General features: G+C 51.0%; 37 protein-coding genes, 1 tRNA gene and 2 pseudogenes (1 of these 40 running past the window's edge). 15 read left to right on the forward strand and 25 right to left on the reverse strand.

What is annotated here, in order from left to right:
• Positions 1 to 236, forward strand: a pseudogene (locus QWF21_RS14055) (DNA phosphorothioation system sulfurtransferase DndC); the annotation flags it as partial.
• A 2-nt stretch (positions 237 to 238) separates the two neighbouring features.
• Here QWF21_RS14055 and QWF21_RS14060 read toward each other — a convergent pair.
• The 8 genes from QWF21_RS14060 to gloA all read right to left on the reverse strand — a co-directional run bounded on the left by QWF21_RS14060 (position 239) and on the right by gloA (position 13,085).
• Complete coding sequence (locus tag QWF21_RS14060) at positions 239 to 1,411, reverse strand: HNH endonuclease (protein WP_330088675.1); 1,173 nt, start codon at positions 1,409 to 1,411, stop codon at positions 239 to 241.
• 97 nt (positions 1,412 to 1,508) lie between these two features.
• Complete coding sequence (locus QWF21_RS14065; RefSeq protein ID WP_330088676.1) at positions 1,509 to 3,380, reverse strand: hypothetical protein; 1,872 nt, start codon at positions 3,378 to 3,380, stop codon at positions 1,509 to 1,511.
• A 1-nt stretch (position 3,381) separates the two neighbouring features.
• A complete protein-coding gene (locus QWF21_RS14070) occupies positions 3,382 to 5,739 on the reverse strand; it encodes a sensor histidine kinase (RefSeq protein ID WP_330088677.1) in 2,358 nt (785 codons plus the stop codon).
• Between the two features lie 23 nt (positions 5,740 to 5,762).
• Complete coding sequence (locus QWF21_RS14075; RefSeq protein WP_330088678.1) at positions 5,763 to 6,599, reverse strand: phosphoadenosine phosphosulfate reductase domain-containing protein; 837 nt, start codon at positions 6,597 to 6,599, stop codon at positions 5,763 to 5,765.
• Positions 6,589 to 9,882, reverse strand: a complete 3,294-nt coding sequence (locus tag QWF21_RS14080; protein ID WP_330088679.1) for an ATP-binding protein — start codon at positions 9,880 to 9,882, stop codon at positions 6,589 to 6,591. The genes QWF21_RS14075 and QWF21_RS14080 overlap by 11 nt, the downstream gene beginning before the upstream one ends.
• On the reverse strand, positions 9,875 to 10,795 hold the full coding sequence (locus QWF21_RS14085; protein ID WP_330088680.1) for a DUF4007 family protein: 921 nt from the start codon (positions 10,793 to 10,795) through the stop codon (positions 9,875 to 9,877). The genes QWF21_RS14080 and QWF21_RS14085 overlap by 8 nt, the downstream gene beginning before the upstream one ends.
• Before the next feature lie 158 nt (positions 10,796 to 10,953).
• A complete protein-coding gene (locus tag QWF21_RS14090) occupies positions 10,954 to 12,477 on the reverse strand; it encodes a class I SAM-dependent DNA methyltransferase (RefSeq protein ID WP_330088681.1) in 1,524 nt (507 codons plus the stop codon).
• Positions 12,478 to 12,530: 53 nt separating this feature from the next.
• Positions 12,531 to 13,085, reverse strand: coding sequence for a lactoylglutathione lyase (gene gloA / locus QWF21_RS14095; protein WP_330088682.1), 555 nt, complete (start codon positions 13,083 to 13,085; stop codon positions 12,531 to 12,533).
• Positions 13,086 to 13,298: 213 nt separating this feature from the next.
• On the opposite strand from gloA, the gene QWF21_RS14100 reads away from it, so the two are divergent.
• The 3 genes from QWF21_RS14100 (at position 13,299) to QWF21_RS14110 (ending at position 17,399) form a co-directional block, all read left to right on the forward strand.
• Positions 13,299 to 13,736, forward strand: a complete 438-nt coding sequence (locus QWF21_RS14100; RefSeq protein ID WP_330088683.1) for an OsmC family protein — start codon at positions 13,299 to 13,301, stop codon at positions 13,734 to 13,736.
• A 313-nt stretch (positions 13,737 to 14,049) separates the two neighbouring features.
• The gene (locus QWF21_RS14105) at positions 14,050 to 14,910 is read left to right on the forward strand and encodes a prohibitin family protein (protein WP_330088684.1); all 861 of its coding nucleotides are present in this window, start codon (positions 14,050 to 14,052) and stop codon (positions 14,908 to 14,910) included.
• Between the two features lie 173 nt (positions 14,911 to 15,083).
• Positions 15,084 to 17,399, forward strand: coding sequence for a TonB-dependent receptor (locus QWF21_RS14110; RefSeq protein WP_330088685.1), 2,316 nt, complete (start codon positions 15,084 to 15,086; stop codon positions 17,397 to 17,399).
• A gap of 48 nt (positions 17,400 to 17,447) precedes the next feature.
• On the opposite strand, the gene QWF21_RS14115 is transcribed toward QWF21_RS14110, so the two are convergent.
• Both QWF21_RS14115 and QWF21_RS14120 read right to left on the reverse strand, forming a co-directional pair.
• Positions 17,448 to 19,154 (reverse strand): alkaline phosphatase D family protein, encoded by a 1,707-nt coding sequence (locus QWF21_RS14115; protein WP_330088686.1) that lies wholly within the window; start codon positions 19,152 to 19,154, stop codon positions 17,448 to 17,450.
• A 105-nt stretch (positions 19,155 to 19,259) separates the two neighbouring features.
• Positions 19,260 to 19,898 (reverse strand): annotated as a pseudogene (locus QWF21_RS14120) (TonB-dependent receptor domain-containing protein); the annotation flags it as partial.
• Between the two features lie 119 nt (positions 19,899 to 20,017).
• On the opposite strand from QWF21_RS14120, the gene QWF21_RS14125 reads away from it, so the two are divergent.
• The gene (locus QWF21_RS14125) at positions 20,018 to 20,272 is read left to right on the forward strand and encodes a helix-turn-helix domain-containing protein (RefSeq protein ID WP_330088687.1); all 255 of its coding nucleotides are present in this window, start codon (positions 20,018 to 20,020) and stop codon (positions 20,270 to 20,272) included.
• Between the two features lie 117 nt (positions 20,273 to 20,389).
• On the opposite strand, the gene pbpC is transcribed toward QWF21_RS14125, so the two are convergent.
• The 3 genes from pbpC to QWF21_RS14140 form a co-directional block, all read right to left on the reverse strand.
• Entirely contained in the window at positions 20,390 to 22,747 is a 2,358-nt protein-coding gene (pbpC, locus tag QWF21_RS14130) for a penicillin-binding protein 1C (protein WP_330088688.1), read from the reverse strand.
• A gap of 40 nt (positions 22,748 to 22,787) precedes the next feature.
• Positions 22,788 to 28,625, reverse strand: coding sequence for an alpha-2-macroglobulin family protein (locus QWF21_RS14135; protein ID WP_330088689.1), 5,838 nt, complete (start codon positions 28,623 to 28,625; stop codon positions 22,788 to 22,790).
• A gap of 337 nt (positions 28,626 to 28,962) precedes the next feature.
• Positions 28,963 to 29,039: transfer RNA gene (locus tag QWF21_RS14140), tRNA-Arg, on the reverse strand.
• A 190-nt stretch (positions 29,040 to 29,229) separates the two neighbouring features.
• Here QWF21_RS14140 and QWF21_RS14145 point away from each other — a divergent pair.
• Positions 29,230 to 31,164 carry an ATP-binding protein gene (locus QWF21_RS14145; RefSeq protein WP_330088690.1) on the forward strand — a complete coding sequence of 645 codons (1,935 nt, stop codon included), beginning with the start codon at positions 29,230 to 29,232 and terminating at the stop codon, positions 31,162 to 31,164.
• A 157-nt stretch (positions 31,165 to 31,321) separates the two neighbouring features.
• A complete protein-coding gene (locus QWF21_RS14150; protein WP_330088691.1) occupies positions 31,322 to 33,493 on the forward strand; it encodes a M3 family metallopeptidase in 2,172 nt (723 codons plus the stop codon).
• Positions 33,494 to 33,600: 107 nt separating this feature from the next.
• Here QWF21_RS14150 and pckA read toward each other — a convergent pair whose 3' ends face one another.
• The 3 genes from pckA to nudE form a co-directional block, all read right to left on the reverse strand.
• A complete protein-coding gene (gene pckA / locus QWF21_RS14155; RefSeq protein ID WP_330088692.1) occupies positions 33,601 to 35,199 on the reverse strand; it encodes a phosphoenolpyruvate carboxykinase (ATP) in 1,599 nt (532 codons plus the stop codon).
• Positions 35,200 to 35,437: 238 nt separating this feature from the next.
• The gene (gene cysQ / locus QWF21_RS14160; protein WP_330088693.1) at positions 35,438 to 36,244 is read right to left on the reverse strand and encodes a 3'(2'),5'-bisphosphate nucleotidase CysQ; all 807 of its coding nucleotides are present in this window, start codon (positions 36,242 to 36,244) and stop codon (positions 35,438 to 35,440) included.
• A complete protein-coding gene (gene nudE, locus QWF21_RS14165) occupies positions 36,222 to 36,809 on the reverse strand; it encodes an ADP compounds hydrolase NudE (RefSeq protein WP_330088694.1) in 588 nt (195 codons plus the stop codon). The genes cysQ and nudE overlap by 23 nt, the downstream gene beginning before the upstream one ends.
• A gap of 94 nt (positions 36,810 to 36,903) precedes the next feature.
• Between nudE and yrfG the strand changes: the two genes are divergently transcribed.
• The 3 genes from yrfG to QWF21_RS14180 all read left to right on the forward strand — a co-directional run bounded on the left by yrfG (position 36,904) and on the right by QWF21_RS14180 (position 41,165).
• Positions 36,904 to 37,584: a GMP/IMP nucleotidase gene (gene yrfG, locus QWF21_RS14170; RefSeq protein ID WP_330088695.1), complete on the forward strand. Its 681-nt coding sequence runs from the start codon at positions 36,904 to 36,906 to the stop codon at positions 37,582 to 37,584.
• An 85-nt stretch (positions 37,585 to 37,669) separates the two neighbouring features.
• Positions 37,670 to 39,355 carry a M28 family metallopeptidase gene (locus tag QWF21_RS14175; protein WP_330088696.1) on the forward strand — a complete coding sequence of 562 codons (1,686 nt, stop codon included), beginning with the start codon at positions 37,670 to 37,672 and terminating at the stop codon, positions 39,353 to 39,355.
• Positions 39,356 to 39,467: 112 nt separating this feature from the next.
• A complete protein-coding gene (locus tag QWF21_RS14180) occupies positions 39,468 to 41,165 on the forward strand; it encodes a M28 family peptidase (RefSeq protein ID WP_330088697.1) in 1,698 nt (565 codons plus the stop codon).
• 26 nt (positions 41,166 to 41,191) lie between these two features.
• Here QWF21_RS14180 and QWF21_RS14185 read toward each other — a convergent pair whose 3' ends face one another.
• Positions 41,192 to 42,070 carry a LysR substrate-binding domain-containing protein gene (locus QWF21_RS14185; RefSeq protein ID WP_330088698.1) on the reverse strand — a complete coding sequence of 293 codons (879 nt, stop codon included), beginning with the start codon at positions 42,068 to 42,070 and terminating at the stop codon, positions 41,192 to 41,194.
• A gap of 127 nt (positions 42,071 to 42,197) precedes the next feature.
• On the opposite strand from QWF21_RS14185, the gene QWF21_RS14190 reads away from it, so the two are divergent.
• Together QWF21_RS14190 and fghA are read left to right on the forward strand one after the other, a co-directional pair.
• Entirely contained in the window at positions 42,198 to 43,316 is a 1,119-nt protein-coding gene (locus QWF21_RS14190; RefSeq protein ID WP_330088699.1) for an S-(hydroxymethyl)glutathione dehydrogenase/class III alcohol dehydrogenase, read from the forward strand.
• 10 nt (positions 43,317 to 43,326) lie between these two features.
• Positions 43,327 to 44,178 carry an S-formylglutathione hydrolase gene (gene fghA / locus QWF21_RS14195; RefSeq protein WP_330088700.1) on the forward strand — a complete coding sequence of 284 codons (852 nt, stop codon included), beginning with the start codon at positions 43,327 to 43,329 and terminating at the stop codon, positions 44,176 to 44,178.
• Positions 44,179 to 44,283: 105 nt separating this feature from the next.
• Here the strand turns inward: fghA and lepB are convergent, their stop codons facing one another.
• The 8 genes from lepB to QWF21_RS14235 all read right to left on the reverse strand — a co-directional run bounded on the left by lepB (position 44,284) and on the right by QWF21_RS14235 (position 54,097).
• On the reverse strand, positions 44,284 to 45,117 hold the full coding sequence (gene lepB / locus QWF21_RS14200; RefSeq protein WP_330088701.1) for a signal peptidase I: 834 nt from the start codon (positions 45,115 to 45,117) through the stop codon (positions 44,284 to 44,286).
• A gap of 182 nt (positions 45,118 to 45,299) precedes the next feature.
• Entirely contained in the window at positions 45,300 to 47,249 is a 1,950-nt protein-coding gene (locus tag QWF21_RS14205) for a hypothetical protein (protein WP_330088702.1), read from the reverse strand.
• On the reverse strand, positions 47,246 to 49,153 hold the full coding sequence (locus tag QWF21_RS14210; RefSeq protein ID WP_330088703.1) for a hypothetical protein: 1,908 nt from the start codon (positions 49,151 to 49,153) through the stop codon (positions 47,246 to 47,248). The genes QWF21_RS14205 and QWF21_RS14210 overlap by 4 nt, the downstream gene beginning before the upstream one ends.
• Positions 49,154 to 49,266: 113 nt before the next feature.
• Positions 49,267 to 50,022: a hypothetical protein gene (locus tag QWF21_RS14215; protein WP_330088704.1), complete on the reverse strand. Its 756-nt coding sequence runs from the start codon at positions 50,020 to 50,022 to the stop codon at positions 49,267 to 49,269.
• 399 nt (positions 50,023 to 50,421) lie between these two features.
• Positions 50,422 to 50,631 carry a hypothetical protein gene (locus QWF21_RS14220; RefSeq protein ID WP_330088705.1) on the reverse strand — a complete coding sequence of 70 codons (210 nt, stop codon included), beginning with the start codon at positions 50,629 to 50,631 and terminating at the stop codon, positions 50,422 to 50,424.
• 177 nt (positions 50,632 to 50,808) lie between these two features.
• A complete protein-coding gene (locus QWF21_RS14225) occupies positions 50,809 to 51,090 on the reverse strand; it encodes a DUF7660 family protein (RefSeq protein WP_330088706.1) in 282 nt (93 codons plus the stop codon).
• A 317-nt stretch (positions 51,091 to 51,407) separates the two neighbouring features.
• Complete coding sequence (locus tag QWF21_RS14230) at positions 51,408 to 52,721, reverse strand: sensor histidine kinase (protein WP_330088707.1); 1,314 nt, start codon at positions 52,719 to 52,721, stop codon at positions 51,408 to 51,410.
• On the reverse strand, positions 52,718 to 54,097 hold the full coding sequence (locus QWF21_RS14235; protein WP_330088708.1) for a sigma-54-dependent transcriptional regulator: 1,380 nt from the start codon (positions 54,095 to 54,097) through the stop codon (positions 52,718 to 52,720). Before QWF21_RS14235 ends, QWF21_RS14230 begins: the two co-directional genes overlap by 4 nt.
• Positions 54,098 to 54,359: 262 nt before the next feature.
• Here QWF21_RS14235 and QWF21_RS14240 point away from each other — a divergent pair, with 262 nt between their 5' ends.
• The 3 genes in view from QWF21_RS14240 to QWF21_RS14250 are tightly spaced (at most 10 nt apart) and all read left to right on the forward strand, a layout consistent with a single transcriptional unit that may run on beyond the window.
• On the forward strand, positions 54,360 to 55,607 hold the full coding sequence (locus QWF21_RS14240) for an efflux RND transporter periplasmic adaptor subunit (RefSeq protein WP_330088709.1): 1,248 nt from the start codon (positions 54,360 to 54,362) through the stop codon (positions 55,605 to 55,607).
• A 10-nt stretch (positions 55,608 to 55,617) separates the two neighbouring features.
• A complete protein-coding gene (locus tag QWF21_RS14245) occupies positions 55,618 to 56,319 on the forward strand; it encodes an ABC transporter ATP-binding protein (RefSeq protein WP_330088710.1) in 702 nt (233 codons plus the stop codon).
• On the forward strand, positions 56,312 to 57,671 hold the 5' portion of the coding sequence (locus tag QWF21_RS14250; protein WP_330088711.1) for an ABC transporter permease. The gene runs 1,061 nt beyond the window's last position; 1,360 of the gene's 2,421 nt are visible here — the first part of the coding sequence; it begins with the start codon at positions 56,312 to 56,314; its stop codon lies off the right edge, out of view. The genes QWF21_RS14245 and QWF21_RS14250 overlap by 8 nt, the downstream gene beginning before the upstream one ends.

Raw genomic sequence — 57,671 nt, forward strand, 5'->3', positions numbered from 1 at the left:
TCTTAACCGACGACTACACCACAGGCCCGTACAAACTAAAGTATCGTAAGCTGGCCATGCGTTTGCTGCTGCGTATTCAAAAGCAGTTTAACGATGCCAAGCGCAATGTCGAGCTGATTACTGTCCCCGAGCTGCATGCCGTGCGCCATGAATGGCTTAATGATCCCAACGAGCCCGACTGGGATGACTCACTGCCCCAAATTGTGTTTGCCGAGTTGGGCATTCACTTAGAATAATCTCAAAATTTGAAATGCTCCCGGTGAAAATCCAAATATGTGGCTGATTGCGGATAAACGGTGTGTAATCTTTTGTTCTCTAAATCCCACTTTTGCACCACTTGATCAGGCAGCTGACTCGACAGCATTATATTGCCGTCATCTGCAAATGAGATAAGCCCCTTATCAAATAACTTGTCGTAGTGAGGTGCGAGTAACAGGCCGTTAAAGATGTCGGTTTTCTCTTCAGGTTTCGCCAGGCTCCAGGGCTTTATATGGCTGGCAATCAGGATACTTGGTGCGGTATCTTCTAAACCAGACAAACAGCAACGATAGCTATACACGCGCTTGACTCGTTCGCGGAAAATTTCATGCCCAACTCTAACGTTTCTATAAGCCGCTCTCTCTTCACCCACTTTACTCTGGGGAGATAATTGAGTTACGACCTCATTCTTCTGGTTCAGAACTGAAATGTTAAAACGATTAGCTACTGAAACATTACGCTCGAAAAACAGTAAATCACCAATTTGTATGCCCAGTTGGAGCAACTTTTGTTTAAGTGGCGCAAGGAAAAGACGGTGGCGTCCCTGCTTACGGGAAATGGTGCACTGTGCTACGGTATCCAAAAAGCTGAACTCGATAACGCACTCTTGCTTTTCATCAAGCTGTTGCCCTGTAAAGAATGGAACAACGTCCATAGGAATACCGGTACTGCCTTCAACTCGTAATGTTTTGTCGACAGTTTTAACGGCACAAATCTCACTACGAATTTCCCACGAATAAGACCGTAAAGCAGCCTGGCTATCAATAGCAGCATATGAAGTCGACGCCTCTATTTGTTGCCTTGAATTATTTGTCATATCACTTTCAGATTGCAAAATCTGAACCCAGGCTCTGATAATCTCGTCTGTATCTATGTCGGTAGATATTGGTCGCCCCAACAACGCTTCTGTTTTTTCTTGGTGAACGCTACATAAAGCAAAATCGGCAATTGCGTCAGCCCTGCCAGAACCAGCCATCATCTCAAGTGTTAGATAAGTAGACCCAGTGGGGATATTACAACCACAGGCGCAGGTAAATGGCTTTCGTGACTTATTAGTTATGCGTGTCTCTCGATACCACTCAGTTGTATCTAAATGACATGCGCGGGAAACTTGTGAACCATCTTTGTAGTGGAGTTCTGCCCGTGAGTACATCTAACATCCATTAGTTAATTTCTAACTCGCTGAAATAAAAATTAAATTAGCATGATTTAATCCATACCTACTTGTGTCTATATACATTATTGTTTTTCTATTCCTCGTCAGCAAGTGGAGAAACTATAAAGATTAGACCGATCCCTTTTAATTTGCTCACCTCTTTGCCCTGAGGCTCACCAATAACAATTTTTGCTAGTACACTTTCGTCGAGCTTAATATCTTTAAGCCCGCTCCCAATTTCGATGCCACGCTCTATAGCCTCAATTAAAGAGTAAGGGTTTCGTAAAATCTTGCTTAAATTGCTTTTAGCTTGAGGATAAACCTCGTCAATGTCTAAACCACCTAGCGAATTGAGTATATTTTCACAATCTCCTTGTGAAAAATTCACCCATTTGGTATTTCTGGCACCAACATAACAGAGCCCCTGACTTGGTTCTTGGTTGTCGAACTCGCGCAAACAACCATCTTTGGCCAAATAAGCAAGCTTAATTGGTGTTTTAAATACGGAAGGCAAAATCGCCCTCTGACCGACTCGGCTATAATCAGCAGTAAAGCTTTGTTGTAATCCTAATGCGCTGACCTCCCTGAGCTTTGCAACTCTGCAATAGATATCATTAGTCAGAAGCTCTTGCAAACGAGATTTTGGGTAAGTCATAAATGACTTTATGTCCCATTTAATCGAGAATGAATCGTCATTGATTTTAATTATCGGTGTACTTGATTTAGTATCTGCAGACCAACTTTCATAACTTACTGGTTTTAGAGTACCTTTTATTAGACCAATGTTTGTTACTCCCGATCGTACGAGATCACAAGACGGAGTAATGACCAACCAGACATTATCATTTCCAGTCTCCACTTGCAGAAAGTCACTTTCATCACTCTTACGGCCAGAAATCTTAAAGATATCACCTAGCTCTATGGATTCTTTCTCGTTTATTCGAAATCTTTCGCTCCCCATAAATACACTTTTAAACACTAGATCTTGCAAAGGTTCTTTTTGTAATCCCTGTATAGTTGGCGCTCGGCTAAAGTCTATATTATTTAATTCCTTTGCTGCATCAATTATATCTGCTTGCGATTCAAAGTTGTGGAGTAATACCGAGTCAAATAACTCCATAAAATAAGATGCACTTGACTGACCTTCGTCATTGAGCAGGAGTTTATGGACCATATTATGATCCAATAGATCCATCCTCTTCAAACTGGAAACAGTATCACTTACTGCCTTACTAGCATGCTCCTCCCAAGCATTCAGGAAACCCCACACTCTGACTGAGTCCCGGTAATGGATTAGTGACTTTCTAATATAGAATAAAAGCTTGCTTGTATCTTCCAAATCACTTTTTCTATATGTGAAAAAACCTGACTCGATCAAACCACAGCTATCTCTAAAATTATCCGCATATTCCGATAGCCTACTACTTCTAGAGATAAGCACTATAATTGGAGGCGAGTCAGCTTTTTCAGAAATAATATCTTTTAATGTCCCTACAGTGTAATCGATATTATCCTCAGATTGATCTAAATGAAGAAATAAGTCGATGAATATTATGTCTGATGTAGATGCTACGTGTTTAAAATCCCTTCCAACAGTTGTAACTTCAAAATTATTTTCCTCCAAAAATTTTTTCAAGGTCTGAACATATCTCGCATCTGATAGTTTAGTACTATCATACGCCTCAAAAAATGCAGTTAGTTCATTGGGAAACTGCTCTTTGAGAGACCACAATACTTGGACAAATTTGGTATCAATGTCCTGCACAGAAAGATTGGACATATCAATGTCGGGAATTTCTTCTGAGATCGCTGTTATCAAGTCATCGTTTTGTGGTATGTCATCTAAAAGATTGTCCCACTCATTACGCAAACTCGTTAAATCCTTGAGCTCAGGTATAATGTCATTAGCATCATCGACGATACACGCTTTTCTAATTCCGTTTTCATTCATCAAATCGGCGAGCATCCTATATCTCTCCTTCAAGCTCTAATACAAATGTGTTTAGCCGACCATCTTCATTTTTTGTTTCACGATCTAAATATAAGACAGCACCATTATATTCAGCACATTCTGAGGCAACATACAAACCTAACCCTCTTCGCTTTGCCTTTTCTTTTAAAGAAAAAAATGGTTGGAAAATACGATTGTAATTTTCAGGAGAAATACCTCTTCCGTTGTCACTAAAGCGTATCGACAAAGGTGATTCTTCAATTTCTATCGTTATACATGGTATATACGTAGAAGATTTCTCTGTGTTTTTTCTTGTTAGCATCCAATACTTCGAATTTGAAATAAGGTTCTCAATGATTTGTACCATCATCCCCTTAACTGCTTGCACCTTTATTTCCTGCGAAGGCTTAACAAAATTTACTAATATACCATCTCTTTCAAATAGACTTTGATGGCCTTCTAGAACACCTTCGATAGTAGAAATCAAACCAACAGTTTCTTTTCGCTGTCTACCTGGAATACTAATTTCATCTAATACTTTTAAACGCTTGAGTAAGGTCTTCATCTGAGCTTTAAGAGATGCTAGCTTTCTGTCGATTTCTTCAGGATCTTTGTCTTTAGATAAGACATTTAAATTCACAAGGGCATTTTCAGAGGCTCGAGCTAATTCATGAGCAACAACTTCAACCATCAAGCCAATACCTGCCATTTCGGTCATCTGGCGACTTTCCTGTTCAACTTCGATAATTCTAGTGCGATATTTTTTAACAATCTCAGAATAAGAGAACAGCGTCTGTTCAATTTCTTCAGATGCCGAAACAACTGCATCATCTTTGCTTCTTTTTAAAGCTCTTAAAGAGCCTTTTGTTCTATTTATCAGTGAATCTAACTCTGTTTCCGCACTTTTAATTTTTACCTTTTGGTTTTTGTACTGTTTGTCGACAGACTTCATAGAAGTAAAAAGATATTCTTGAATAAGCATTTGAAGAATATTGATTAATGCAAAGCTACTTTGATTTTCTCTAAGCCCCTCCCTATTAGTCTGATCAAGGAGATAGGGGTTTTTTGTCCTACTTATTTTACAGCGCCCCATGAACTGAGCTTTATTTAATGTATAACCAGAACGTCCCATAGCTTTTCTGTCTAGCTTTAACCAATCATCCCCTTCGTCACCGTAAGGAAAAACTCGGAAGCCATCTCTAAATAACATAAGGCTAGACCATTTACGTTGTAATTTTTTAACCTGTTCACGATCTCCTATGGACTCAATTTTTGCAAATCTCTGTCTGTTAAACCAGTATGCTTCAAATTCAAATGGACCGACATCAACTAATGCTGATTCGTGTATATCCCCTGATGTACCAATGAGACCAAGAAAATCCTCTTTCGTAACAATACCAGTTTGAGATTCTACTGGATGCTCGTAACCCAGGTTACTTATTATGATATGGTATGAACAAATTGGAATGTTATCTATTATTTCGTAATTTACTTTTAACGAGGCATGAGCTGAATCGAGTAGTTCTTGAGGCATTCTAGGAATTGACTCACGCTCCCCATTCCAGTAGATTGCTACCCTTGGCCTTTTAAATTGATTTGCGAACGGATCGGTTAATCTCGCGAAATCATAATTTACCAGATCACTCAGTCGTTTTTGAGTCCAGTCCTCCGATAAACCTCTAATGATTAATCGCGTTCCCGTTCCAGTTATTCCTTCATCAGAATCGCTTGACGTGACGTCCGCTTCAATTTCAGATATCAATTTTTCAGGATCATTAAACAAATCCCAATCAACATCCAGAATATTGGCCGTTTTATCTTCTTTTGATTTTGTTACAACTTTTAGCTTCGTTCCCAATCGCATTGCAGACAGCCGCCCAATGCCTTTTTCACCTAAGTATGGGGAAGAAACCCCTGCTTTAATGGCATTGTCTACGGCTTTTTTTCTAGAACTAGTGCCGATAACAAGAAAATTATTTTGAAGCTCTTGCCTTGTCATTCCTGTACCGTCATCAAGAACTTCAATACTATTTAAATCGTATACAAACTTTAGAGCGTCAATCATCTCGGCATTATTTGAGGCCTCGTTTATGACAGTACTAGCATTCTCAATAATGGATGGTGCTGCATCTTGATTAAATTGCTCACATATAGTTTTTTTCAGCGCATCTAGTTGAATAGATTTATCATTAAGTAATTTTTCTCTAAAACTCAGAAAAGCGTTTTTTCTTAATACTATGTTAAAGCGAATAGTGGCCCCGCTTTTTGAACCAGCATCTATAGCATTTTTGATTAACTCATAGAATGCGATAATGTCAGAACTGATTAATTCTGAACCAAGCTCAAGGACCGTCCTTGCAGAAATCCTAAACACTATTAACCCCCGGTGCTAATTTGTTATTTGTGACAAATATTGCAAGCGCCATTGCCCTCTTCAGCAAAATATAACTCATCTATATCTGTTTCCAGCCCTACTAAAAGAGGGTTGACTGGTTTATTGGTTCTTTCTTTGAGCTTGCGGTACTCATAATCTGATTTAATCTTTGCTATCCGCTCAGGCTTCTCCAGCGCCTCAAGCGGCTCCCCCTCACTCCAAAGAAATGGCGATTTATTTTCAATCGCCATTTTTTCAATGGCTTTCGCTTCTTCAAAGGCCTCTGGATGCCGCTCTTTAAGGTTAACCCACTCAATTTTCTGCTGGAAAAAGCAAAATGTACAACCACTTCTGGAGCGCCACTCGTAGTATTTCGGCAGACCAAGTCCAGATGAGTTTAGCAAATCCATAACCGCGGCTTTGTTGTAGTTATCCTCTCTAAATGGCATTTTTACAATCAAGTTCTTATGGTGCGATGAATAACCTTCTCGATGTTCTTCATCGGATCGAATCGCTACGTAACTGTAGACTACATCACCTTGATTGAGCATGCTATTAACCCAACCTTTGAACGGATCAAGCTTGAGCTTTCTGGTACACCAGCGAACTTTTGCAGATGGCAGGAAATAGTTGTATTCAGCCAGCCAGTAATCAAAACCTCGTTGAGTATTTAATCTTGTAATTGTTTTACCCAGGAAGCCCTCTAGCTTATTTAGGTAGGTGTATACCTCTGGCAGCTCTTTACCGGTGTCGGTAAAGAAGTACTCAATATCCAGCTCGGGATAATACTGTCGCATGTAAACAGCCAGCGCTGCACTGTCCCGCCCACCAGAAAGCCCTAATACATGCCTAACAGCCATGATTGCTATCCTCCATTCTTAGCTTTTCCAGCGTTTTCGCAATTACCGCAAACTGCAGTTCCTGATCTAAATCAGTCGATTTCAACTGCTTTAACAAGGTAGCTGTTATATCTTCCAACTTTGCATAAGCGTCTTGATCGACCTGAATATGCCGGACAAAGTCCTTACCAGCAGCACCGTATACCAGGGCTATAGCCTGTCGAGCTGGATGCCGCGCATTCACGCCAGCAATCGTTTCCAGCTCCCTGAATTTACCGCTGAGCTGAATAATTTGATTTCTGGTTTGTACCACATCCTTATCAGTCCAATCTGTAAGTGGCTTTTCTGACACCAGAGACATTAAACCTGCAATTGCTGGCTCTGCACCATCGTAGGTTGCCAAGCGCGCCAGAAAGGCCTCTATGAAAAAATCACCTGCCGTGCCTTTCAGATTTTTTGCTCTTTGACGAACTTGAACATCCGACTTGGCATCTAGCTCTTGCTTAAGCAATTCATCAAACGTCTGTAGCATCGCTGAATACGCCGATGTCAGCTCCTGAATGACCGCCACAAGTTTATGCTCAAGGCCGGCTTCGCTCTTTGCCTTAAACACTTGCTCCAAATCATAGAAAATAACTTTATGCGGATCTGATGCTTTCAATAGTAAATCACGAAGCTCTATCGCTTCTTTAGAAATAGATCTGGTAATTCTGGCCCATGGCTCTAACTTATAAACAATAGCAACCAGCTTTCTGGCTGCGGTTAGTGGATCTGCCTGTTCCAGAGTGATGCCACAGTTATCAAGCGCATTAGCTACTGAGCCCAGAAGTGCTAATCTGGTCGGCGTTAACTCAACGCCACGCAATTCAATACGCTTAATATTCTGCAGGCTGTAATCAATATCAATGTCCCCTACCGTGGGTAAATAGGTACCATCACGGTAAATCGCAAAACGTCCGGTGTTTGACAACGCGTAAGCCCAAAATAAGATAGGCATCAAACCGTCTTTCAAACCAAATGGTGGCTTGCGCCACATCTCATAAATATCTGCTGCTTGTGCTGAATCACCATTGGTTTTGATATAGTCATCAGTAGCGTGCCAAAGCGGTGCGAGACGCTTAGCATCGTTTTGGGGAACAGCAATTCCCCAATCACTTTCTGCTTCGATTTTACGATGCAAGCCAGTATTTTTAAGGGTCGTTAGGTATAAGCCCTTTTCTGCGGGATAACCATCTATCCCTAGATCTTCATCTTTGATGTTACTCAGCATTTTGTACAGTAAATTTCTGCGTGCACTTACGCTACTTGATGACAAAGAATCCCTGTTAAGCAACTCGCTAAATATTTTCGGTGCTAGTGCGAAATGCTCATCAGCCAGATCAGATGCTAGTCGGGACAAATTGTCGGTGCGAATTGCTGACTTGTTGCCAGCTACATGCCATTCAATGTTTTTAAGTGCCAGCGACAGTTGTCTTTCCAGCAGTGTTTTAACCGTAACGATTCTGGAATGAACCTCTTTGCGTGCTACGTTGTCCCCTTCAAGCTCCGGCCTGTTCGCCGCAGCTTCATAAGCTAGTAGCTCTTTTGCTAAGTCCGAGATAGTGTCGGCATTCTCAGGGCGACCTACAGCAAATACGGTTTCAGATTTTAAGCCTTTAATCAGGCTCTTCACGGAAGCATTATCTGTTGAGTCAATTAAAACGATAAATTGCCCGAACTCGTTTGGTGAATATTTGAAATTACGCAACAAGGAACTGATGTCAGATTGGGGGGCGATCGAAACCCCCATCCACCTTAATGTTCCTGTGTCATACAAATGCTTTTTAGCAATAACTGGTCGAAACCTTGCCAGATTTGAAAGCTGCTGTGTGTCTACCGCAACAATAGATGCTTTTTCCGCAGCGACGGCTTTTTCAATATCAAAATCACTGCCTTCAAATACAGACCAGGCCTGGTTAAATTTGCGATGGACAATAATCTTCCAAGCTTCCAGCTCACTGATAACAGCTTTTAATCGCTCATCTTCATGTTCGGAGAACAGCGATTTAAGTACTTTTATGTCAGCAGCCAGGCCGGAACCATTTTTAAACAGATCTATCGCGGCGATATTTTTGACAACTGCAATGTGCAATTCAGTCCCTATGGCTTCCGCTTTGCTGACTGCGTTGCTGGCAATGCTCCAGCGATGGCTATCTGTAGAAGCCAGGATCGCTGGCTCCATATTAGCTTGCAGATAATCCCAATAATCTGCCGGTGTATAGCTTTGAAAAGCTGAAGCCTGCCTTGTTTTTAGAAATTCCTGAAAGCCAAATGACTCTGAAGAACCAAGAAAACTAAAAACGCTACGCTCGTTCTGGCTGTACTGTTTTTTAGAGGCAGGCCCAATAATTAACATAGTAGTTGGATGAAGAGGCCAGCAATTTACTAACTTACCCTCAATGTCAGTACTAACACCCTGCCTTCTCGAACGGATACTTTCAGCTACCGGATTTACTACCTGTCGCTTTAACGGCTCAGAGACAGTGATTGCAGAATCTATAGCGTTACCCAGTAGTTCAATAACCTCATCTGTTGATGAAATTAAGGGAATGTCTGTATATCTACCATGGACTTTGGCCCATTCATTCTGCGTGCTTTCACTCAACCGCTGCACTTTGCCGTATTGCTTGAAAGATTGATGCAAAATACCAACAGTAATCAGATTACCTGGCGTTCTCGAGCATAGCTCTGCTAACTCTTGAAAAAAATAAACATCATCGCCAGTTGTCTGCGCCGCCTCTAAAAACTTTCCCATTTCATCGATAACCAGCAACACACCATCGTGCTCGCCTGAAATAGAGAGCTCTTTCAGTAATTTGAAGATACTGTCTTTAGAATCACACTTTTGATTTGAAGCTTGTTCAACCGCTTCAGAAATTGCAGTAATAAATGAACGTCGGCTGCCAACAACCGGAATGATCAGCCAACCCTTGTCAGATGTGGGAAATGCCTCACTAAATTCCGCAATTGTATCTGTCCGCAAAATTACCTGTGCTTTCTGATTATGAGACAACGCATTGGAAAGAACCAAAGCCAGGCTCGATTTTCCGCTGCCGTAGGGCCCAGTCCAGGTAAAAGCGCGTTGATTGGTATGAAGAACTTGCTGTGCCATGCTGTGTAAAACAATACGTGCAGTTTCATGGCAGATGTATCCATCGATTGCGTCTTGCCGGCCGATGTCTTCATTAAGCTGAACCGAGCGCTGATAATACGGGGCAACTTTTACTAAATCGGATAAACGACTATTTGAATTTTTATCACTCATATGCTTTCCGTAACATCTCAATCATTACCGATTCAACATCAAAATTTTGCTTCGATAGCTGTTTAATACCTGCCAGGTCTGACCAACGAATACGACCTGATGTCAGGTCGTCGGCTTCGATGAGGTAAGCAATGATGGAGTCTTCATCAAGTTTTAATATGCGACCAGGAGAGGCCTCACCGTATGCAATAGCATCAAGGGACAGGGTACTGTCCGATGTGTAAGATGCTCGCCAGTAGTCCAGGACGATGTATAAAAACAGCGGCAGATTTAACGAGCTTTTAGGACCACGGTTAAAACTATAATGATCAGTCGTCAGGTGGTTTATCAGACCTAACTCACCAAATACCGGATCAGCATTGTCTTCTATAGCCGTTAACTCAGATTTCGGGGTATAACTGCGAACTATCGTATCAATATCTCTTGTTAAAGAGCTGCGGGACACGACTTTATTGGCTTCTGCACACAAACTGCTTAACTGCTGCAGTAACTCTGATTTTGAAAATACGCCGGAATTAATACGATTGAATAGCCAATAACATGTTGTTGCCCGGTCACTCTTTCGAGCCATATTCCAGTGTAATAGCCAAGTACTGGTGGCCTGCTCAGAGTAAGGATCATGTCCAGTATGCAGGAAAATTTTTTTTGCCAATTCAGTTAGTGCAAAGCTGCTTGCATCATGCTCTTCTATAATCTGACATGCTTGCGCCCAGTGTTTCATTGAAGCCAGCATGTTTTTACCGACTCCAAGCTCAGCGATGAATTCAGCGCTATTGAATTTTGCTTTTTTAATCAAGCAATTAACATCAGCCATGTCGACCACTTTTTTGATCCACATTTGCCGCAATGGGAATGTTTCATGGCCACTGAATGCCAAAGTTATGGCAGAATTGGTAGTTTGATTTATATACATGCACCCTCACTGGAGGACTGTTCCAGACTTAAAATCAGTATACTGGACACCCCATCCAGAACAAAGAAATTTAACTGGTAAACGTCTCCAGCGCACATTAGTCATGTACGTATATACAGCATGTTGAGTGATAACACCAATTTCTGATTACAAAAAAGTCAGCTGTTACGCGATCTTGTTTCAGGGCTTGTCACTCTGCTCGATTTTTTTAGCAGGTAATTGATAAATTGACTTGGTGCACCTACCTTTCTGCCTGGGTTACTCCATATTTCAATAGCTTCTAAGTTCAGCGTTTTAATATAAGCTTCAACGAAGTCGCGTGCATGGTAATAAAACTGGCGGGAATCCTTGGTGTTTGATTCATCAGCTTCGGCTTTAAGGCTGAAGTACATAATACCGCCAACCTTTAAAGCAAAAGACAATCTCAGTAATGCTTGTTTAAAACTCTCTTGATTCAAGTGCAGTAGTGAGGCAGAAGCCCATATGCCATCGTATTCCTCGAGCTCTGTCACATCAGCAAAAGCTCTGTGCTCACAAAAGGCGAACGGATACTGATTGCAGAATTTCACCATCTCTGCCGACGCATCGAATGACCTGACCTTGTACCCTACCTGAATGAAGTAGCGCGTGTCGCGTCCTACACCACACCCTGCATCCAATATATATGCTGTGCTTGGCAGATGTTCGCGAAATTTACCGTAAATGTCCTGCAGGTCGATAGTGATTGTACTGTCAAAGTAAGACAAGGCGTTCTGATCATAATAATTTACAGTTTCTAGCTCAGCGGAACTTAACGTTGGGCTCTGCTCTTTGTAGTTTGGCATAAGTGATTGATACTCTTTTTCTAAAGCCATGATCGCAGATTCGATAGCACCATCTATCTCAAGTGGCATCGACAACTCACTTGCCCTTGCATTACCTTCCAAATACCCTTCAGATGCTAACTTTAGTGCTGTCACATGAGCTGCATACTCACCTAATATACCATGCAGACTTGTATTCTTTAGGATGAATGCATCTTTTGATATTAACTCTAATAGGCGGTCACCAACCAGGATGATTTGCTTCAGTATGGCTTTATCATGTTTTTCAAAGGTTTTACCATCGATGAAATGCCTAACAGTGCCAAAATAACACTGGCTGATCTGCTCCGGTGTCAGCTCTTTTCTGTCTAAGACTTTTCCTTCGGATCGTAATTTTTCCTCCATCGCTTTGCGATTTATTTTTGCTTCAGCTTTTTCCTGAGTCGCGAATAGCAGATATAGGTTGATGGACTGAATTCGTAGGCTTTTGAACGGAGCAAAAAAGTTTTTTAACTGATCTTTTATCTCAGCCCGCCTAACGGAGTTGAGTTGCTCTTGGAAGGCTAGTTTATTCTGACGTAGTGTCTCTTCAATACTTTTAACTTCCGCTTCAAGCTTCGTCCCTTCAGCTTGCAACTTAGTAGCCTCAACGTTCAGTTTTTTGGTTTCCTTACTTAGTTTCCTTGCACTAAAGAAATAAAATATTAATAAAAATAACGGTAACATCAAAAAATCGATGAATCCAGCCCAACCACCATTGTCACCAGAGGGTGGATTAATCACAACTAACTCATAGCGAGACTCGGGATAAATTATCACTTCTGCAGGCTGCAACTTATCCTGTATATTTTTATCGTCTGACTGACCAATTTGTTCCATCGTCAAAAACCCTTTCATTGGAGTAACTACTAATTTCTAGCACTTGTCTCAGCTCACCCCAAAAACTCAGCCAAACCATCCGGCAACCGAGCAGGCTCAAAAATCTCAATCCAATAACCATCCGGGTCGCGGATAAAGGCGATGTCTTTCATTTTGCCATCGGCTGGTTTTTTCACGAAAGGCACGCCCAGATCTTCAAAGCGCTGGCAGGCGGCGGTTAGGTCGGGGACGGCGAAGCCGATGTGGCCGAAACCTTTGGGTTCGTCGTTGCCGTTGTGGTACTGGCAGTTGTCGTCGTTTTCGCTGCCCCAATTCCAGGTCAGCTCCAGCATGGCCGGGCGGCTGAAGGTTTGGATGGTGCGCTCGTCGGTATCCTTGGGCCACTGCTGTGTTTCTTGCTCGCTGAGTGCGGCCAGGAAGAACAGTGAAAAGGTCATTTCGGGGAAATCCAGCTTGCGTACCAGCGTCATGCCGAGCACCCGGGTGTAAAAATCCAGGCTGACGGCCGGATCTTTAATGCGCAGCATGGTTTGGTTAAAGACAAAGTCGTTGGTGGCCGGATCGCGCTGCTCGCACAGGCCGGGGGCGCTTTCAAAATGACGGCTCATAGCTGGCTCCTTATGGGTAACTAACAACAAAATCGAAGAAGTCACCAGCTTAGCAGATTCTGCCCCTATTGTTGTGATCTTAGGGATGTCCGGTTGGCACTCTTTTAAATTAGAAAAATATCATTTAAAGGTCTGAAGTTTGATCTGCCGCATGCCACCCTTCGCTGCAACCGATATGCTAGGGCCTTTGTAACCAAGGCTAAGGATAACTTTATGAGCAATAAAACCGTAACCGTACAGGCCAATATGGCCGATGGCTTTGCAATCGCCGCAGACATTGATGGCCACAAAGTGATGATTGACCAGCCGGTGGCGGCCAAGGGTAGTGGCACCGGGCCAACGCCGTTGCAAATGATGTTGTTTGCGGTAGGTGGCTGCATTGGTACCATTGGCCGGATTGCGGCTTTTCAGCAAAAAATTACCTTACGCAGCATGCAAATCACGGTGGAAGGCGATTACAACCCGGCGGGCTTGATGGGCAAGCCGAGCGATGACCGGGTAGGTTTTTCGCAAATTCGCATCAGCGCCACTATTGATGCCGATTTAACGGATGCAGAAAAGCAGCAGTTTTTGGATGAAGTCTGCGCCCGCTGTCCGCTGCACGACAACCTGCTGCATGGCACCGAGGTACTGCACTCTCTGGCGCCCTGACAGCAAGCTGTTCTCAGGGAGTGGCGCTAACGTAACTGAAGCTTGCGCCTGACATGATGTGAAGGCGCATCTTCCTGCTGCATACACCTATGGTGCCCAAAGTTGTAACAACCTGTTGCAATTTCTGGGTGAAAAGTTGTTATTTTGCCTGAAAATCCCGTTATGATAGCCGTTCAGGTTTTTTGAAGGAGCGAGCTATGGGATTTGGATTATCACTCATTGGCTTTTTTGTTGTGTTAGTTCTGGTGATTCTGGGCTCGATTAAGGCCTATGAAATCATTAGTGGTAAGTCAAAGAGGAAGGACGATTAATAATGGCAAAAAATAAAAACATTTTTACCGCAGCTGCTGCGGCATTAGGTGTGCTCACTCTGCTGTTTGCTGTCGGCAGTTTCTACACCGTGGATGAGGGTGAGCGTGGTGTGGTCATCCGTTACGGTAGCCTGATTAACGTGGCCGAACCAGGCTTGCATTTTAAACTGCCCATTATCGACAGCGTACGTAAAATTTCAGTGCAAGAGCAGGTAGAGCTGTACCGCAATATGGAAGCGTACAGTAATGACCAGCAACCGGCGGTAATGAACCTGTCAGTGCGCTACCAGATTGACAGCAGCCGGGTGGATGAAGTCTACCGTAACTTCGGTACCCGTCAGGCGCTGATTGACCGTCAGGTCACCCGTATTGTGCTGGAAGAAGCCAAAACGGTGTTGGGCCAGTTTAATGCGGCTACCTCTATCCGTGAGCGTGGCCGGTTGAATTTGGAAATGGCGCAAGCAGTGCAGCAGTCGGTGACCGGGCCAGTGATTATTCTGGGTGTGCAGGTGGAGGATGTGTCTTTCAGTGCTGCCTATGAAGAAAGCGTCGAGCAGCGCATGCTGGCAGAAGTGGCCGTTGAGCGTGAGCGGCAAAACCTGGAGCGTGAACGGGTAGAAGCCGATATCGTGCGGACCCGGGCTGCGGCAGAAGCGGATCGGGTGCGGGCACAAGCCCAGGCAGAAGCCGACAGCATCCGGTTACGGGGTAACGCCGAGGCGGAAGCCATTCGGGAGCGGGCGGCGTCGCTTGCTAATAACCCATTGCTGGTCGAGCTGGTGAAAGCAGAGCGCTGGGATGGCAAACTGCCAAGCACCATGCTGCCAAACTCTACCGTGCCTTTTATTGAAGCCAATAAGTAATAAATGCGAACCGCGCGGCCCTGCCGCGCGGACAATGCAGCTCCCCACGCCACACCCTCCACAGTTTCTGTCACCCGCCAAATAGTTTCATATTTCTATCAACAAAGTATCACCCAATTGTCATTTAGAGCAACTACTCTATCCGGCCAGACTATTTACTTGGGTTTATTTTCATGGCGTCATTGACTACCACACCATTTCAAAAATCGTTAGTTAGTACCATTGTTATCGCCTGCCTGGCCGGCCTGTCGGCTACAGCCGTTGCAGAAACGGATGATGGCGTTGAGCGCATCACCGTCACTACGCAAAAGCGGGTACAAGCCATCCAGGATGTGCCAGTTACGGTGAGCGCTTTTAATGGCGAGATGCTGGAGCAGTTGGGTATTGTGGATTTGGATGTGCTGTCTGAAATTACCCCCGGGCTCATCATTCAGGAGCAAAGCCCGAATAACCCGGGGTTTGTGATTCGTGGCATTACCTCGGACAGCGGCTCGTCGCAGGCCTCCCCCCGGGTTTCGGTGTACTACAACGGCACTGATATCTCCCGCTCACGCGGTTCTTACTTTGAACTGTTCGACATTGAACGGGTAGAAGTGGTGAAAGGCCCACAAGCCACCTTGTTTGGAACTGCAGCCTCGGTTGGGGCCTTAAGTGTCACCACCCGTAAGCCACAGGAAGACTTTGAAGCGGGCATCACGGCCGGTTTGGGGAATTATTCCGCCAGAAATGTTCAGGGCTACATCACCGGTGGGCAACCGACAGTGCAGGGACGCCTGGCCTTTACCTACCGGGAACGCGCCGGGTACATCGAGAACATAGCAGCCAACCAGCCCGATCTGAACGGCATTGAGCGCTTTGGCATCCGGCCATCGCTGCGCTTTACGCCGAACGATGATCTGACCATCGACCTGGTGTACAACTACGAAAAGAACTCCGATACCGGTACTTCTTTTAAAAGCAGACGTTTTGCACCGACCGGTGGCGATACCAGCCCTTACAGCTTTGTGGAAGCCAGCGGAAGCCCAGTGGCCGCCGCTGTGTTTGGCAAGGACGATTTGGGCATCGATCGCACGGTCAAAGATCTAAACCTGACCCTGAACTGGGATATCAACGACCAGTGGCAGTTGACCAGCATCAGTGCCAAGCGTCGTTTTGACTCCCTCGAAGTTTTTGATGCCGACGGTACTCAGGCCTGGTTTTTAGAATTTGCTGAGGATGCCACTGGCAAACAATTCAGCCAGGAGCTGCGTTTGGCCTACAGCGGGCAAAAACTCAATGGTTTTGTTGGCGTCAGTTATTTTGATGAAGACGGCAATCAACGGGTGCCTTTTAGCACCGAAGAATCCATTTTCTTAAATTGCATGGGCATGCTTCCGTCTGGTGTGCCCTGCATCAATGCCGATGGCTCCGTCACCATCCTGACCCCAATACTCACCGAGGGTGCTTTCGAAGTCTTACCCTATCAGGGCTATTTCCAGAACTTTGGTGAACACAGCGCGTACTCGGCTTTTTTTGATCTGAGTTATGCCCTGACCCACCGGCTGGAGCTAACCGCTGGCCTGCGTTATGTGCGTGAAGACAAAACCAGCCGCTACGCCTCAAACTTTGGCAATTCGGTGCTGGCTGGCGTGCCTTTGTTGCCGGTGGCATCGACGGATGATGAGATTTTTAGTGCGGATGGCCGTTTCTCCAGCTGGTTGCCTCGCTTTAATGCACTGTATCGCTTAAACGACAATCTGAACTTTTACGCCACTGTGTCTAAAGGCCGGCGCTCTGAAGTGGTGGATGTGGGCTCGGTCCACAGCGCAGCTGGCGTGGTACCGCGGGTGGATATTATCCCGGCCGAGACAGTCTGGAACTACGAGCTTGGCTTTAAAGGCAGTACCGCTTCGAATCGACTGCGCTATGCTGTATCGGCTTTTTATCAGGATTACAGCAATTTCCAGGTGACGCTGCAGGATGATGCCGGTAATTTTTACGTGGATAACGCCGGCAATGCCAACAACATTGGGGTGGAAGCCGAGCTAAAAGCGGCCATTACACCGGATCTGGAGTGGTTCGCCAACCTGGCCTGGATTGATGCCAAAATAGATGAAAACAGCAGCAATGGAGACCTGGCCGGCAATCGCTTCCGTTTGCAGCCCGAGTATACGCTTGGTACCGGCTTGCTGTACGGCCATGACCTGAATCGCCACTACCGCATGACCGGTTCCTTGCTCTATACCTTCCGCAGCGATATCTTCTTCGAAGAAGACAATGCGCCGGTGGCCGGTTTTGATATTAGCCAAGCGGCTGTGCAACAAACCAGCCTGCGGCTAGGCCTGGAAAACAGCCAGCACAACTGGGCCATCACCCTGTTTGCCAACAACCTGTTCAATAAAGAATACCTGGTGGATGCAGGCAATACCGGTGCTGCTTTTGGCTACCCCAGCTTTATTGCAGGCCCGCCACGCATGGTGGGGCTGGAGCTGCGTAAAACCTTTCTGTAATCCAGTACTTGAAACAGCCCTTGCCGCTGGCAAGGGCTGCACCATGGCTTAAACGGAGTAACTGGCCTGATGCCTTGTGCCAGGCTGGTAGTCCGGGGTTACAATGCTATCAATAAACTGCCAGTGGCACTGCACCTCTGCTGCGGTAATGTCCAGTACCATAAAGCCGCGTTGATGCACATTGCACCACTGCAAATCCGGGATCAGCAGTTGAAAAGCAGCCGCCAGCCCGGCGGCCTGCTCTGGTGCAATTGACAGGTACTTTTCGATGCCCGGCGAGCTGACACTGGCGGTGGCAAACTCTACCCCAACCACTTCCCCATGCTGATCGCTCAGCACGCTGTGCCAGGCATTGTGGGTGTCTCCTGCCAGTACAACCAAAGGTTTATTCAGCATTTTGGCGGTCGCAAACAGCTGTTCGCGCTCACGCGGGTAGCCATCCCAGGCATCCAGGTTGTAAGGCATAAGCTGCGAGACTCTGGCCAGATCGGTTGGCTCGGGATCCCGCCCCTGCTGCTGTGCCAACAACACCCGCTGTTTGGCAGCGGTTAAGTCCTGCAGTTTCGCCGGTAAAGTGCTGTAATCGGTCACAGCCAGCAACTCTGCCGGCAAATGCATTTTCGCCATCAGCACCTGTTGACCCAGTAGCTGCCATTTGGCTTTGGATCCACGCAACTGCCCGCTCAGCCACTGCAACTGCTCTGCCCCCAATAAAGCCCGCTCCGCTCCCATAGCCTGGCGAAATGCATCTGTGGCAAAGGCTCCGCTTTGTGGATCGATAAAATCTTTGTAATCCAGCTGTTGATCGCGGGCAATCAAACGGGTATCCAGCAAATGCAAACTGGCCAGGTCACCGCATTGAAAACTGCGGTAGATCTGAATGCTCTCTTCCCCCATCGGTGGACGAATAGGCAACCACTCGTAGTAGGCCTGCACCGCTGCCGCCCGACGGACGAAGAAATCCCCCTCGGTCTCTGGCTGATGATTTTCGGCGCCGCTGTGCCAGGTATCGTTGCTGATTTCATGATCATCCCACACCAGGTACCAGGGCAAGGTGGCATGCAGTTCTTGCAAGTCAGGATCGGTCCGGTACAGCGCATACCGTTTGCGGTAATCTGTCAGGCTAATGGTTTCAGTGGCGTTATCAGGTGCCAGGGTTCGCCCGAGCTGCTCAGCATACTCGCTGGCATAGCCATCAGCCGGGTACTCGTAAATGTAGTCCCCTAAGTGCACCACAGCATCCAGGTCCTGCCGTTTGCACGCTTCCCGGTATACATGAAAATAACCGGCCGGATAATTGGAGCAGGAAAAGACCGCCAGCTTCCAGGGCGCCAATCCTTCTGCTGGCAGAGTCTGTGTCTGGCCCACCCGGCTTTCACCATTGGCTGCGATAAAGCGGTAGTAATAGCGCTGGCCTGCAACCAGCTGCTGCACATCAATTTTCACGGTAAAGTCTTTCTCCGCAGAGGTGCTGACCTGGCCACTACGCACCAGTTCACTAAACTCAGCATCTGTTGCCAACTGCCAGGCCAGAGTAATGGTGTTTTCAGTAGCCAGGGTTGGAATAGCTCTGGTCCACAGGATGATAGCGCTCTGGCTGGCATCACCACTGGCCACACCATGACTGAACACCACAGCGCTTAATTGCTGCTGTGAACCAAGCGGGTTGCAACCAGTCAGCAGGGTTGACACGCCTGCCACAGCCAGGCAGGAGGCTGAAAATTTTAAAAAATCCCGGCGGGAAACATAGGACATGCTATCTACTCCAGAGAAAAACTTTAGAGTAAAAGCTTTATGTTTCCGCAGAATGACAATGCCAAACGCCTGCTGGGTGCTTAGCCATCCAACAAAGTTGCCCTTTTAAAAACTCAGCTGCATGCCGGCATAGGCAGAGCGCCCCATACCCGGCACGCCAATGCCAAAGGGGATCCCGTTCAGCGACATAGTGGTGCCCTGACCAACATAGCTGCCACCGGCCGGTAAGGTGTAAAATTTGTTCAGTAAGTTTTCTACCCCAAGGTCCAGCCGCAACCTCTGCCAGCTGTGGCTCAGCCGAAGGTTGAGCAGGCCATAACCGGCGGTATCCACTTCATTGCGAATACTTGATAAGCGCTGCTTGCCCGAGACGACCTGCCACTCCAGGCTGTTGTCCCAATCAGCCAGTTGCTGCTGCAGACTAAAGCGGGCCTGCCATGGCAGCGTTTGGTAAAGGCCATCTTGCGTGTCGGTATTTTTCGCATCCAGATAGCTGATGTTGCCGTGCAGTTGCCACAGGCCACTGGCATTGGCTGCCAACTGAGTGGCCGCGGTGAAATCCAACCCCTGCAGGCGTGCTGCCTGGTTTTGGTACTGCAGCACATTGAACTGGCCAGCTTGCCAGTTGGCGTTGGCTGCCGCCGCATCGATAAAATCTTTCACCCGGGTATGGTAGGCATTCAGACTGACTTGATGCAGCTGATTGTCGCTCAGCCAGCTCAGGCTGGCTGAGACGGTCTGGGCTTTTTCGGTTTTTTACGCTTCATCGTATATTAAGCAAAGTTACGGTAAAGCGTAAATTGACACCAATTACGCTAAGGCGTATAAAGTTAAGAATCCAGCAAAATTTGGAGTCAATTTTCATGCATATCACCCGCCCGGAGCAGCTAAGCACGCTGATTAAAGCGTATCGCAAAAAACACAGGGTCACTCAGGCCGAGATAGCGCAGCTCGTTGGCCTTCGGGTGGCGACCATTTCTGATTTTGAGAACAAACCCGAATCGTGCAAATTAGCCACTTTTTTTAAAATCCTTGCCGCGCTGCAGTTACAACTGGAGATTAGCCCCCGCGATCAGGCTTCAGAGCCAGGCCAGAGCACATGGCAGGAGGGCTGGTAAATTGGACAGGCTGGATGTTTACATGAATGGGATGAGAGTTGGTGAATACCAGCGCGATAGTCGGGGGGCGAATGCGTTCATTTACGATACTGCTTTGAATCTGTCCCCGAATTGACACTACTGCACCCGCAGCCGCTGGCTGGCAACCCCGCCTAAATCATCCACCACCCGCAGTTGGAACTCGCCGGCTTCGCCTTGCCAGAACAAGGTTTCTCCCGGTGTCACCGAGCCAAGGTAGCGGTTATCCAAAAACCAGTGGGCTTTGCTGACGGCGCCGTCGAAGCTGGCCTGCAGGGCGATTTGTTGCTGCTCGGCCCGGTTGCCTAACTGGTAAGTAAGCGCCGGTTGCGGCGAGCGGATTTGCGGCGCTTGCTGCGACAAGGCCGGCTGGCCGCTACAGGCCTGCTGATAAGGCGGCGGTGCGGTCAGCATCAACCCCGACATCTGATAGGCAAAGGCGATATCCGATGGCCAAAACTCAAACACCTTCAGCTCCGTGGCCGGAGGCTGATGGCGGCAGGCGCGTAACCCGGTGGCGATATCAATCGGCACAGCGCGGTGGACATCCGATACCTTAATCGGCGACACGCCGGGAATAAACCAACCCGGCTGGCTATGTGGGCAGTAGCGGTTGGGCAGCTCGCCACTGCGGCTGCAAAGCGCCACCTGCTTTAGATTGAGCGACGCGGCCGGGTTAAATAAACGCTGCTCTTGCGCGGGCTGGCGGGGTAATTTTGCCAACAGTTCAAACAACAAGGGGCCGGCGGCACTGCGGCCAACAAGGTTGGGGTTGCCCCGGCCATCGAAATTGCCCAGCCAGACGGCCAATAGGTAATCGCCGCTCAGCGCAACCGACCAGGCATCCCGAAACGCATAGGAGGTACCGGTTTTCCAGGCCACAGGCGCCCCTTCCAGCAACTCATGCAATAAACCATGCTGCGGTTTGGCGTGCTGGCGCAGCATATCCAGCGTTAAAAAAGCCGCTTCCGGGGTGAGCAGTTGCGGTGCTGCTGTGGGCGAAGCCTGCACCTCCGCTTGCCAGCGAAGTGGTTGCCAGCGGCCCTGATTGCCCAGCATCCCATACAGTTGCACCAGTTGCTGCATGCTCAGCTCCATGCCCCCCAGCACCAACGCCAGGCCATAATGCTCGGCAGGTTGCGGCAGTCCCACCCCGGCCTGCTGCAACCATTGATAAAAATCCGGTTGCTTCAGGCCGGCCTGCAGCTGCACCGCCGGCACATTGCGGCTGTTAATCAGTGCCTCGGTTGCGCTGATTGGCCCGACAAACTGTCGATCGAAATTTTCCGGATTAAAATGGCCATAACGGCGCGGCAAGTCGGTGAGCAGGCTTTGCGGGTGGATCAGGCCTTGTTGCAGTGCCAGCGCATAGACAAAAGGCTTTAAAGCTGAGCCGGGTGAGCGCCTGGCGCTGACGCCATCGACCTGCCCGAAAATCGCCTCGTTGTAAAAATCGGCCGAGCCAAGCCAGACCTGTACCTGCATGGTGCTGCGCTGTACCAGCAATACACTGGCATTGTGAAAACCCTGGTCGGCATGCCGCCGCAAGTAGGAGTCCACACCTTGCTCCAGCTGCTGCTGCCACTGGGGGTGCAGACTGGTGTAAAAACGCCCTTCGCTCTGGCCCTGCGCCTGCAATTGATTGATAAAATGCGGTGCCTGGTAAGGCAAGTCCGAGCGATGATAAAAACGCAGCGGTAAACGCAAGCGTTCAGCGCTAGCTGACTCGGCTGCCCCGGGTTCTGCCAGCCAGAGTGCCACTAAGCGCTGGCGCGCCAGCTCGAGCTGCTGTTGGCCTGCCATGGTATGCGGGCTGCGCTGATTCGGGTTTTGCGGGATCACACTCAGGGCTAAGGCTTCCGCCACCGTCAGCCGGTGTGCTTCTTTGCCAAAGTAAATCAGGCTGGCCGCTGCCACCCCCTCGATATTGCCGCCGTAAGGGGCGTAATTAAAGTAGGCTTCCAGCAGTTCGTCTTTGCTAAAATGCCGCTCCAGGTAAAGCGCATAACCGAGTTGCCTGAGCTTACCGCCAAGGCTACGACTATCCAGCTGAAAGCGCAGCCGCGCCAGCTGCATGCTCAGCGTTGAAGCCCCCTGACGCCGCCCCCCTTGCAGCACACTGTGCCAAAAAGCACGGCCAACAGCACGTACATCAAGGCCATAGTGCTGGTAAAAGCGCCGATCTTCGTACAACAGCGTGGCTTGCTGCAGCGCCGGGGCGATATCGTCCAAAGGTACGCGCAGCCGGTAACGCTGATCTGCGGCTAAGCGCAGACTCAGCAAGTCACCATTGGCAGCAAAGTAGGCGCTGCTTTGTGGGTAGTGCCGATACAAATCCGGCTTTGGCGAAAACAGCAGCCATAGCAACGGTAGCAGCACCAGTAGCAACAGGCTGCCAAGGGCCAGCGCCAGCAGGGCCTTTCGCCGTGAGCGCCCTGGCATTCGTCGCGCACTCACTCGCTCCTTCACCCGCTTCTTCACCACAGCCCTCTGCCCCTTAGCGGGTCGCATCGGCCTGTGTCACCACAAAGCGACCAGGGGCTGTACTGGCCTGCACCGACAGATCGTACATCGACTGAGCCAGCACGGCAGGCACGGCAAAGTCGCCCGCAGCCGTTACCTTCACCTGATAACGCAGCTCGGTCATCTGGGGGCCAAAGCTGGCGTAATACACCAGCCGGTCTTCACGGATATCGACATAATCAGCGCGCCAGCGCCCGCTGTCACGCGGTACTGAGCTACGTACCACGCTAAAACCTGCCGGCAGCAAATCGACCACCGCCACATTGCTGTGCCAGCCACCCGACACACTGCGTAGCCGCAACCGAACCGTCAACTCATCGCCCTGGCTGGCGCTGCTGACCTGCTGGCCGTTCGCATCCAGATAATCGCGCACTACCTCGAGTTGGTTGGCAACCGCTTGCGTCGGAGGCTCTTGGGAAAAACCGCTTTCACTTAACGCATAAAACAGCGGCTGCTGGCTTTCCAATACGATGTGCGCCGCTGCTGTGCTCACAGCAGCGCGCGGTATGGCACTGGCATCCTCCAGCAGCGGCAATGCGCTGCGCTCACCGCTTAGATCCAGCTGGTAAAAATCAGGCACCGTCGCAGCAGCGTCGCTCTGCAATTGGCCATAGGCTGACAACGCCAGCACCGTATAGGCCGATGCGATGGTGTTGTACTGCCCCTGAAACACCGGCTGCAACAAAGCCAGCAGATCCTGACCATCGAGCGCCCTGGCCCGCTCGGAAAAATGGCTGGACAGCAAGTAGACATACTGCGCATCCAGGCTCAGTTGCGACTGAAAAGCCGGGTTGGCAAAAGGCGGCAGGGCCGTGGTGGTGCGCGCCAGATAAGCACTTTGCAAGGCGGAACCTTTGCCTAAGCGGTAGCCGGATAACAAAGGCCGCGCCAACTCTGGTTGCTGCAGCAATTGGTAGCTGGCCGCCATATAGATGGCGGTGATGTCGCTTTTCCAGGCCTGTTTGTGCTGTTGCTCCAGTCGCTCGTGCAACTCGACCAGGTAATTGGTGGTGACTTCGCCGCTGCGGGTTAACAGGTAAATGGCATTGGCACGTAACCGGGCCTGATACAGGTTGCCTCCGGCCTGGCGCGCCAGCTGCCGCAAATACCCCAGCCCCGATTGGTACAGATAATCTGGCACCACCAAGCCCTGCTCACGCGCGACCAGTAAGAAGTGCATCGCATAGATGCTGGGGAAATCAGCACTGTGGTACCCATCCGGCCAGAAGCTAAAGCCGCCATCGCTTTGCTGGCGCTCTGCCAGCTTTTGGATCAGCACGGCAAACTTCTCGTTTAGCTGCGGCCATTGCGCCTGATACGACGGCTGCTGTACCAGACCCAGCCAGGGGAACACCTGCGACACCACCTGCTCGGTGCAGCCGTGCGGGTACTGCTCCAGGTAATGGGTAAAGCTCTCTGCCAACACCAGGGGATTGGCCGAAGCAATCACCTGCTGCTTGGCGAAAGCATCGTACAAGGGGTAACGGGTGGCAAGATGCACCGGGCCTTTGGCGGCATAACCGGCCTTCAGGCTGCTTTGATAATGGCTGGCCGGACGAATGCTCAGGCTAACACTGCGGCTGGCCTGCTCCATCAGCTCCCCTTGCTGATAGGTCGCGCTGAAGCTCAGGCTGGCCTCGCCCGGCACCGCCCCGGCCTGAACCCGAAAACGGGCGCTTTGCTCGCTGTTTTCACTAATGAAGAGCAGCTGCTCGGTGTCGCCGATGGCCGTTAAGTTGTCGGGCAAACTAAGCGCCACCCGAATGGGCGCATCCTGGCCCGAGCCTTTCACACCATTGGCCACCGACAGATTGATATCAAACGCATCGCCCGGTGCGGCACTGGTCAGTACTTCCGGGGTGAGCACAAAGGGACCGCGCACCCGCAGATCCTGACTGACTGCGGCGAAGGCTTCATCGCCAACAGCCACCGCCATCAGTTTCAGATTGCCGCTAAAACTGGCTGGTACTGTCACTTGCCGGCTGGCCAGTTCGGTATCGGCTTTCACCACACCCAGCCAAAACACACCGGGTTGCTCGGCCCTGCGGGCAAAGGGGTTCAGATTGCTGTCCAGCATTAGGCGGCTGCCTGTCACCATCAGCCTTTCTGCATCACCGCCAACCCCGGCTAACTGTCGCTGCAAAGCACTGAATTCCGGCAGGATCAGATCCAGCATTTGCAGGCTGCGTACCTGCAGCGCACGCTTTTGCAGGTAATGGCCCAGCGGATCGGGCAGCTGATAGCCGGCTACCTGCAAAATCCCTTCATCCACACCATACAGCAGCAAGTCCGCCGGCCGATCGGTTTGATAATCAAGGCGAAAGGCCTGGCCCGGCCGCACTTCTTCCGGCGCCTGCAGCTGAATGGCCAGCTCACGCTTGCTGCGATCGATGTCAAAGGGCACCACGGCGTAACTCAGCGGGCTGACAAAGAGCGCATCCGAGTCGGCGCCGCGCACAAAACTGACATTGATGTAAGCATTGCCTTCTATCCCTTCAGGCACTTCAATCGACTGGATGCTGCTGGTGGTATCGGCGGTAAACCAGCGAAATGCATGCACTTTGTCGCTTTCGATGCTGATTAAACCACTGCCGGTATAAGGCGCGGTGATATTCAGTTCAATCCGCTCACCGGCCTGATACGCCGGCTTATTCAGCCGTACCTGCAGGGCGGCATTTTTCTCCAGCATGGCGCTGATATTGCCTGCCCCCACCACACTGAAGGCGACTTTGCCCAGCAACTGGTCATCTTTTACCAGCTGCAACTCAAAGTCTCCGGCCGTATCGGTGGGCAGGGCATAGTCGCTGCCTGTGGCTTCGATGCGAAAGGGACTTTCACTGACCGTCAGTTGCTGCACAATGCTCTGATACTGATAGGTACCATCCCGTTGTTTCACCAAACTCGACAGCGGGCGCTGCTCCACCAGCTTCAGCGTGATGCCATCCAGCTCGATTTGCTGCAGCTCTGGGTTGATGGCAATAAACTGCAGGTTACGGCTTTGCTGGCGGTTCAGGTAATTCAGTGCACCATCACTTTTTACCCCCACCAGCTCGGTGAGCGGTGACACCAGGGCACTGCGTCTGCTTTGCACACTGCGGCCACCGCCGCCGTCAAAGCCGGCGCTGGTCAGTACCAACTGGTAGGTACCGCCACTGTACTGCTGCAATGGCAGCGCAAAGCGGGCGGTGCCATCGGCATCGGTTTCCTGCTCATCCAGGCTTTGACGCACCCGGCTCCGGCTGAGTTGCTCATGCTGTGGGGCGATAAACTTGTGCTCCGGGTACTGGCTAAAATGGAAATTGGTCGGGATCAATTCCATGTTGGCAGTGACCCGCCGTTGCTGTGCCGGGGTGCCAAACAAATTATCCAACTGAATGTGCAGTGCCAGATCCTCTGGCGATAACCAGCCCGAATCGTTGGCCGCGGCCTGGTGTTGATAAAAGCGGCTGCTGATTTTCAGCGTATCCGGCTGAAACTCCTCCACACTAAAACGAACCGAACCCAGGTGTTGCCGGGTCTGACCATGCTGATCCAGCAGGCTGATGCTGGCATGGTAGTTGCCCGTCTCACTGTGCGGCTGGGTATCAAGGCTAAAGGTGTGCAACCCACGGCCTGATACACTGAAATTCTGCTGCCAAAACACAGGGCCACGCGGCCCCTGCACCTGTATTTTTAACGGCAATTGCGCGGCGGCGGCCGATAAATCGTTGTGGCGGATAATGGCAGCCAGCTGCACCTGTTCACCGGGCCGGTAAATGCCCCGGTCGCTGAACAAATACGCATTCAGTGCCCTGGCACTCTGTTCATCCTGGTAGCGACCATCGGTGGCAAATTTCGAGTAATCCAGTTGGCGGCTGTAACGGTCGTACGGAATAAAGCTGCTGTCGGTGACGCCACCCCGGCTGCGACTGACCAGGTACACCACCGGCTGACGCTCGCGCTGAAAGTCACTGGTTTTGCCAAAACGGACGCTGCCTTCAGCATTGGTCGTACCTCTGAGCAGGGCAAGACCATTGCGGCCCAACAGCTCCACTTTAGCCCCAACTACCGGCTTGCCATCCGCCACCGACATCACAAAAATGTGCTGGCTGCTATCGGCATGATGCTTGACCAGCACCCCTAAATCACTGACCAGCACCACCCGCTTATCCAGTTGCCGGCCCTGGCGCTCTGGCCGCGCCGGATCGTATTCAGACAGCTCAATAAAAAACAACCCCATGCCGGCCTCCGCCAGGTAAGGCGCTAAGGCTAACGACAGGTAATTGGCTTGCCTGGCATGCGAGCCAGCCAGGGCAAAGGTATGCTCAAAACTGCTGCTGATATTGCTTTCATTAAAGCTGCGGTTGTAAAAGTATGGCTGGCTGATGTCGCCACCCGTCTGGCTGATAAAGTGGTTCAACTCGCCCGGCAGCAATTTATGCAGCCGCACCCGCACGCCCGGAAGGCCACGGCTCAGTAGATGCAACCGCTGCTCACCACTTAGGGTAAGCAGCGCACCCTCGCCCACTATGTGGGCTTCTTTGGGATAGGCCGGGGCCTGCACCACAGCACGGTACTCATTGGCCAGGGTAAAATCACTGGTCGACTGCAGGCCCTGGGGTACACTGACAAACAGACTTTGGCCTGGCGGCAGATCCAGCCGGATGCTAAAGGCGTGGTCGTGCGATTCGGCCGTTGGCATCAGTTCAAAAGTAAGCGGGCTGGCCTGTTGCAACACGCTGCTGGTCACTTCGCCCGGTGCCCAGCGGTAGTTATTGCGCTGTGGGTGACGGGGCAAGGCATAGAGTTTTAGGTGCTGTTGCAGCTCTGTACGGCTAATGCGGTCGGTAAAGCTGAGCAGCAGCATTTGCTCCGGCTCCTGCTCCGGGGTGCGAATAATATCGGTGCGCAGCTCTTCCACTTTTAAGAAGCTGCTTGTATCCGGCACCAGCAACTGCTGCGCGTATTCCTGCTGCGTTTTGCCCGAACCGTTTTGCGCGCTGACGCCAGCTTTTAACAACAGGTTCAGGTATTGTTCGCGCTCAGGCAAGCGGATGGCGGCAGATTGCAGGTAGAATTCACGGCCGCTTTCATCGGCACTCAGGCTAAAGCTCAGTGGCTCGGCCCGGCGCTGACTATCGGCACCATCGGGTCGCATCATCATGGAAAGTTGCGCTTTGACGCTGTCGGGGTCCACCGGGTGGCTAAAACGCAGTGTTGCTACGATTTGCCGGGTGTTTTGCTCGGTTGGATGCTGGTAAAAGCGTAACTGGTTGATGCTGGCGGTAAGCGGGACTGTCTCAAAGCTGTAGCGATCGGTTGCCAGTAAGGTACCGGGCGCAAAGATGCTGCGGTTCAGCCGTAGCTGATAGCGCTGGCCAGCCGGCCAGGCCTGCTCAGGGGTAAAGGTAAGGGTGTTGTCGTCCTGCCACAGCCATTGCCCCTCGATGTGCGGGCTCAAACTGGCGCCTTCGGTGAGTACTTCGCCAATCAAATCCAGCCGGGCGGCCGAAAGTTCTGGCACAGCGCCCTCTTGCCCGGTCTGATCGTAGTGAAACTGCAGCTGCAGCATGCTGGGTTGCTCGACATCATCCAGATAATGCCCAAGGGCTGGGCTTTGCACCGTTGCCTTTACTTGCAGTGGCTTGGGAAGCTGTTGCCAGTAGGCATAGCCCGCCACCAAGGCACTTAGCAGTACCAGCACGGCCAGCACCGCGCCCCAAAAACGCCCCGGCTGCTGCCTGACTAGCTGGCACAGCCGCTGCACCCAACCAGGAGCTGTCCAGTGGACCGAGCCAAAAATCGTACGAAGCAATGAAGCCGAGCCAGACATAACGGATCCTTGTTTATGGTTAGGGAGTAGTGGGGCTTGTGGGGCCGCTCAACCGGAGTTCTGCCAGTATAGGCCAATAAGCTTAATCCGTGATGAACTTTCGTTGTGGCGCACCCGTCAGGATTACTCGGGCTATCCCTGCCCTCGCCCTAAAGGGCCCGCTGAAGCGGTTCAAAAACGCTCCCGGCGTTTTTGTATCTCGGGCTATCCCTGCCCTCGCCCTAAAGGGCCCGCTGAAGCGGTTCAAAAACGCTCCCGGCGTTTTTGTCGAAGAAGGTTCTCATCCGGCGAGGTACTGTAAATGAAAAAACCGCCGAAGTGGCGGTTTATTCATTTATGGCGCACCCGTCAGGATTCGAACCTGAGACCTCTGCCTCCGGAGGGCAGCGCTCTATCCAGCTGAGCTACGGGTGCTTTGCAACGCTGGGTTACAAGCTGCGCATTATAGACAGGCTTTGGGGCGAAGTCTATCGCTAGGCTGCGCATTTTTCAGGCGATCAGTTTTTTCAGGCTTTTACCGTGATTTTCCCGGTGGCTGAAGAGCTTTACTTTGCGAAGCTGCGATCAAACGTTATGCTATACAGACAATAGTGTCGGAGCCTTCATGCATACCCCTGTCAAACTGCTGTCTGTATGGCAATGGTGCTTGCTATTGTTGTCTTTAGTATCCTGCGTGCTGATTACTGAAAATCTGGTACAACAGGATGTGGCCTATGCCAAAGGCCAGCAACTGGAGCAGCAAGTCGCCAATGCAGGCCATATCCGTTCTTTTTTAGAGACCGAATTAAACCGGGCGCTGTATTTAAGCTTTGGTTTGTCTGCGTATGTACAGGCCAATAAAGGCAAGGTGACCGCAGAAGAGTTCAATGTGCTGCTACCGGAACTGGTGCAGCTGGGCTTATACATCCGCAATATTGGTGTGGCACCAAACAATCGCATTAGCTATATCTACCCATTGGAAGGCAATGAAGCAGCGCTTGGCCTGTATTACCCGGATGTCCCTGAGCAATGGCCGGCTGTACAGCAAGTTATTGAAAGTCAGCAAGGCCGTTTAGTTGGCCCGGTGCAATTGCGCCAGGGTGGGCTTGGCTTTATTCACCGTTTGCCGGTGTATATCGACAACACCTATTGGGGCATCATCAGCATCGTGGTAGAGCCTTCCAAGTTGTGGCAAGAGCTGCAGCTGATTATGGACAGATACGGCATTGAGGCCGGGCTGCGCAGCCAGTTGGAAGATGGCAGCTTTAGTGAAAGCTTTGTCGGCAACAATGCCCTGTTTTATGACGACAGTCTGCTGTTAGCTTTAACCATACGGGGTGCTGAGTGGCAATTAGCCATTCGCTCGACCGATCCACTGAAAGGCCGCACGAGCGAAATTCGTCTGGTCGGCTACTCGGTCACCTTGCTGCTGCTGATGCTGATCAGTTGGTTGACCGCTTCACGTCACCAGTTGCAACAATCCAGCCATCAGCTTAATTTGCAGCAGCAGTACCTTAGCACCGTGATGGACAATGTTGCCGATGCCATTATTACCACCGACGCCAATGGCCATATCGAGCGCATTAACCAGGCGGCAGCCACAATTTTTGGCCTGAGTATGAATCAATTGGAAGGGGTGCATTGGTCGTCTTTGCTGGATGATCCACAAGAACAATATGCGCTGTTACAAGCAACCACGGACCCAACCAAAGTCGCAAAAACGCAAGGGCGAAACCACTTTGATCAAGCCTTCCCATTGGAGCTGTCACGCTCTGAAGTTGAGTTTAACCAACTGAAAAAAAATGTGATCCTGCTGCGCGATATGACTGAACGCCATAAAGTGGATCGCTTAAAAAATGAGTTTGTCTCCACGGTCAGCCATGAACTACGTACCCCGCTTACCGCCATCAATGGCAGTATTGGCCTGGTGCTGGGCGGTGTGATGGGTTCCGTCAGCCCGCAGGTTCAGCAACTGCTGCAAACTGCCTACGACAATTGCGCTCATTTAACACACTTAATTAATGATCTGCTGGATATGGAAAAACTGGAAGCTGGTAAGATGCGCTTTCAGCTGCAACCTGTGGTGCTGGACCAACTGCTGCAGCAGTGCATCGAACAAAATCAGCCGCTGGCGGCACAGGCACACTTAAAATTAGAGCTGCAAACCCAGCCAACCCCCAGCCTGGTTCGGGTCGATCCGGTACGTTTGCAGCAAGTCGTTACCAATTTACTCTCCAATGCCATCAAGTATGCGCCTATCAACAGTACCGTGGAGATCCGGCTTCAGACCGAAGCCACTCAGGCCAAAGTCATGATTCTGGATCACGGCAGCGGGGTGCCGGAGCATTTCCAGCCGTTGCTGTTCCAAAAGTTTGCACAGGCCGACAGCTCCGACCGCAAACAGCAATCAGGATCAGGGCTTGGCCTGGCTATAGCCCGCTCGCTGATCCTGGCAATGCATGGCGATATAGGCTACCAGCCATTACAGCCACATGGCAGCTGTTTTTACTTTACTCTACCGGTTGCCAACCCTGATCCTGGCCAGGCAAACAGCAATTGAGCCTCCCCAGCCTGCCAGTCAGCGGTAAAACATGATTTCTACTTTTTTTTTTGGCATACTCGACCAGTTAAGCTGCTTGTCTGTGCGTGAATTTGCCGGCAGCTGACTCAAAAATAGAATAATGCATTCGCACACTTCGCCTCGAAGGAGAAAAACTATGCGCAAAACTCTGATTGCTACCGCAATTGGTGCAGCACTCACTTTAAGTGCTTGCTCTGAACAACCAAGTACCCCAGCCGATTTATCTGCCGATACCACCGTTGAAGCCATGGTAGACGTAGCCAGTGAGAATCCTTTTTTCCAGCCCTTTGCTTTGCAGTACGAAGCGCCGGATTTCCGTCTGATTGACGACGCACACTTTTTGCCAGCCTTTGAAGAGGGTATGGCACGGCATATGGCCGAAATTAACGCTATCGCGAACAATCCTGAGCCTGCAACCTTTGAGAATACCATCGTCGCGATGGAACGTAGTGGCGATATGCTGACACGGGTGTCACGGGTATTTTTTAACTTGTCTGGTACCGACAGCAACGAAAAGCGCCGCGGAATTGCACGTGAGTTGTCGCCTAAGCTGTCTGCTCATTCGGACAATATCAACCTGAACCCTGCGCTGTTCGCCCGGGTAGAAGCCATTTACAACCAGCGTGAAGCATTGGGTTTGGATGCTGAGTCTGCCCGTCTGCTGGATGTGTACTACGATCGCTTCGTCCGCTCCGGAGCTACTCTGACCGAAGATCAGCAAGTGAAAATCCGCGCTCTGAATGAAGAGCACTCCAATCTTACTACCCAGTTCTCACAGAACCAGCTGGCCATTACCCGTGATATCGCGGTAGTTGTGGACAATGTGGAAGAGCTGGATGGCTTGTCCGACAGCCAGATCCGGGCCGCAGCCACTGCCGCCGAGGCCGCCGGGCATGAAGGCAAGTACCTGCTAAGCATCACCAATACCACCCGTCAGCCAATTTTAACTTCGCTGAATAATCGCGAACTGCGTCAACGGGTATGGGAGGCATCTGCTTTCCGTGGTACTTCTGGCGAGCTGGATGTGCGCCCTATCGTATCGCGTTTAGCGCAGATCCGTGCCGAGCGTGCTCAGTTACTGGGGTATAACAACTGGGCCGAGTACCAGTTGGAAAACACCATGGCAGAAACACCACAAAATGTACTGGATATGCTGACCAGTATGGTGCCGGCTGTCGTCGCCAATACCAAACAGGAGCAGGCTGATATTCAGGAAATGATCCGTCGTCATGGTGGGGATTTCGAAGTCCAGCCATGGGACTGGGAATATTACGCTGAACTGGTGCGTCAGGAAAAATACGATCTGGATGAAAACGAAGTAAAACAATACTTCGAGTTTAACCGTGTCTTACACGATGGCGTGTTCTACACCATGAACCGCTTGTATGGTATCCGCTTTGAACCACGGCCTGATCTGCCAGTGTACCACCCGGATGTAGAAGCCTACGAGGTGTTTGATCACGACGGCACCAGCCTGGCTATTTTCTACGCCGATTACTTTGCCCGTGAAGGCAAACGCGGTGGTGCCTGGATGAGTTCCTTTGTTGGCCAGTCGCACCTACTGGGTAAAAAGCCTGTGGTAGTGAATGTGATGAACATTCCTAAAGCGCCTGAAGGTGAGCCAACGCTGATCAGCTATGATCACACCACCACCATCTTCCACGAGCTGGGTCACGGCATTCACGGCATGTTCTCCAATGTGAAGTACCCAAGCCTGGCCGGTACCGCCGTATCACGCGACTTCGTTGAGTTCCCGTCTACTTTCGAAGAAGACTGGGCCGCTCACCCCGAAGTATTGGCGAACTACGCCAAGCACCATGAAAGCGGTGAGCCAATTCCGTCTGAGCTGCTGGAAAAAATCATGCAATCGCGCAGCTTCAACCAGGGCTTCGATACGCTGGAATACATTGCGGCCTCTTTCCTTGATATGGAATGGCACACCCTAAGCGCAGATGCATCACTGCAGAATGTCGAGCAGTTTGAAGCCGCTGCACTGGCCAAATACGGGGTTGATTTACCAGCGGTACCTCCGCGTTACAAATCAACCTTCTTCAATCACTCCATTGGTGGTGGCTATTCAGCCGGCTACTATGCCTATATGTGGAGTGAAATTCTGGCAGCGGATGCTTTTGCCTATGTGCAAAGCCGGGGCGGTCTGACCCGTGAGAACGGCGATCATTACCGCAAAAACATCCTGGAAGTGGGTAACTCACGGCCACCGATGGAATCCTACATCAAGTTCCGTGGCCAGGAGCCAACCACCGATGCGCTGTTGATCCGCCGCGGTTTGAAAACTCAACTGGATTAATAGCCCGACACGTTCAAACGGCGCCTGATGGCGCCGTTTTTTTAGCCAAAAACAGCTTCAACAAAAAACGCAGCCAGTGGCTGCGTTTTTTCAAACGGCGTTCACACTTACAACTGCGGGCCAGCGGCAACCAGAGCTTTGCCTTCGTCGTTGTCGGTGAATTTTTCAAAGTTGTTGATAAAGCGCTGAGCTAAATCTTTGGCCTTGATCTCCCACTGGGCTGCATCTGCGTAGGTATTACGCGGATCCAGAATACCATCCTCCACATCATGCAGATGCGTCGGTACCGCCAGGTTGAAATACGGCAACTGCATAAATTCCGCATTCTCAATGCTGCCATCCAGAATAGCATCAATGATGGCACGGGTTGCTTTGATGGAAATACGCTTGCCGGTACCATTCCAGCCGGTATTCACCAGGTAAGCTTCGGCACCAGACGCTTCCATCCGCTTTACCAGCACTTCAGCATACTTGGTGGGGTGCAGGCTTAAGAAAGCCGCACCAAAACAGCTGGAGAAAGTTGGAGTTGGCTCAGTGATGCCCCGCTCAGTACCAGCCAGTTTGGCGGTAAAGCCAGACAGGAAGTGGTACTTGGTTTGCTCTTTGGTCAGCTTAGCAACTGGCGGCAACACACCAAAGGCATCGGCGGTCAGGAAGATCACCTTTTTGGCATGGCCGGCTTTCGATACTGGCTTAACGATGTTGTCGATATGGTATATCGGGTAAGACACCCGGGTGTTCTCGGTTTTGGAACCATCGTCAAAATCAACACTACCATCGTCACGCACCGTGACGTTTTCCAGCAGAGCATCACGACGGATAGCGTGGTAAATATCCGGTTCGTTTTCTTGCGACAGGTTGATGGTTTTGGCGTAGCAACCACCTTCAAAATTGAAAATACCGTCGTCGTCCCAGCCGTGCTCGTCATCACCAATCAGTTGACGCTTCGGATCGGTCGACAGCGTGGTTTTGCCGGTGCCGGACAAACCAAAGAAAATCGCCACATCGCCTTCGCTACCTACGTTAGCGGAGCAATGCATCGACGCAATGCCTTGCAGCGGCAGATAGTAATTCATCAGTGAGAACATGCCTTTTTTCATCTCACCGCCGTACCAGGTACCGCCAATCAGCTGAATACGCTCGGTCAGGTTAAAGGCAACAAAATTCTCGGAATTCAGGCCATGTTGCTGCCAGTTGGCATTGGTGCATTTGGCACCGTTCATCACCACAAAGTCTGGCTGGTAGCTTTTCAGCTCCTCGTCGCTTGGGCGAATAAACATGTTTTTGACAAAATGAGCCTGCCAGGCCACTTCAGTGATAAAGCGCACGGATAAACGGGTGTCCGGGTTGGCACCACAAAAAGTGTCCACCACGAACAAGCGCTTGCCAGACAGTTGACTGGTCACCAGGCTCTTTAAATCGGCCCAGACTTCCGGCGAAATCGGCTTGTTGTCATTTTTGCCCTGATCAGCCCACCACAGCGTATCGCGGGTGGTGTCATCGCGCACTATGTACTTATCTTTCGGGGAACGGCCGGTAAAAATGCCGGTATCCACGGCTACGGCGCCCAGGGTAGTGACTTTTCCCCGCTCATAACCTTCGAGATCTGCACGAGTCTCTTCCGTGAATAATTGATCATAACTGGGGTTATAAACGACTTCCGTGACATCGGTGATGCCGTATTGGCTCAAATCCAAATCGGACATGATGTAGGCTCCTAAGGGTACTGTAGGTGTAGGGTGCAGTCTCTAGGCGGACTTCAACGTTCATCTTTCAAGGTGCCGGCAGCAACGCTGCCTAAAAAACACCCGCGCATAATACCGTTTTTGCCGCTAAAAAGATAGGTTTTGATCACAGTCAAATCAGCGCGAACCAAGGCAGGCCGCGGCCTATGCGATTTTACTGCATAACAATGGGTGTTTTTTTGTAAGCCAGGCTGAAAGTTTACTGGGGTTGTATCAGTTTTGGCCAGGGTAAAGCGGCCTGCCCCAGCACAATAAAATCCGGATTGGCCAGACTTTCCCGCTGGTTGTAACTAAGCGGTGCAAAACTGCTGTCGAGGATTTTGCCGCCAGCTTCTTCCACAATAATATGCACAGCACCGGTATCCCATTCACCGGTTGGGCCAAGCCGGACATAACAATCCGCACCGCCCTCCGCCACCAGACAGCTTTTTAACGAGCAACTGCCAAGCGGTATGTACTGCACTTGCTGCCCCTCCGGCAACAACTGCTCAATAGGCTCACGCGCCTGACGCCGGCTAACCGCGACCCGTAGTGGCTCCTGCAACTGATGCTGATGCACCTGAATGCGGCGAATTTTAGAGCCCAACTGCTTAAAAGCCCCATGGCCACGGGTGGCGTAATACAAAATTTGCTCTTTGGGCCAGTAAATGACACCAAGCGCTGGCCAGCCGTGTTCTACCAGAGCAATACTGACCGCAAAGTCACCGCTTCTGGCGATAAACTCCTGGGTACCATCCATCGGATCAATCAACCAGTAACGCGGCCAGTGCTGGCGCTGCGCCAGCGGCAACAGCTGCACTTCTTCGGATATAATGGGAATGTCAGGTGTCAGTTCCTGCAAATGCTGCATGATGATGTCGTTGGCAGCCAGATCGGCCGTAGTCACGGGGCTCTGATCGTCTTTGGTATTTTGCTGGAAATCACCACTTTGATACAGCTGCCAAAGCCGATCGCCGGCTTGCTTGGCGGCTGTTTTTATCGGTTCAAGCAGTGTGCTTAAAAACATCAGGATTCCTTGCCAGGTATGCATCCGCCAGAAAAAGAGCCGCTACACTGCGCGCTTCGGTAAAGTCGGCTTGTTGCAGCAACTCATCCAGATGGTGCCGGGACCAGCGTGTTAACTCAAGCGGCTCAGGCTCATCACCCTCCAACAGCTCGGGAAACAAATCCAGCGCCAGCACTATATGCATTGTAGCATTAAAATAGCCAGGAGCCAGTGCCAGGGACTTCAGTGGGATCAAGCGCCTGGCGCCAAAACCAATCTCTTCCTTCAGTTCACGATTGGCTGCGGTCAAAGCTTCTTCCCCCGGATCGATCAAACCTTTGGGGAAACCCAGCTGATAATCGTGGGTGCCGGCGCAGTACTCACGCACCAGATAAAAATGATCCGGATCTGGCATCGCCACCACCATCACGGCCCCGCGACCACTTCCACGCATGCGCTCGTACAACCGCTCTTCGCCATTACTAAAACGCAGCTGCAACTGCTCAATCTTGAACAGTTTGCTTTGTGCCACTATATCCTGGCCAAGGATCTCTGGGGGTTGTTTTGTCAGCTTTGATTCTGCCATCCGTCTCCCTCTGCTACAATAGCACCGCCAGGCGGCTGATGTGCATACAACAATGCACTTAGCCCCATGATAAAACGAATGACAGGAAAAAACGATGCTGAACTGGGATCAAATTGATACCGTCTTACTGGATATGGATGGCACCCTGCTGGATCTGCACTTTGACAACTATTTCTGGTTAGAGCACCTGCCCCAGCGCTGGGCTGAGCTCAGTGGCCGTACCCTTGCTCAAGCCAAGGCCGAGTTGCAGGCAGAGTACGCGGAACTGACCGGCAAGCTGGAGTGGTACTGTCTGGACTACTGGGGCAAACGGCTGCAACTGCCCATCACCGAGCTAAAACGTGAAGTCATGGACAAAATCCGTATGCGTGAGGATGTGCCGGCCTTTTTATCGGCGTTAAAAGACAGCGGCCGTCACATCGTTTTGGTCACCAATGCCCACCCGGATAGCCTGTCATTAAAAATAGAGCGAACCGACTTAGCCAAATACATCGAAAACCTCATCTCCACCCATGAATTTGGTGTCACCAAAGAAAGTTGGGCCTTATGGCAAAAGCTGCAAGACCGGCTGGGTTTTGACCCTGCCCGTACCTTGTTTGTCGATGATAGCCTGCCAATTTTGCAAGCCGCCGATGAATTTGGCATCCGCCATTTGCTGGCCGTCGCTAACCCGGATAGCCAGCAGGCATTGCGTACCATCGAACAATACCCGGCCATTAGCGATTATCACCAGTTGCTGGCTGCGATTGCCGCCACACCGCGTCATCAGGCGTAACTGTCTGGCGATTGACCGATTTTGACTGGTCTTTCGCCGTCTTGCTGCGTATAAAACCGCGATCACTCAAACAGAGTCCGTAGTTATGAATTATTTTAGTGTTGTTGTTGCTGCCAGCCTGTTGCTGCTTGGCTGTAGTTCGCTATCCACCACGGAGCGCTCCGAGCCGCAAGCCAGCGCCGCTGCTATTGAAGGCCATATGCTGTTTCTGGCATCGGATGAGCTGGAAGGCCGGGATACCGGCAGCCGTGGCCATGAAATCGCCGCTTTGTACATTGCCACCCAATTGCAGGCGCTGGGCCTGGAACCGGCCGGTGATAACGGCAGCTTCTTCCAGCGGGTGCCGCTGCGTAGCAGTCGCTTAGTACCGAACAGTGCCCGCATGGTGCTGCATACTGCCGATGGCGATCAGGAACTGGCCTACCCGAAAGCTTTTTTCAGCAGTGCCGATCCGGTAGCCACTGAATCCAGCATCACAGCACCGCTGGTGTTTGTCGGCTATGGCCTGATTTCCGAAGAGTTTGGTATTAACGATTACCAGGGACTGGATCTGAGCGGTAAAATTGCCGTGATGCTGCCGGGCCTGCCAGAACATATTCCAAGCGAAGAAGCCGCGCATTTAGGCCGCGAACGCAGCCGCTTTGCCGCTGAGCAAGGCGCAATTGGCATTATTACCATTCACACACCACAGCGTGAAGCGGTGCGACCTTATGCCAACAGCATTTTGTACCTGAACACTCCTTCCATGCGCTGGTTGGATAGCGATGACCAGCCAGGTGGGGTACAACGACAGCTTCGCGGTGGCGCTTATGTGCACCATGAAGCAGCTGAAGCCTTGTTTGCCGAGGCAAGCACGTCGCTAAGCAGTGTGTATGCCATGCTGGATGAGAAGAAAATGCCACAAGGCTTTGCACTCAATATCAGTGCGACCTTAAGCCGGCAGTCCACACACGATGACATCAGCAGCCCCAATGTAGTAGCAGTGCTGCCAGGCTCAGACCCAAGCCTGCGCGATGAATACGTGGTGCTGACCGCGCATTCGGATCACATTGGCATGATCCAGGATGTACGCAGCGACAACAGAGTCAACAACGGTGCTATGGACAATGCCGCCGGCGTCGCCATTTTGCTGGAAACCGCCCGCATGTTTACCGAGCTTCAGCAGGCTCCAAAACGTTCCATTTTGTTTCTGGTCGTGACCGGTGAAGAAAAGGGTCTGCTGGGGGCTGATTACTATGCCCATAACCCAACCCGGCCGATTGAAAACCTGATTGCCAACGTCAATATGGACATGCCGGTATTGCTGTATCCGTTTGCCGATCTGATAGCCTTTGGTGCCAATCACTCCTCGCTTGGCCCAGTGGTAGAGCGCGCAGCCGCCCGGGAAGGTATTCGCTTGAGTCCTGATCCGATGCCGGAACAAGCTATTTTCACCCGCTCCGATCACTACACGCTGGTACGTCAGGGCATTCCGGCGGTGTTTTTAATGACCGGCTTCGAATCGCAGGATCCAAAGCAGGATGCTGCCGCTATCTGGGGTAGCTTTTTTAGCAAGCATTACCATAAACCGACCGACTCCATAGCCGATTTAACCCGGGAATATGGGCCTATTCGTTACGATTTCGGCGCTATCTTTACCCAGATTAACTTTAACATTGCGCTGGATTTAGCCAACGACCCGGCACGGCCTTTCTGGCTGCAACAAAGCTACTTTCATGATGTGGTCGGGCAGCCGCATACCCAACAAAACAGCAGAACTACGGCCGACTAAGCTGCAGCGTGAACGGGTGGCTGCATTCTGTTTTTTGTGTAAACAGCACAGTATCATTTGATATTGATGACCGTTACAGGATAGAGTTAATTTTTGATTGAAAATTAACTCTATGCCTTTTTCATTACGCTACCTTCTACTTTTTGGCTGGATACTGGGTGTCGGTTGGCACCCAGCCAGCTATTCTGCCCAACCCGAGCCGGCCCGCATTGCCGGTCATATGCTGTTTCTGGCCGATGACCTGCTGGAAGGGCGCGAAACCGGTAGCCGGGGTCATCAAATTGCCGCCCGTTACCTGGCCAGTCAATTGCAAGCTTTTGGTTTAGAGCCTTTGCCGGGCTACGAGGACTTCCAACAACAGGTCCCTATTCGCCAAAGCAGTCTGCTGCAGCCATACAATCGAATGGTGCTGCATCTGCCGGACGGTGACCATGTATTCAAAACACCACAGCATTATTTCTTACTGCCTGATCTCTGGGCCGAGCAATCAGCAGTCACTGCCGAGGTAGTCTTTGTTGGCTATGGCCTGGTTTCGGCCCACTATGGACTGGATGACTACGCCGGTCTGGATATTAACGGCAAACTGGTGATGATGCTCACTGGCTTACCCGAGCACTTGCCCGCCGATGAGATAGCCCACCTGCGCCAACAACGGCTGCAAGAGGCCAAAGCTCGGGGGGCTATTGGTGTGATTTATTTGTATACTCCAAAGCAGCAACAGGTGCAGCCCTACCAGCTGTTTTTGCATCATTTTAGTCTGGCTCCGATGATGAGCTGGTTAACCGAACAGCAAGTCCCGGGAACCAATACCCACGCATTTTCGGCAGAAGCCTATCTGCATCACGATGCAGCAGCCCCCTTTTTCCAGCAAGCTCCACTTAGTGCCAGTGAGGTGTTTGCATTGGTCGAACAGCAACAACTGCCTGGCGGTTTTGCGCTCAATAGTACCGTGACCCTGGAGCGACGCAGCCGGCACCAAAGCTTTGAAAGCCCGAATGTACTGGCGGTATTGCCAGGCAGTGATCCAGAGCTGAGAAATGACTATCTGGTGGTCACAGCCCATAGTGATCATGTTGGGATAAACCAGAACCTGCGCTATCCGCAGCAAGCTGCCATTCACAATGGTGCCATCGACAATGCTGCCGGCGTTGCCATCGTGCTGGAAGCGGCCCGGGTGCTGGCAGCGGGACCTGCACCAGCTCGCTCCGTATTGTTTTTATTTCCAACCGCGGAAGAGCGGGGCTTGCTTGGTGCCGATTACTTTGTACAGAATCCACCGGTGCCACTTGAGCGGGTGATTGCAACCCTGAATATTGATGCGCCGCTACTGCTGTTTCCACTCGCCGATTTGCTGGCCTATGGTGCCGACCATTCCAGCTTAGGCGATGCCGTCACCAGAGCGGCTGCACTGGAGGCTTTAACCATCAGCCCAGATCCGCTGCCGGAGCAAGCACTCTTTACCCGCTCTGATCACTACCGCTTTGTTGAGCAGGGCATCCCGGCATTGTTTTTGATGGTAGGTCAGCAATCCCGTGATCCCAACATCGATGGTCGTGCCATCTGGCAACGCTACCTCAGCCAGCATTACCACCAGCCCAGTGATTCCATCGCCGGACTGACCGCTGCGTTTGGCGGTATTTATTACGATGAAGGAGCCCGGTTAAGCCGGGTGCTGCTGCATTTGATTGCTGAGCTGGCCAATGACCGACAGCAACCCGACTGGCACAGAGAGAGCTTTTTTCACCCTTCAGGTCCGAACCAGCACGCACCCAGCCAACACGACCAGGTCTTGGATGAAAATAGCCGCTAGCCAGGGTTATCGATCATGCCACCAGCTTATGCTGTGGCCGGTAAGGCCTGCTGCAAATATTCAATCAGCAACTGCACCCGGGCCGTTAAGTGGCGGTTTTTTGGATACAGCGCCCAAATCCCTTCCGGCTCTGGCTGCAACTCAGGTAATAACTCCAGCAAACTTCCCTGTTGCAAGGGACTATCTACGTAGTAGTCCGGTAGTTGCACCAGACCAAGCCCCCGCTGTGCGGCATCCAGCAGTGCTAAACCACTGTTGCACTGCACCCGGCCTCGCGGACGAAAGCTGATCGTTTTCCCTGCCTCCCTAAAGCGCCAATGCTCTAAAGTACCGGGTAAACACTGATGTTGGCTAAGTTCCGCCAATGACTCAGGCCAACCATACTGTTGCAGATAATCTGGTGCAGCCACCAGACGCAACTGCCGCCGGGTCAGCCGCCGGGCAATCAGACTGGAATCCTCCAACTGGCCTAAACGGATCGCTAAATCATAACTGCCCTGAATCAGATCCAGCCGCTCATTACTTAGCTGCAACTGCAACTCCAATTCAGGGTACTGCAGTAGAAACTGGTGCAACAAAGGCGCAATACGGTACTCGCCATAATAGACCGGAGCCGTGATCCGCAAACGCCCCCGCGGGGTCTGACTAAAATCGGCCAACAATTGATTCGCTTCCTGCAAACCCGTCACCAGGTGCCGGCAATGCTGCAGATACAACTCGCCCTCTTTGGTCAGGGTCACGCTGCGGGTAGAGCGAAACAGTAACTTTAACCCCAACCGCTGCTCCAGCGCCGCTACATTGCGACTGACTTGCGCGACCGAGCAATCCAGTTGCCTGGCTGCTGCGGTAAAGCTATGCCGCTCCGCTACAGCGACAAACTCACTAATGCCCTGCCAATCATTCATACAGCACCATTTATTGCATAAATGCAAAACTGATTTGATAAACTACCGGATTATCCTGCAATCAGAAAAAATTACAATGCGCTAAACTTACAACACAACAAAAAAGTAATCATTACAGGAACAGAGTATGCAACCAATTAAAACCCGCGCGGCGGTGGCCTGGGGCCCGGGCCAGCCACTTTCCATCGAAGAAGTTGATTTAATGCCACCACAAGCCGGTGAAGTCTTGGTGCGCATCATCGCCACCGGCGTTTGCCATACCGATGCTTACACCTTGTCGGGTGATGATCCGGAAGGCATTTTCCCGGTGATTTTGGGCCATGAAGGCGGCGGTATTGTGGAGGCCGTTGGTGAGGGCGTTACCTCGGTAGCAGTGGGCGACCATGTCATTCCGCTGTACACCCCGGAGTGCGGCAAATGCAAGTTCTGCCTATCCGGTAAAACCAACTTGTGCCAGGCCATCCGGGCTACTCAGGGCCAGGGCCTGATGCCGGATGGCACCAGCCGATTCTCCAAAGATGGCAAGCCGATTTACCATTACATGGGCACCTCGACTTTTTCCGAGTACACCGTGTTGCCCGAGATCTCGCTGGCTAAAATCAACAAAACAGCGCCGCTGGAAAAAGTCTGCCTGCTGGGCTGTGGCGTCACCACCGGTATGGGTGCCGTAATGAATACCGCCAAAGTACAGCCGGGTGATACCGTGGCGGTGTTTGGTTTAGGTGGTATTGGCCTGTCGGCTATTATCGGTGCAGTGATGGCCAAAGCCAGCCGCATCATTGCCATCGATATCAATGAAAGCAAGTTTGCCATTGCCAAACAGCTGGGCGCGACCGATGTGGTCAACCCGAAGGATTACGACAAGCCCATTCAGGAGGTGATCGTGGAGATGACCGATGGCGGCGTCGACTTCTCCTTCGAGTGCATCGGCAATGTGCAGGTGATGCGCTCGGCGCTGGAGTGCTGTCACAAAGGCTGGGGGGAGTCGGTGATCATCGGGGTAGCCGGTGCCGGCCAGGAAATTTCAACCCGGCCGTTTCAGCTGGTGACCGGCCGGGTTTGGCGCGGCACTGCCTTTGGTGGCGTAAAAGGCCGCTCTGAGCTGCCGGATTACGTGGAGCGCTATCTGGCCGGTGAGTTCGAGCTGGATACCTTTATCACCCATACGCTGCCACTGGAGCGGATCAACGAAGCCTTCGATTTGATGCATGAAGGCAAGTCGATTCGCACCGTAATCCACTTTTAAGGAGCTGCGCATGCCAGCTTTAGAAAAAATCAGCGATCAGCGACTGTTTGGCGGCCGCCAGATGCGCTTTGCCCACGACTCCAAGGTGCTGAATTGCCGGATGCAGTTTTCTGTCTATTTACCACCACAGGCCGGGCAAAAAGATGTCCCAGCGCTGTACTGGCTATCCGGGCTCACCTGCACCGATGAAAACTTCTCGGCCAAAGCAGGTGCTCAGCGGGTTGCCGCTGAGCTTGGCATTGCCCTGGTGATCCCGGATACCAGCCCCCGTGGCGACCAGGTACCGGATGACCCGGAAGGAGCCTATGATTTTGGCCTGGGCGCAGGCTTTTACGTCAATGCCACCGAAGCGCCTTTTGCCAGCCACTACCAGATGTACGATTACATCGCCAAAGAGCTGCCGGCGCTGGTTGAGGCCGAATTGCCACTGAGTACCAGGCGCTCCATTTCCGGCCATTCGATGGGCGGCCATGGTGCCCTGGTAATGGCACTGCGGGAAAGCGGTCGTTATTGCTCGGTATCGGCCTTTGCCCCAATCAGCAACCCCATCCATTGCCCCTGGGGCCAAAAGGCGCTGACGGGTTATCTTGGCAAGGATGAAAGCCACTGGCAAAACTACGATGCCTCGGTCTTACTGGCAAGGAGAAAAGCTGAACTCCCGATCCTGGTCGATCAAGGCGATGCCGATCAGTTTCTGGCCGAGCAGCTAAAGCCCGAAGCGCTGCAAGCAGCAAGCCAAAGCAGCGGCTCCGAACTCGAACTGCGTATTCAGCCAGGCTACGATCACAGCTACTATTTTATCGCCAGCTTTATTGAAGACCATCTGCGTTTTCATGGCCGATATTTGTTGCCTCAATCCTGAGGCAGCAAATCGAGCGAACCGTGATAAATGCTGTCAGCAAGGATGCTGACAGCAGCAGGCGATCATGGAGACTGAGTAAAAAGAGCCCCGATATCTGTTCGGCTTTTATTTGAAGACATATACGACCTCCCCAATAATACTGTCACTGGACACATAGCCCCAAAATCTACTGTCTGTTGAGTTATCTCTATTATCACCCATGAAGAAATAGCTTTCTTCAGGAACCACTATTTCTGCCATATCTCTGGCCGGGCGCATTTTCATTCGTTGAATTAAATACGTGATGCCATCCAGTTGCTGCTCATAGACCTCTAGTTGATCTTTTTCATACAGTAGATTAGTGGCTAAGACAGCGCCATTAATAGTGATGTCATTGCCTTTGACAACAACTCTATCGCCAGGAAGAGCGATTAATCTCTGAACGAAAGGAACCTCTTTATCAGGAGGGTAAAATGCATACAATTTCCCTCTTTGCATGAGATCCGGTGAAGCTATTTTCCCACCCGTCAAGGAAACGCCGTAGGTGCCATATGTTCTGTAGCCTGGTTTTTTAACAATGAGATGGTTTCCCTTTTCTATTGTTGGCTGCATTGATACAGAGGGAAAAAGAAAAGGCTCGTAAAGAAACGAGCGAAACAGAAAGACTGCTGAGAAAAACCCTGCATAGATAACAGGGATGCCCCACCACCTGGAGTACCAACCTCGCTCACTTGCCCCATTAAAATTCTTAACAACAATATACGCATGCAGTGGGCAGATTATTGAGAAAATAGCTGCAAATAGCGTTTGATACTTCCAGTCAATGAATGAAACAACGCAAGAGAGAAGAAAATAGAGCCAAAATAACCTTGGCCTATTTAAATATAGAAATGTGAACGCCTGCAGGATTACACCTAAAAGTATTGCAATCCATGCCTTCGGCTTCCAGTTGATACTCAAATTACCACCTTAATCTCGTACACCAACCATGCAGCAGGTTGACGTCGCAGCCAGCGCTTTTTGCTGGCGATAATTTTTGTTTGTTATGCTTTTGACCAAAAAGTCCTTCCAGATGTTATTTGGAATGGTATTTTGCCAGAAAGCACTATTGCGCTTGTCAGAGCATGATATGGTGCAACAATCTATTGAACCTGAATGCCGTCATTCACTAGTTCAATATCAAACTCATAGTCAACTGGCGCTAGCTTTCCTCTGTACCAAATTTCTATAGTTTCTGGCTTCCCATAAAAATAGTAAACATCTACTGGTGTTCGCTTGGGTTGATGATGAAAGTAGGTTTGTTTAACCATTTCTACCAGGTAACCATGCTCGTCTTTAGCAAACACCTGATTTCTGCGCTCTGTCCGGTTATCGCTTACCTCTGCTACTTCAAGTGGTGTAAACACAGCGTAGTCGATCACCAACTGGTTACTCGTTAACCGAATGCCCTTAGGCAAGTTGTCTGTGGTGTAGCTTTGTTTGTTTAAATTAGGTGCAACAAGAACGGGTAAAGACCCTTTCACCCGTACTGGTGTATTAGTAAAGCGCTCGGGGCTATACTCCAGCCGCCCGAACATGCGTGAATACACCGAGCTTAGCCCCTTATCTGCCGGTTTATATTCAAAAGCAACCAGCTCGCTTTCTTGCTCGTTTGCTTCACGCGCTACAACCTGTTTACCCTGGGCATCGTAAAAATCGAATGTCGCCAACACATAAATTGAACCAGCACGATCTTGTTGTGACATAAAGATATCGGTTTGCACTGGTGGGTAAAACCAGCCAATCTGACCAGAGTGCTCCCGCTCCGGATCCAACCCTTCGCCTGCTTCATGCCACTGCACCATGCTAACCCGCTGTTGCATCGCCGCTTTATCCAACTCAACAATAGGCAGCCGGTGTTCGGCCAGAGTGCTATACACCGGTGCAGTAAGGGGGATCTTGGGTAATAACTGTAAATTACCATCGTCAACCCGTTGCGGATGCGGAAAGTTGTGTACCGGTAATTCCAACTTATGGCTTACTGGCTGGCTATCGCTGGCATAAACCATCAAGGTAATATGAGCCTGCTCAACAACACCATTAAACGCCCGCCCCAAAAATAACTTACGCCCCTGCTCGGCCCGCAATGTATCACGCAACGCTGTCAGTTCGTTACTGGCTTCGGTTTCATCCAACGTTCCCTGCTCTGCTCGTTGGTATAGGCTTTCTAACAAGGCATCTATACGCTGGGGGTTGCGGGTTGACGTGCGCTCCGTGGCCCGCCAGGCAAGATATTGACCATGCGAATCAACGGCTTCGGCAAGGATATCTCTATTACCAAAATTCAGCGGTACGTTTTCTTTAGCATCCACTTCTATCACGTAGCGTCCATTTTCAAACTCGAGTAAAGTGACCAAATAGCCATCCTGCTCAGCAGTTTTACCAACATCAGCAGCGGTAAACTTAAACTCAAGCAGTGCGGTTGGCAATTCAATATCCAGTTCACCCTGCACGGTAGCCGGTTGAGGGCTTTCTGCAGTTACCGGTGATGTAAAGCAATACCCACTGCTAACCTGAGCGATATCAGCCGTAGCCCGCTCGTTGTTTGCCGCATCGGGCAGCGCTAAAGTGCGGCCATCTTCAAATGTAATTTGCGAAAAGTGCAAATAATGGCGAAAAGGAAAAGCAAAGCCTTCATGTAATTTAAACCCCTTGCCCCCGGCGTAATTCATACACTCTGAGTTTTCATAGTCACTCATTGCCAGCAAGCTTTGCTTGTAGGTATCGGTAAGTTTAGCGAAATCGGCATAGTCTGGCAGGCGCAGTAGCCACGGCTGAGTATACTGAAACTCACCAGGCCCCATATGAAAAGGAATAAGATTCAACATAGTAAAGTAATTGGCATGCTGCTCTTGCCACAACAGACGGGCTAATGCCTGGTCTTCAAGCCCAGCTAATAGCGCTTTACGGCTTTCATTCACCGCAGCCAGTTGTTCAAACTGCGCCTTTACACTCTGCTGTTCCTGTTTCATATCTTTTCCTCCTACACAGCTGGCTAACAGCAACACACTGCTTAACGTACTGCAAAGTGCAACCAGCTTAAACTTAGTCATCGCTCAACATCCTCATTAAGTAATTGAATATCAAATTTATAATCAACGTATTCCCGCTTACCCCGGTACCAAATCTCAACAGTCTCTGGCTTACCGTAAAAATAGTAAATGTCTACCGCCTTATGCTCAGCGTCTTGGTGATACCAGGTTTCCTGCTTAATTTCGGCTAAATAACCGTGGTTATCCCGCACCAAAACCACATGCTGGCGCTCAACGGTTTCATCGATATCATCGGCCATTTCACGCGGTTCAAACACGCTGTAATCCACAACTAAACGATTACCCACCAAGGTTATACCGGCTGGAAGTGCTTCTGGAGCAAAACGATCTATAAGCGGATTTAACAGCACAGCGATAGGCAATACTCCTTTTAACCGCGCAGGCCTGCGTAAAAATATCTCTGGCCGATACTGTACGCGCCCAACCATAAACGGCAGCGCCGCAATGCCAGCCCGAACCTCAAAGCCAAAAATATCGTTCTGATAATCAATTAGCTTTGGATCGATACCCAGCGTTGGATCTTTAACCAACTTGTCGTCTTTATCGTAAAAATCAAGTTTAGTTAACACAAAAAGGCCTGAACGCATGCGCCTTGGAAAGAACAGATCGCTCTGCACAGGTGGGAAAAACCAGGATACTTCGGCCGGATACTGTTTTTCGGCGGCGTCATTTTCTGCAGGGGCTATCATCTGAGCATTTGTGGTAGCTCGCAGCAGCTGCAAGGTTTCAATGCGCTCCTCCAGCTTTGCCGCATCCAGCTCAACCAACGTAGTTCTAAGCTCAGCCCGGTCATCATAAATGGGCGCAGTAACCGCCATCTCAGGCAATGCTTGCAAGCGTTCATCCATCGTTGCATCGCCTGCCGCAGGCACATTAGCAAAATTATAAACCGGCAGCGCTAACTCACGCACAACCCCGCGATTATCATCGTTGTATACCAACAGGGTTAACTCCGCTTTGTCGATAACACCAAAAAAACCGCGAAACAAATACAGCTTACCTTCCTCTTCGGCAAGCATACGGTTATCCAGGGCTTGCAGTTCATGCTCCGCCGTTGCTTTATCTAGTGTTCCCTGTATGCCGCAGGCAATTAAATCACCCAGCAACACCTCTAGCTTTTGCTCGCGGATAGATGGCCGTCGCTCAATCAACGCATCCGCAATATACTCACCATGCCGATCAGTCGCCTCGGCTAACAAATCTACCTGGTCAATGTTTCGGCGCTTGTCGTCTGCAGCGCTAACCACAACGGTGTAGTAGTTTTGTCCAAAAGCTTGCAAAGTTACCAGATAACCACCTTTTTCAACGGTTTTACCAATATCCGCTGCGGTGAACGTTAACTTCAGCACATCATCAGGCAACTGCCCCCGAAACTCAGCAGAAACACTTACCGGTTGCGGTGCGTTCGCCATTGCCGGTTGCTGATAACAATACACATCGCCTTGTCGAACGATAGGGCCGCTTGGTTTTTGCTCATCAGCAACCGCCGGGATCTGCCAGGTATCGCCATTGCTGAGTGTCATATGGCGATAAGCCAAACGATAACGAAATGGAAACTCGAATCCTTGGTTAAACACAAAACCCAGTTTACCCGCCTCGTTGGCACATAGCGTAAGATCGCGGCTATTCACCACATTAAGGCTTGCCAGATAAGCCTCGGTCATCTCTACCATATCGCTATAATCATGCAAATGCAGCAACCTGGGCTGGGTATACTCAAACGCCCTAAAGCCAGATAGTCTGGGATGCCACTGCCGCAACCGGGTTAAATAGTTACCTCGCTGGTAGTCCCATAACATTTGGGCCAGCTCAGTATCTTCTATTTGTCTTATCAACTGCGTTCGGGCTACATAGCTTGATCTTATCTGCGCCAAATGCGCCTGCATCACTCGCTGATCCATCATCGCCGGCTCCTGTTTTACTTGCTGAACACGGCTGACACACCCAGTAACAAGCATAACGCTAACCAGTATCCCAAGCAGAGCGCTCTGTTTCACCTCTCGCATACCGCAAAATCCTAAAAGAAATCGGGCTTACAATTGCTATACTGCTTAGCTATTTCGGTGTACGTACGTTTAATTTTTTCGTATTCCGCAGTCCACTTAGCGTTATTAGTGCTGTACTTTTTAATAGCAGCAATTTCATCATTAATTTCATCAACCAGCGTTTGGCACTTAGCCTGCTCTTGCTCACGAGCTTGCCTTTCGGCTTCGCGCGCTAACCGTTCTTGCTCTTGCAAATCCAGCGCCTGTTGTCTGGCTCTTTGCCGCTCCAGCGCTTGCTGCGCCAGCTCAGCTTTAATTTCCGCTACCCTGTCTGGCGTTATACGCTTAAAGCGCTGATCGGCAATAATCAAGGTATCAGCGTCGATAAGCGCAAAAGTAATACTGCCAAAACCGGTACTAACCGTTAGCTGCCCCTCAGCTTTTGTTAATACTGTTACCTTGCTGTTTGAATTACTCTGGTCATCGGCGTTTAACACCCCATCGTTTAGCAAAAACGTGTCGCCTTGCTGGGTAATTTCAATAACCTCAACACGCTGACCAACTTGCTGTTCCCAAAGGCCAGGAAAATTTTCATAAGGATTTTTAGAACAGGCTGACAACAACAGCAGAGCAAACAGCGATAACATTAAAAAATACGGCTTAAGCATAGAAAAAATTCCTTTAAGGTTAAAAAGCATCAATGCCAATTTTAAGTAGTACGCTTTGTTAAGGCACAAACTCTCGGATAAGCGGAAAACATAATATCGCCACCAAACTAAACATACCAAATGCTAGTAGAAGAACGCCTACCGCTAATAGCGGCTTCGCATATTGACGTCCACGAATTCTGTAATGCAACTTAGATAAGAAAGCATGCGCAAATATTGCTATTCCACCGCCCGTATAAATATTACTTAATAGTCTTGCTTCTAGACCGTGGAAAGTAACTATCGTACCAATGGGTGGATTACCTCTCCCGCCGACATGACATATTCCAGAAACCATAGCCCACACTCCGTAAGAGAACAGTACTGCGGACAATATTAGGGAGCCAGCCAGAACCAATTTTTCGTAGTTGGTGAGTCGTTCCTGGAAAATGTTTGACCACATGTGTTGCCTTAACGATTAAGCTAAAAGACGGGCTTTAGCCAGTCCCAGTGAGCGAAGCGAACGATTTGAACGCATTGTTAGTGTTTTATAAGCCGCTCAATAATTAGGGTAAGTTCACTAATTACTAATTCCGGCTCGTCAAACTGCACAAAATGACCACTCATCTCTGTTAACACAGCCCGCCCTTGTGGAAAAGCTTCAGCCCATTGTTTCCATGTCTCACCCCACTTGAATACACCTTGATCACTAGCAAGTAAGTGCGGAGGATTGGGATTTTTTTCGGTCATCACTGACAAGCCAAGTACCGGGTTTTATTATCTCAAATATGTACATGGACTAGCCTTGATTCATAACACTGAGTGCAGCGAAAGTTTGTGGAGTGGCGTTTTGTGCCAGCGTAGCGGCCGGCACAAAAAGAGCCACGGAACAAACTTTCGGACTGGCACGACTTGTTAAATGCGGGACTACTCATATATTTTTCCGCAATACAAAAACACCGCGAACTGCTTCCATTTGTTTGACTGAAGCGCAGGCTCTTGCCCAACACCAAAATCAGAGCCCTCTGCCCAGGCAACGGCTGATTCTAAGAACCCAGAAATATCTTTATTTACCCAATCTCCCGAAAAACCCAACTCGTCTACCGACTTACCCTCATGAGCCTGAAGATCCTTGATTAGTGCTTTCGCAAAATCTAAGAAGCTTTTCTCATCTTTCACTTCATTTATGATTTCATGCAATTCTTTCATGCGCACCTTGAGCATTTAACACTTATTCGGCAGGTCGACCCGTAGTTAAACACGGATCAACCTGTCTTTGCCAATTTTCCATACAGAACACTACACTGTTATCTTAAGGTTCACAATAACTTATAGGTACAATTGATGTCAGTGCGAGCGGTAAATACGGGTCAACCCCTATAACAAAGAACTGGTAGCTTTATCAACGTACTGGATAAATAAACACAGTGATTAAGTCTCGGATGAGATACTAAAAATATCCGCTTCTGGCACAGGGTTAATCAGCGTTATGAGCGAACAACAGATGTTCAAACCTCTGCCCGGCATTAACTTAACCGCAACCGAAAGCAGGCACCTTCTGGCCTGGGCAGGTAGCGCAATTCGCCCCCTTGCGCCTGCATCAGGGCCCGGGCCAGGCTCAGGCCGATGCCGGAGCCGCTGGCCTTGGTGGTAAAAAAGGGCACAAACAACTGCTCGGCGGCAGTCGCGGTAATGCCAGGGCCGTTATCGGTGATATCCAGCAACCAGTGGGGATGCTGGTAATGCGCCCGGCATTCAATCCGTGGCTTCATAGGCGGCTTCGAAATGTCCTGCAGCGCTTCGGCGGCATTTTTCAGCAGATTAATCAGCACCTGCTCCAGCAGCGCCGGGTCGAGCCAAAGTGGCGGCAGCTCCGCCGGCAGCACGGTGCAAAGCTCGATACCGGCAAGCTGCTGCTGCAGCAAACGCTGCACCCGCGCCAGGCTGTCGGCCAGGCTAACAGCACTCAACTCCGCCTGCACAGGAGTACTCAAGGTTTTAAAGGCAGCAATAAACTGGCTTAAGTGCTCACCACGCCGGGCAATGGTGCTGCTGGCCAGTTGCAAGTCGGCATGGCGCTCGGCATCCAGCACGCTATCCGGCTCTGGCAACAACGCCAGGCTGCTTTGCGCCAGCGACACCATCGGATTGATGGAGTTGGCGATTTCATGGGTCAAAATACGGGTCAGTTGCTGGTAGGCGCGCACTTCCTGCGCCAGCAATTGCTGCTGAATGCTTTGCAGGGTCAAGAGTTTACGCGGTTGGCCCAGCAGCTGGCTTTGCACCAAACTATAGGCCAGCCGGTCCTGGCCCCCTTCGCTTTGCCACAGCAGCTCGCCTTGTTGCAGCGCTTGTGGTTGCTGCAGCTTTTGCCACAACAGCGGCAAGGAGCCAGGGCTATCCTCACTAAGCCCCTGCCGGGCTTGCTCCAGCAGCGGGCTGCCCAGCAAGCGTTCGGCTGCCGGGTTGGCCTGCTGCAACACATTGTGCTGATCGAACTCCAGCACCGCCACTTCCAACTGGGTCAGCAAAGCATTGAGGTACTGCGCCCTGGCCTCGGCCTGCTGGCGGCTCTGCATCAGTTGCTGTTGTACCTGCTGCCACAACGCCTGCAATTCAGGCTGCTGCGGCAAGCGGAAACTGACATCCTGGTTGGCCAGCGCCTTTAACAAAAACGAAGTTTGCCGCTGCAGGTGCCGGCTGTGTTGCAGCAACAACCAGCAAGCCAGTCCCAGCAACAACAGCAGCAGTAGGGTGACCGCATTGAACGCCAGCCCCAACCAGCCAAGCAGCAAGGCGCTGCCAAGCAGCAAACTCAGCGGCAGCAACAGGCGCGTCATAACTGGTATTTTTCCATGCGCCGGTACAAAGCTGCCCGGGTCAGGCCCAGCGCCTTTGCCGCCTGGCTGATGTTGCCCTGATAATACTGCAGCGCCTGGGCAATGGTTTTTTGCTCAACGTAATCGAGCGTAGAGCCCAGCATAAAATCTTCACCCGCCGGGCTTTGAACAGCAGCGGCAGGTGCGGAGCTGGCGGTGCTTTCCAGTTGGCTAAAATCCAGCTCGCCCTGCTCGGCCAGTACCACAGCCCGCTCAACCGCATGCGCCAACTGACGCACATTGCCAGGCCAGCGGTAACGGCAGAGCTGACGTTGATCGCTTGGCCGAATGCGCAGGCCGCTTTGCTGGTATTTGTCGCTGTAAAACGTCAGGTACCAGTCCAGCAACAGCGGGATATCCCCCTCGCGCTCGCGCAGTGGTGGCAAACAAATTTCCACCGTATTGATGCGGTACAACAAATCCTGCCGGAACTCACCCCGCCCTACTTTTGCCAGCAAATCCTCGTTGGTCGCCGCGATCAGCCGGGCATCAAACGGCTGGCCCTGACTGCTGCCAACCGGCACCACCACCCGGCTTTGCAGCGCTGTCAGCAATTTGGCCTGCAGCGACAGCGGTACATTGCCCAGCTCATCCAGCAGCAAGGTGCCGCCACTGGCCTGGCGCAAACGGCCGCTATAATCGCTTTTGGCATCGGTAAAGGCCCCTTTTTTATGGCCAAACAGCTCACTTTCAAACAAATTGCTGTGCACAGCGCCAAGATCCACTGTGACTAAAGGCCCCTGCCGGCGGGGAGATGCCTGGTGAATGGCTTCAGCCGCCAGCGCCTTGCCAGTACCGCTTTCCCCCAGCAGCAGGATATTGGCCTCGGTGGCAGCGGCTTTTTCAATCAGCCGCTGTACCTGCTGCATGGCAGCACTTTGGCCCAGCATCGGCACGGTGGGCTGTGATAAAACCGCTGGTGCCGGGGCGGCACCCTGCTTGGTGTTGCTTGATTGCGCGCCACTGTGCTTTTGCAAGGTACGCAGCAACTGCTCGTTGCTCCAGGGCTTGGCAATAAAATCGCAGGCACCCAACTGCATGGCCCGCACCGCCAGTGGCAGCTCGGCGTAGGCGGTCATCATCACCACTTTCAGATCCGGCTGGCATTTGAGCGCCTGCTGCAAGTAGTAAATGCCCTCTTCGCCACTGCTGACATCCCGCTGAAAATTCATATCCAGCAGCAACAACTGCACCGGCTGTTGTTGCAGGCAGGATTGCAGCTGGCTGGGATCCTGCAGTGTCAGCACCTTGGCAAAATAAGGTTTCAGGCAAAGCCTGGCCGCCGTCAGTAAGTCGGTATTGTCGTCCAGCACGAGCACTGTGGCTGCATTGTTCATCGTCTTTGAGTCGCATCAGGGTGTTAGCAAAACGTAATCGTCACCCTAAACAAAACTGCTGGCCCGTGCAAGAGGCGGATAGCGTCCAACCAGGTCACAGCAGAACCCCGCAACACGAAAGTGTTCATTTTCGGACAGTCGGCTGTACCAGTAGCGGACACTTTTCCGTGACAGTAAATATTAAGCATTTGTTTTTATTAAGCATTTAATTTGGCATGGCCTTTGTATTTATCCAGCCAATGCTATTGAACGGAGTGTGACCATGGATAAAAAAATTAGCCGCCGCTCGAAACGCCCTTACTGGTTGCTGGCTGTCGCTGTGGTGCTTAGCGCTGGCTTATGGTGGTTTAGCAAGAGCCAGGCCAATGCCTCGGTGCAGCTGCAGCTGCCAATAAGCTCTGTCAGTACCGCTGTGGTACAGCCGCAGCCTCTGCAGGAAAGCATTGCGCTGCGTGCGACCGTGCTGCCACAGCACAGTGTATTTTTGGATGTAATCGAAGGCGGCCGGGTCGAGCAGCGCCTGGTGGAGCAAGGCAGCTATGTTGAACAAGGCCAGCCACTGGTGCAGCTGACCAATACCCAGCTGCAGCTTGATCTAATCAGCCGCGAAGCGCAGGTCACCGAGCAGATGAACTTTCTGCGCAATACCCAGATGACCATTGAAACCAACCGCCTCAACCTGCAGCGCGATGTGCTGGATATTGAGTTTCGCATTGCCACCTTAACACGGCATTTGCAGCAAAGTGAGCCGTTGGTTGCAACGGGTGTGCTGGCACAAGAGCACCTGAACAACCTGACCGAAGAGCTACATTATCAACAAAGCCGCTTGCAGCTGACGCACGAGCGCCAGCAACAGGAAGAAACCATTCGTCAGTTACAGTTGCAGCAGTTGTCGGAAAGCGTCGAGATGCTGAGCCGCAATCTGGATTTTGCCCGGCAAAATGTGCAGAACCTGCTGGTCCGGGCGCCGATCAGCGGCTATCTGAGTGAATTTAATGTCGAAGTGGGCGAGTCCCGATCGCCGGGCAGCCGACTGGGCCAAATCGACCAACCCGATCAGTACAAGCTGGTGGCCAGTGTCGATGAGTTTTATCTGGGCCGCATTCAGCTGGGCATGACCGCCCGGGTTACCTTGCAGCAGCAACCACTGAAGCTTCAGGTAAGCCGCATCGACAGCCGGGTGGTGAACAACCAGTTCCAGTTGGAGTTTGTCCTGCCCGAGCAGCTGCAGGCCAAACGCGGCCAGTCGGTCAACCTGACGCTGCAGTTGGACGATCAGCAAAGCCCGGTGCTGGCCCTTGCCCGGGGCCCTTTTTTAAGCGATGGCGGTGGTCACTTTGTCTATGTGCTGGAGCCAACCACGGCCACAGCCCGCAAACAAGCCGTGCAACTGGGCCGGCAAAGTGCCCAACTGGTGGAAGTACGCCAAGGGCTGCGTGAAGGCGACATAGTTATTACTTCCGGCTATCGCGAATTTCAACAAGCCGATATCATTCAATTACAACGCTAAGGACCATCCGATGATTCAGTTACAAAAAATCCAACGGGTATTTCGCACTGCAGAGCTGGAAACCACAGCCCTGAACACCATCAACCTGACCATTGAAGCCGGCGAGTTTGTTGCCATTATGGGGCCGTCTGGCTGTGGCAAGTCTACCCTACTAAGCATTCTGGGCATGCTGGACAGCCCAAGCGACGGCGTGTACAACTTTAAAGGCCAGGACATTGCCCGCTTCCGTGAAAAACAACTGGCGGAGCTGCGCAAAAACCAGCTAGGTTTTGTCTTTCAAAGCTTTAACCTGATTGATGAGCTAACGGTTTTTCAAAACGTTGAGCTGCCACTGCAGTACCAGGGCATCGCCGCCGGCGAGCGCAAACAACGGGTCGAAGCCATTTTAAAACGGATGCAGTTGGATCACCGTGCCGATCATCTGCCCTTGCAGCTGTCCGGGGGCCAGCAACAGCGGGTGGCAGTGGCCCGGGCTTTGGTGATCAATCCGGCGCTGATCCTGGCCGATGAGCCCACCGGCAATCTGGATTCAAAAAACAGCGAAGAAGTGATGCAGATGCTGCGCCAGCTGAATCAGGAAGGCACCACCATCGTAATGGTGACGCATTCAGAGCACGAAGCCCGTTACGCCAGTCGCATGGTGCAAATGCTGGATGGCCAGATTGTCAGCGAGCGGGCTCTGGCCCCGGCAGCGGAGGTGAAGTATGCGTAACGCCCTTTCCATGCTGGGTAATTACCTGACCACCGGCGTCCGGGCCGTGCTGCGGCATAAAACCCACCTGGCACTGAATTTAGGTGGTCTGGCCATTGGCCTGGCTGCTGCCTTGCTGATTTTACTTTTTGTGCAACACGAGCAAGGCTTTGACCGGATGCACCCCGATGCCGGCAACACCTTTCGATTGGAGCAAACCTTTATACCGCTGGAGCAACGTTTCCCGGTGACCAGCCCAGCCATGAAAGCTTTGCTGCAGGATTTCGATGCCCGCATTGAGGTCACCCGGCTGGCTGGGGTTGGCGAAGAGGTGTTGATCCAACTGGAAGGCTCGCCGCTGCAAATCGCCATGACGCATGCTTTCCAGGCAGATGCCAATCTGACCGACTTCTTCCAGTTGGAAGTGCTAAGCGGCGATCTGCAGGCTGCACTCAGCCAACCCAATCGACTGGCACTGGCCGAGCACGAGGCGATTCGCTTGTTTGGCCACAGCGAGGTGCTGGGCAAGCAGCTGCAGCTTGATGGCAGCAACCATCAAATAACCGCCGTTTACCGGCTGCCGGCCCAGAGCCATCTGCGGCTGAATTCGCTGCGCCGCCTGAGTGATGAAATCAATGCACACCCTCTGCCGCGAAATACTGTGTACAGTTACGTTAAGCTCCCCAACGGGCTGGATCTCGACACCTTTTTGGCGCATTTTACTGAACTGGTGAATGCTCAGGCCTATCAGGGCCAGGCCATGATGGCGCTGGAGCTGCAGCCATTAACGGCCATTCACCTACACTCGAACTTAAGTTTTGAGATGAAAGTCAATGGCTCGGCCAGCACCATCGGTATTGGCTTGCTGTTGGCAGCTTTGTTACTGCTGGTGGCCAGCATTAACTTCATCAATATGAGCACCGCCCGTGCTGGTCAGCGCGCCAAAGAGGTTGGGGTACGCAAAACCCTGGGCGCCAGCCGCTGGCAGCTGTTTGCCCAGTTTATGCTGGAATCCCTGCTGATTGCAGCCGCTGCTGGTCTGCTGGCACTGGTCCTGGTCGAACTGCTGCTGCCCTGGTTTAGTGCCCTGGTCAATCGCCCGCTGGCACTGAACTATCTGGGTGCTTTTGGTGGTCTGGCTTTTACGACCGTGCTGACCACAGGCCTGCTGGCCGGTGTTTACCCGGCGCTTTTTATCTCGGCCTTTGATGCCAAAAAAGTGCTGAGCGGCGATTTTCAGCGGGGTAGCACCGCCATCTGGCTGCGCAAAGGGCTGCTGGTGCTGCAAGGCGCTATCGCCATTGGCCTGCTGGTGGCTACCGCCGTGTTGCAGCAACAGCTGCAACTGCTGCAGCAACAAGATACCGGCTATC

It is taken from the genome of Alkalimonas mucilaginosa (assembly GCF_036327005.1).
Taxonomy (GTDB): Bacteria; Pseudomonadota; Gammaproteobacteria; order Enterobacterales; family Alteromonadaceae; genus Alkalimonas; species Alkalimonas mucilaginosa.

Excerpts from the sequence above, each read along its gene's own strand:
- QWF21_RS14060 (WP_330088675.1), bottom strand. The coding sequence starts at position 1,411 with ATGTACTCACGGGCAGAACTCCACTACAAAGATGGTTCACAAGTTTCC.
- QWF21_RS14065 (WP_330088676.1), bottom strand. The coding sequence starts at position 3,380 with ATGCTCGCCGATTTGATGAATGAAAACGGAATTAGAAAAGCGTGTATC.
- QWF21_RS14075 (WP_330088678.1), bottom strand. The coding sequence starts at position 6,599 with ATGGCTGTTAGGCATGTATTAGGGCTTTCTGGTGGGCGGGACAGTGCA.
- QWF21_RS14080 (WP_330088679.1), bottom strand. The coding sequence starts at position 9,882 with ATGAGTGATAAAAATTCAAATAGTCGTTTATCCGATTTAGTAAAAGTT.
- QWF21_RS14085 (WP_330088680.1), bottom strand. The coding sequence starts at position 10,795 with ATGTATATAAATCAAACTACCAATTCTGCCATAACTTTGGCATTCAGT.
- QWF21_RS14090 (WP_330088681.1), bottom strand. The coding sequence starts at position 12,477 with ATGGAACAAATTGGTCAGTCAGACGATAAAAATATACAGGATAAGTTG.
- gloA (WP_330088682.1), bottom strand. The coding sequence starts at position 13,085 with ATGAGCCGTCATTTTGAAAGCGCCCCCGGCCTGTGCGAGCAGCGCGAT.
- QWF21_RS14100 (WP_330088683.1), top strand. The coding sequence starts at position 13,299 with ATGAGCAATAAAACCGTAACCGTACAGGCCAATATGGCCGATGGCTTT.
- QWF21_RS14105 (WP_330088684.1), top strand. The coding sequence starts at position 14,050 with ATGGCAAAAAATAAAAACATTTTTACCGCAGCTGCTGCGGCATTAGGT.
- QWF21_RS14110 (WP_330088685.1), top strand. The coding sequence starts at position 15,084 with ATGGCGTCATTGACTACCACACCATTTCAAAAATCGTTAGTTAGTACC.
- QWF21_RS14115 (WP_330088686.1), bottom strand. The coding sequence starts at position 19,154 with ATGTCCTATGTTTCCCGCCGGGATTTTTTAAAATTTTCAGCCTCCTGC.
- QWF21_RS14125 (WP_330088687.1), top strand. The coding sequence starts at position 20,018 with ATGCATATCACCCGCCCGGAGCAGCTAAGCACGCTGATTAAAGCGTAT.
- QWF21_RS14135 (WP_330088689.1), bottom strand. The coding sequence starts at position 28,625 with ATGTCTGGCTCGGCTTCATTGCTTCGTACGATTTTTGGCTCGGTCCAC.
- QWF21_RS14145 (WP_330088690.1), top strand. The coding sequence starts at position 29,230 with ATGCATACCCCTGTCAAACTGCTGTCTGTATGGCAATGGTGCTTGCTA.
- QWF21_RS14150 (WP_330088691.1), top strand. The coding sequence starts at position 31,322 with ATGCGCAAAACTCTGATTGCTACCGCAATTGGTGCAGCACTCACTTTA.
- pckA (WP_330088692.1), bottom strand. The coding sequence starts at position 35,199 with ATGTCCGATTTGGATTTGAGCCAATACGGCATCACCGATGTCACGGAA.
- cysQ (WP_330088693.1), bottom strand. The coding sequence starts at position 36,244 with ATGTTTTTAAGCACACTGCTTGAACCGATAAAAACAGCCGCCAAGCAA.
- nudE (WP_330088694.1), bottom strand. The coding sequence starts at position 36,809 with ATGGCAGAATCAAAGCTGACAAAACAACCCCCAGAGATCCTTGGCCAG.
- yrfG (WP_330088695.1), top strand. The coding sequence starts at position 36,904 with ATGCTGAACTGGGATCAAATTGATACCGTCTTACTGGATATGGATGGC.
- QWF21_RS14175 (WP_330088696.1), top strand. The coding sequence starts at position 37,670 with ATGAATTATTTTAGTGTTGTTGTTGCTGCCAGCCTGTTGCTGCTTGGC.
- QWF21_RS14180 (WP_330088697.1), top strand. The coding sequence starts at position 39,468 with ATGCCTTTTTCATTACGCTACCTTCTACTTTTTGGCTGGATACTGGGT.
- QWF21_RS14185 (WP_330088698.1), bottom strand. The coding sequence starts at position 42,070 with ATGAATGATTGGCAGGGCATTAGTGAGTTTGTCGCTGTAGCGGAGCGG.
- QWF21_RS14190 (WP_330088699.1), top strand. The coding sequence starts at position 42,198 with ATGCAACCAATTAAAACCCGCGCGGCGGTGGCCTGGGGCCCGGGCCAG.
- fghA (WP_330088700.1), top strand. The coding sequence starts at position 43,327 with ATGCCAGCTTTAGAAAAAATCAGCGATCAGCGACTGTTTGGCGGCCGC.
- QWF21_RS14205 (WP_330088702.1), bottom strand. The coding sequence starts at position 47,249 with ATGACTAAGTTTAAGCTGGTTGCACTTTGCAGTACGTTAAGCAGTGTG.
- QWF21_RS14210 (WP_330088703.1), bottom strand. The coding sequence starts at position 49,153 with ATGATGGATCAGCGAGTGATGCAGGCGCATTTGGCGCAGATAAGATCA.
- QWF21_RS14220 (WP_330088705.1), bottom strand. The coding sequence starts at position 50,631 with ATGACCGAAAAAAATCCCAATCCTCCGCACTTACTTGCTAGTGATCAA.
- QWF21_RS14225 (WP_330088706.1), bottom strand. The coding sequence starts at position 51,090 with ATGAAAGAATTGCATGAAATCATAAATGAAGTGAAAGATGAGAAAAGC.
- QWF21_RS14230 (WP_330088707.1), bottom strand. The coding sequence starts at position 52,721 with ATGACGCGCCTGTTGCTGCCGCTGAGTTTGCTGCTTGGCAGCGCCTTG.
- QWF21_RS14235 (WP_330088708.1), bottom strand. The coding sequence starts at position 54,097 with ATGAACAATGCAGCCACAGTGCTCGTGCTGGACGACAATACCGACTTA.
- QWF21_RS14240 (WP_330088709.1), top strand. The coding sequence starts at position 54,360 with ATGGATAAAAAAATTAGCCGCCGCTCGAAACGCCCTTACTGGTTGCTG.
- QWF21_RS14245 (WP_330088710.1), top strand. The coding sequence starts at position 55,618 with ATGATTCAGTTACAAAAAATCCAACGGGTATTTCGCACTGCAGAGCTG.